At 65.5% G+C, this 57,671-nt stretch carries 52 protein-coding genes and 1 tRNA gene (1 of these 53 running past the window's edge); 22 read left to right on the top strand and 31 right to left on the bottom strand.

Translation table 11 applies throughout. From position 1 onward, the window contains the following. From A5651_RS00485 to A5651_RS00470, 4 genes are all read right to left on the bottom strand, one after another. A protein-coding gene (locus A5651_RS00485; protein WP_066974494.1) for a nucleoside triphosphate pyrophosphohydrolase crosses the window boundary here: on the bottom strand, nucleotides 1-24 show its start. Its footprint begins 1,008 nt before the window's first position; 24 of the gene's 1,032 nt are visible here — the first part of the coding sequence; it begins with the start codon at nucleotides 22-24; the stop codon falls past the left edge of the window. 134 nt (nucleotides 25-158) lie between these two features. After that, nucleotides 159-608 carry a hypothetical protein gene (locus tag A5651_RS00480; protein ID WP_066974539.1) on the bottom strand — a complete coding sequence of 150 codons (450 nt, stop codon included), beginning with the start codon at nucleotides 606-608 and terminating at the stop codon, nucleotides 159-161. A gap of 234 nt (nucleotides 609-842) precedes the next feature. Further along, the gene (gene mfd, locus A5651_RS00475; protein ID WP_066974493.1) at nucleotides 843-4,517 is read right to left on the bottom strand and encodes a transcription-repair coupling factor; all 3,675 of its coding nucleotides are present in this window, start codon (nucleotides 4,515-4,517) and stop codon (nucleotides 843-845) included. 74 nt (nucleotides 4,518-4,591) lie between these two features. Next, a complete protein-coding gene (locus A5651_RS00470; protein WP_066974491.1) occupies nucleotides 4,592-5,194 on the bottom strand; it encodes a TetR/AcrR family transcriptional regulator in 603 nt (200 codons plus the stop codon). 86 nt (nucleotides 5,195-5,280) lie between these two features. Between A5651_RS00470 and A5651_RS00465 the strand changes: the two genes are divergently transcribed. The 8 genes from A5651_RS00465 (at nucleotide 5,281) to pth (ending at nucleotide 11,322) form a co-directional block, all read left to right on the top strand. After that, a tRNA-Gln gene (locus tag A5651_RS00465) sits at nucleotides 5,281-5,352 on the top strand. 30 nt (nucleotides 5,353-5,382) lie between these two features. Then, nucleotides 5,383-6,870, top strand: a complete 1,488-nt coding sequence (glmU, locus tag A5651_RS00460; protein WP_066974489.1) for a bifunctional UDP-N-acetylglucosamine diphosphorylase/glucosamine-1-phosphate N-acetyltransferase GlmU — start codon at nucleotides 5,383-5,385, stop codon at nucleotides 6,868-6,870. Between the two features lie 93 nt (nucleotides 6,871-6,963). Next, nucleotides 6,964-7,944 carry a ribose-phosphate diphosphokinase gene (locus A5651_RS00455; RefSeq protein ID WP_066974487.1) on the top strand — a complete coding sequence of 327 codons (981 nt, stop codon included), beginning with the start codon at nucleotides 6,964-6,966 and terminating at the stop codon, nucleotides 7,942-7,944. Further along, the gene (arsC, locus tag A5651_RS00450) at nucleotides 7,944-8,321 is read left to right on the top strand and encodes an arsenate reductase (glutaredoxin) (RefSeq protein WP_066974485.1); all 378 of its coding nucleotides are present in this window, start codon (nucleotides 7,944-7,946) and stop codon (nucleotides 8,319-8,321) included. The genes A5651_RS00455 and arsC overlap by 1 nt, the downstream gene beginning before the upstream one ends. A gap of 71 nt (nucleotides 8,322-8,392) precedes the next feature. Continuing rightward, the gene (locus A5651_RS00445) at nucleotides 8,393-8,992 is read left to right on the top strand and encodes an LpqN/LpqT family lipoprotein (RefSeq protein WP_066974483.1); all 600 of its coding nucleotides are present in this window, start codon (nucleotides 8,393-8,395) and stop codon (nucleotides 8,990-8,992) included. 14 nt (nucleotides 8,993-9,006) lie between these two features. Beyond that, on the top strand, nucleotides 9,007-9,882 hold the full coding sequence (locus tag A5651_RS00440; protein WP_066974481.1) for an oxidoreductase: 876 nt from the start codon (nucleotides 9,007-9,009) through the stop codon (nucleotides 9,880-9,882). A gap of 144 nt (nucleotides 9,883-10,026) precedes the next feature. Further along, nucleotides 10,027-10,725, top strand: a complete 699-nt coding sequence (locus tag A5651_RS00435) for a 50S ribosomal protein L25/general stress protein Ctc (RefSeq protein WP_066974479.1) — start codon at nucleotides 10,027-10,029, stop codon at nucleotides 10,723-10,725. An 18-nt stretch (nucleotides 10,726-10,743) separates the two neighbouring features. Continuing rightward, on the top strand, nucleotides 10,744-11,322 hold the full coding sequence (pth, locus tag A5651_RS00430; RefSeq protein WP_066974477.1) for an aminoacyl-tRNA hydrolase: 579 nt from the start codon (nucleotides 10,744-10,746) through the stop codon (nucleotides 11,320-11,322). A gap of 6 nt (nucleotides 11,323-11,328) precedes the next feature. On the opposite strand, the gene A5651_RS00425 is transcribed toward pth, so the two are convergent. Both A5651_RS00425 and A5651_RS00420 read right to left on the bottom strand, forming a co-directional pair. Then, on the bottom strand, nucleotides 11,329-12,963 hold the full coding sequence (locus A5651_RS00425) for a fatty acyl-AMP ligase (protein ID WP_066974475.1): 1,635 nt from the start codon (nucleotides 12,961-12,963) through the stop codon (nucleotides 11,329-11,331). A gap of 292 nt (nucleotides 12,964-13,255) precedes the next feature. Next, nucleotides 13,256-14,230, bottom strand: a complete 975-nt coding sequence (locus A5651_RS00420; protein ID WP_066974473.1) for a 4-(cytidine 5'-diphospho)-2-C-methyl-D-erythritol kinase — start codon at nucleotides 14,228-14,230, stop codon at nucleotides 13,256-13,258. Between the two features lie 79 nt (nucleotides 14,231-14,309). Here A5651_RS00420 and A5651_RS00415 point away from each other — a divergent pair, with 79 nt between their 5' ends. Next, complete coding sequence (locus tag A5651_RS00415; RefSeq protein WP_066974471.1) at nucleotides 14,310-15,110, top strand: serine/threonine-protein kinase; 801 nt, start codon at nucleotides 14,310-14,312, stop codon at nucleotides 15,108-15,110. Here A5651_RS00415 and rsmA read toward each other — a convergent pair. The 3 genes from rsmA to A5651_RS00400 form a co-directional block, all read right to left on the bottom strand. Then, entirely contained in the window at nucleotides 15,107-16,036 is a 930-nt protein-coding gene (rsmA, locus tag A5651_RS00410; protein WP_197496487.1) for a 16S rRNA (adenine(1518)-N(6)/adenine(1519)-N(6))-dimethyltransferase RsmA, read from the bottom strand. The two genes, A5651_RS00415 and rsmA, sit on opposite strands and share 4 nt — an antisense overlap. Beyond that, entirely contained in the window at nucleotides 16,009-17,136 is a 1,128-nt protein-coding gene (locus A5651_RS00405; RefSeq protein WP_066974469.1) for a resuscitation-promoting factor, read from the bottom strand. The genes rsmA and A5651_RS00405 overlap by 28 nt, the downstream gene beginning before the upstream one ends. Before the next feature lie 102 nt (nucleotides 17,137-17,238). Continuing rightward, nucleotides 17,239-18,081, bottom strand: coding sequence for a TatD family hydrolase (locus A5651_RS00400; RefSeq protein WP_197496486.1), 843 nt, complete (start codon nucleotides 18,079-18,081; stop codon nucleotides 17,239-17,241). Nucleotides 18,082-18,106: 25 nt separating this feature from the next. On the opposite strand from A5651_RS00400, the gene metG reads away from it, so the two are divergent. The 4 genes from metG (at nucleotide 18,107) to A5651_RS00380 (ending at nucleotide 23,125) form a co-directional block, all read left to right on the top strand. Continuing rightward, nucleotides 18,107-19,693, top strand: a complete 1,587-nt coding sequence (gene metG, locus A5651_RS00395; protein WP_066974465.1) for a methionine--tRNA ligase — start codon at nucleotides 18,107-18,109, stop codon at nucleotides 19,691-19,693. 76 nt (nucleotides 19,694-19,769) lie between these two features. Next, a complete protein-coding gene (locus tag A5651_RS00390; protein ID WP_066974463.1) occupies nucleotides 19,770-20,948 on the top strand; it encodes an NAD(P)/FAD-dependent oxidoreductase in 1,179 nt (392 codons plus the stop codon). Further along, nucleotides 20,945-21,856: an RNA polymerase sigma-70 factor gene (locus A5651_RS00385; protein ID WP_066974461.1), complete on the top strand. Its 912-nt coding sequence runs from the start codon at nucleotides 20,945-20,947 to the stop codon at nucleotides 21,854-21,856. The genes A5651_RS00390 and A5651_RS00385 overlap by 4 nt, the downstream gene beginning before the upstream one ends. Before the next feature lie 12 nt (nucleotides 21,857-21,868). Beyond that, nucleotides 21,869-23,125, top strand: a complete 1,257-nt coding sequence (locus A5651_RS00380) for an aminodeoxychorismate synthase component I (RefSeq protein ID WP_066974459.1) — start codon at nucleotides 21,869-21,871, stop codon at nucleotides 23,123-23,125. Here A5651_RS00380 and rsmI read toward each other — a convergent pair. Further along, nucleotides 23,095-23,931 carry a 16S rRNA (cytidine(1402)-2'-O)-methyltransferase gene (rsmI, locus tag A5651_RS00375; RefSeq protein WP_066974457.1) on the bottom strand — a complete coding sequence of 279 codons (837 nt, stop codon included), beginning with the start codon at nucleotides 23,929-23,931 and terminating at the stop codon, nucleotides 23,095-23,097. The two genes, A5651_RS00380 and rsmI, sit on opposite strands and share 31 nt — an antisense overlap. Nucleotides 23,932-24,024: 93 nt before the next feature. Between rsmI and A5651_RS00370 the strand changes: the two genes are divergently transcribed. Continuing rightward, a complete protein-coding gene (locus A5651_RS00370) occupies nucleotides 24,025-25,500 on the top strand; it encodes a dolichyl-phosphate-mannose--protein mannosyltransferase (protein ID WP_156662462.1) in 1,476 nt (491 codons plus the stop codon). Between the two features lie 79 nt (nucleotides 25,501-25,579). Here the strand turns inward: A5651_RS00370 and arcA are convergent, their stop codons facing one another. Next, on the bottom strand, nucleotides 25,580-26,788 hold the full coding sequence (gene arcA / locus A5651_RS00365) for an arginine deiminase (protein ID WP_066974453.1): 1,209 nt from the start codon (nucleotides 26,786-26,788) through the stop codon (nucleotides 25,580-25,582). A 46-nt stretch (nucleotides 26,789-26,834) separates the two neighbouring features. Between arcA and soxR the strand changes: the two genes are divergently transcribed. After that, nucleotides 26,835-27,266, top strand: a complete 432-nt coding sequence (soxR, locus tag A5651_RS00360; protein ID WP_066974451.1) for a redox-sensitive transcriptional activator SoxR — start codon at nucleotides 26,835-26,837, stop codon at nucleotides 27,264-27,266. 34 nt (nucleotides 27,267-27,300) lie between these two features. Then, entirely contained in the window at nucleotides 27,301-27,900 is a 600-nt protein-coding gene (locus A5651_RS00355; RefSeq protein WP_066974449.1) for an alpha-ketoglutarate-dependent dioxygenase AlkB, read from the top strand. Nucleotides 27,901-27,903: 3 nt separating this feature from the next. On the opposite strand, the gene A5651_RS00350 is transcribed toward A5651_RS00355, so the two are convergent. Beyond that, entirely contained in the window at nucleotides 27,904-28,572 is a 669-nt protein-coding gene (locus A5651_RS00350; protein WP_066974447.1) for a DUF5642 family protein, read from the bottom strand. A gap of 28 nt (nucleotides 28,573-28,600) precedes the next feature. Then, complete coding sequence (locus A5651_RS00345; RefSeq protein ID WP_231988431.1) at nucleotides 28,601-29,290, bottom strand: DUF5642 family protein; 690 nt, start codon at nucleotides 29,288-29,290, stop codon at nucleotides 28,601-28,603. An 87-nt stretch (nucleotides 29,291-29,377) separates the two neighbouring features. On the opposite strand from A5651_RS00345, the gene A5651_RS00340 reads away from it, so the two are divergent. Beyond that, nucleotides 29,378-29,713, top strand: a complete 336-nt coding sequence (locus A5651_RS00340; protein ID WP_066974443.1) for a hypothetical protein — start codon at nucleotides 29,378-29,380, stop codon at nucleotides 29,711-29,713. Here A5651_RS00340 and A5651_RS00335 read toward each other — a convergent pair. Next, a complete protein-coding gene (locus A5651_RS00335) occupies nucleotides 29,710-31,281 on the bottom strand; it encodes a PE-PPE domain-containing protein (protein ID WP_066974441.1) in 1,572 nt (523 codons plus the stop codon). The genes A5651_RS00340 and A5651_RS00335 overlap by 4 nt on opposite strands. 303 nt (nucleotides 31,282-31,584) lie before the next feature. Between A5651_RS00335 and A5651_RS00330 the strand changes: the two genes are divergently transcribed. Beyond that, nucleotides 31,585-32,301, top strand: a complete 717-nt coding sequence (locus A5651_RS00330; RefSeq protein WP_231988429.1) for an LpqN/LpqT family lipoprotein — start codon at nucleotides 31,585-31,587, stop codon at nucleotides 32,299-32,301. A gap of 2 nt (nucleotides 32,302-32,303) precedes the next feature. Here A5651_RS00330 and A5651_RS00325 read toward each other — a convergent pair whose 3' ends face one another. The 4 genes from A5651_RS00325 to A5651_RS00310 all read right to left on the bottom strand — a co-directional run bounded on the left by A5651_RS00325 (nucleotide 32,304) and on the right by A5651_RS00310 (nucleotide 36,734). Beyond that, complete coding sequence (locus tag A5651_RS00325; RefSeq protein WP_197496485.1) at nucleotides 32,304-33,122, bottom strand: shikimate 5-dehydrogenase; 819 nt, start codon at nucleotides 33,120-33,122, stop codon at nucleotides 32,304-32,306. Then, nucleotides 33,122-34,120 carry a GNAT family N-acetyltransferase gene (locus A5651_RS00320; protein WP_066974437.1) on the bottom strand — a complete coding sequence of 333 codons (999 nt, stop codon included), beginning with the start codon at nucleotides 34,118-34,120 and terminating at the stop codon, nucleotides 33,122-33,124. The genes A5651_RS00325 and A5651_RS00320 overlap by 1 nt, the downstream gene beginning before the upstream one ends. Before the next feature lie 17 nt (nucleotides 34,121-34,137). Beyond that, on the bottom strand, nucleotides 34,138-35,610 hold the full coding sequence (locus tag A5651_RS00315; protein WP_066974436.1) for an adenylate/guanylate cyclase domain-containing protein: 1,473 nt from the start codon (nucleotides 35,608-35,610) through the stop codon (nucleotides 34,138-34,140). Between the two features lie 242 nt (nucleotides 35,611-35,852). Next, complete coding sequence (locus A5651_RS00310) at nucleotides 35,853-36,734, bottom strand: mycofactocin-coupled SDR family oxidoreductase (RefSeq protein ID WP_066974435.1); 882 nt, start codon at nucleotides 36,732-36,734, stop codon at nucleotides 35,853-35,855. Nucleotides 36,735-37,018: 284 nt separating this feature from the next. On the opposite strand from A5651_RS00310, the gene A5651_RS00305 reads away from it, so the two are divergent. Continuing rightward, nucleotides 37,019-38,338 (top strand): TetR/AcrR family transcriptional regulator, encoded by a 1,320-nt coding sequence (locus A5651_RS00305; protein ID WP_082943501.1) that lies wholly within the window; start codon nucleotides 37,019-37,021, stop codon nucleotides 38,336-38,338. A 236-nt stretch (nucleotides 38,339-38,574) separates the two neighbouring features. Continuing rightward, nucleotides 38,575-39,372 (top strand): lysophospholipid acyltransferase family protein, encoded by a 798-nt coding sequence (locus tag A5651_RS00300; protein WP_066974432.1) that lies wholly within the window; start codon nucleotides 38,575-38,577, stop codon nucleotides 39,370-39,372. 16 nt (nucleotides 39,373-39,388) lie between these two features. Here A5651_RS00300 and A5651_RS00295 read toward each other — a convergent pair whose 3' ends face one another. From A5651_RS00295 to A5651_RS00245, 11 genes are all read right to left on the bottom strand, one after another. Beyond that, nucleotides 39,389-40,771: a wax ester/triacylglycerol synthase family O-acyltransferase gene (locus tag A5651_RS00295; protein WP_066974430.1), complete on the bottom strand. Its 1,383-nt coding sequence runs from the start codon at nucleotides 40,769-40,771 to the stop codon at nucleotides 39,389-39,391. 57 nt (nucleotides 40,772-40,828) lie between these two features. After that, nucleotides 40,829-42,100 (bottom strand): cytochrome P450, encoded by a 1,272-nt coding sequence (locus A5651_RS00290; RefSeq protein WP_066974429.1) that lies wholly within the window; start codon nucleotides 42,098-42,100, stop codon nucleotides 40,829-40,831. 9 nt (nucleotides 42,101-42,109) lie between these two features. After that, entirely contained in the window at nucleotides 42,110-43,327 is a 1,218-nt protein-coding gene (locus tag A5651_RS00285) for a cytochrome P450 (protein WP_066974427.1), read from the bottom strand. Between the two features lie 12 nt (nucleotides 43,328-43,339). Beyond that, entirely contained in the window at nucleotides 43,340-44,788 is a 1,449-nt protein-coding gene (locus tag A5651_RS00280) for an aldehyde dehydrogenase family protein (RefSeq protein WP_369803894.1), read from the bottom strand. Between the two features lie 32 nt (nucleotides 44,789-44,820). Then, nucleotides 44,821-45,849, bottom strand: a complete 1,029-nt coding sequence (locus tag A5651_RS00275; protein WP_066974423.1) for an SDR family NAD(P)-dependent oxidoreductase — start codon at nucleotides 45,847-45,849, stop codon at nucleotides 44,821-44,823. Next, nucleotides 45,842-46,978, bottom strand: coding sequence for a spirocyclase AveC family protein (locus tag A5651_RS00270; RefSeq protein WP_066974421.1), 1,137 nt, complete (start codon nucleotides 46,976-46,978; stop codon nucleotides 45,842-45,844). Before A5651_RS00270 ends, A5651_RS00275 begins: the two co-directional genes overlap by 8 nt. 4 nt (nucleotides 46,979-46,982) lie before the next feature. Next, nucleotides 46,983-48,101 carry an ABC transporter substrate-binding protein gene (locus tag A5651_RS00265; RefSeq protein ID WP_066974419.1) on the bottom strand — a complete coding sequence of 373 codons (1,119 nt, stop codon included), beginning with the start codon at nucleotides 48,099-48,101 and terminating at the stop codon, nucleotides 46,983-46,985. Between the two features lie 86 nt (nucleotides 48,102-48,187). Further along, the gene (locus tag A5651_RS00260) at nucleotides 48,188-49,051 is read right to left on the bottom strand and encodes a CbbQ/NirQ/NorQ/GpvN family protein (RefSeq protein WP_066974417.1); all 864 of its coding nucleotides are present in this window, start codon (nucleotides 49,049-49,051) and stop codon (nucleotides 48,188-48,190) included. Between the two features lie 148 nt (nucleotides 49,052-49,199). Beyond that, nucleotides 49,200-50,846, bottom strand: coding sequence for a nitric oxide reductase activation protein NorD (locus A5651_RS00255; RefSeq protein WP_082943505.1), 1,647 nt, complete (start codon nucleotides 50,844-50,846; stop codon nucleotides 49,200-49,202). A 45-nt stretch (nucleotides 50,847-50,891) separates the two neighbouring features. Next, nucleotides 50,892-51,554, bottom strand: coding sequence for an SDR family NAD(P)-dependent oxidoreductase (locus tag A5651_RS00250; protein WP_082943500.1), 663 nt, complete (start codon nucleotides 51,552-51,554; stop codon nucleotides 50,892-50,894). Continuing rightward, a complete protein-coding gene (locus A5651_RS00245) occupies nucleotides 51,555-52,172 on the bottom strand; it encodes a TetR/AcrR family transcriptional regulator (protein WP_066974533.1) in 618 nt (205 codons plus the stop codon). Between the two features lie 100 nt (nucleotides 52,173-52,272). Between A5651_RS00245 and A5651_RS00240 the strand changes: the two genes are divergently transcribed. Beyond that, nucleotides 52,273-53,484, top strand: a complete 1,212-nt coding sequence (locus tag A5651_RS00240; protein ID WP_066974412.1) for a cytochrome P450 — start codon at nucleotides 52,273-52,275, stop codon at nucleotides 53,482-53,484. A 111-nt stretch (nucleotides 53,485-53,595) separates the two neighbouring features. Continuing rightward, nucleotides 53,596-55,581, top strand: coding sequence for a molybdopterin-dependent oxidoreductase (locus A5651_RS00235; protein ID WP_066974411.1), 1,986 nt, complete (start codon nucleotides 53,596-53,598; stop codon nucleotides 55,579-55,581). 17 nt (nucleotides 55,582-55,598) lie between these two features. Here A5651_RS00235 and A5651_RS00230 read toward each other — a convergent pair whose 3' ends face one another. Together A5651_RS00230 and A5651_RS00225 are read right to left on the bottom strand one after the other, a co-directional pair. Beyond that, nucleotides 55,599-56,570, bottom strand: coding sequence for an LLM class flavin-dependent oxidoreductase (locus A5651_RS00230; protein ID WP_066974409.1), 972 nt, complete (start codon nucleotides 56,568-56,570; stop codon nucleotides 55,599-55,601). Between the two features lie 61 nt (nucleotides 56,571-56,631). Further along, a partial coding sequence (locus A5651_RS00225; RefSeq protein WP_066974408.1) for a dihydrodipicolinate reductase occupies nucleotides 56,632-57,671 on the bottom strand: 1,040 nt, incomplete at its 5' end.

Raw genomic sequence — 57,671 nt, 5'->3', positions numbered from 1 at the left:
GGGGTCGACCAATACCACAGTCATGGGCTGCACCCCCTCGCGTTTCGATGAGACCGCTGGCCTCGGTTATACCAACACATCGGACCTCGACGCGCGGCCGCAGACGGCGATGGCCGCCCTGCCCAGAGGCAAGGCGGCCACCGTGTCACGCGTGTGACTTAGGACTGCCAGTCGTCGGGGATGTCCCAGTGACCGGGCCGCTCCTCGAAGAACGGGTTATCCAGCTCTCCCACCTTGGCCAGCTTCTTCAGCTGCCCGGGCGGAATTCCGAAGAACGGATTCGCGATCCCGTTGATCTCCCGCGCGTGCATCAATTGCCCGGGCGGAATGTGGCCAATCGGCAGCCGGAAGAAATTGTCTACCTCCGGAAACTCCACATCCGGAAACTCCACATCCGGGAGGTTCACATCAGGGCCATCGATATCCGGCATATTCACCTGCGGAAAATCCACATCAGGCACATTCACCTGCGGCACGGCCGGAACCGGAATGCTGGGCGGATTCGGCACAAACTGATCGGCATGCGCGATACCAGCGCTCAGGCCAACCGCACCGAGTCCCAGCGCGCCGGCCATTGTGGTGGTTACTGCGAGCTTCTTGATGTCCATCTTCACTCCTTCGCCTTGCGTCATCGCAACGCACGCCAACGAACTGCGGCGTCGCATGATGTTCGGTTTAGGACATTGCTCGATCGCTCCTATGACGATCCCGCCGCCCCTTGTTTAGACGACATCGCAATATCTCGACCCCCCACCTAAGTATTTCGCATCGCCGATCGGCTGCGTTAACAGCGCCGCGGAATTCGTGCCGAATAGACCTGGAGAAATTGCGATAACCAGCAATTAGGCAGAGAAATTTACCTTCGCGGTGATATCGACACTGCCTTGCGGTTTTCCATTCAAAGCCAAGATCAAATCGGCGACCATTTGCACAAGCTCAAGATCACGAAGACGTGGCGCGCCTACCTCGCCGCCGGTGCGCGGAATCGGCACCTGCACCGTCGACGTCGTCGCCCGATACCCCGCACTCGGGTACATACGCTTCAGCCGCAGCTGCTGGGAGTCCAACAGCGTCAACGGCGACAGCCGCAGCATCGACTCCGACGGGGCGCTGATCTCAGTGATGCCGTACTCACGCGCCAGCAACCGCAGCCGGGCGACTGACACCAGACGCTGCGCGGGTTCGGGCAAAGGGCCGTACCTGTCGACGAGTTCATCGACAACCGCACTGACACCGTCCTGGTCGGCGGCCGAGGCCAGCCGCCGATATCCCTCGAGCCGCAGCCGATCGCTGGCGATGTAGTCCGGCGGCAGATGAGCGTCGACCGGCAGGTCGATCCGCACATCTTTCGGTTCAGGTGCAGTGGCAACGGCTTTCCCATCGGCGGCTGCACGGTATGCCTCGACGGCCTCACCGACCAGCCGTACGTACAGGTCGAACCCGACACCGGCGACGTGGCCGGACTGTTCGACGCCGAGCACGTTGCCTGCGCCTCGGATCTCCAGGTCCTTCATCGCCACGGCCATGCCCGCGCCGAGTTCGTTGTTCTGAGCGATCGTTGCCAGCCGGTCGTAGGCCGTCTCGGTCAGCGGAACCTCGGGCGGATACATGAAATACGCGTAGCCGCGCTCACGGCTGCGGCCCACCCTGCCGCGCAGCTGATGCAGCTGCGAGAGCCCGAAGGTGTCAGCGCGTTCGACGATCAACGTGTTGGCGTTCGAAATGTCCAGACCGGTCTCGACGATCGTCGTGCAGACCAAGACGTCGTACTCGCGGTTCCAGAAGCCCTCGACCGTGCGTTCCAGCTGTTCCTCGGGCATCTGGCCGTGAGCGACGACCACGCGCGCCTCGGGCACCAGCGCCCGTAGTCGCGCCGCCGCCTGGTCGATCGTGCGCACGCGGTTGTGGATGTAGAACGCTTGCCCGTCGCGCAGCAGCTCGCGGCGCAGCGCGGCGGCGATCTGCTTGTCGCTGTGCGGGCCGACGTAAGTCAGCACCGGATAGCGCTCTTCGGGTGGGGTGAGAATCGTCGACATCTCGCGAATGCCGGCCAGGCTCATCTCGAGCGTGCGCGGGATCGGCGTCGCGCTCATCGTCAGCACGTCGACGTGGGTGCGCATCGACTTGATGTGCTCCTTGTGTTCGACGCCGAAGCGCTGCTCCTCGTCGACGATGACCAGGCCGAGATCTTTCCACGTCACCCCGGTCTGGATCAGCCGGTGGGTGCCGATGACGATGTCGACCGAGCCGTCCTTCATGCCCTCGAGCACCGCGCGCGACTCGGTGGGATCGGTGAACCTGGACAGACCTTTGACCGTGACGGGAAACCCGGCCATCCGTTCGCTGAACGTCTGCAGATGTTGGTCGGCCAACAGCGTCGTCGGCACCAGCACCGCAACCTGCTTGCCGTCCTGCACCGCCTTGAACGCCGCGCGCACGGCGATCTCGGTCTTGCCGTAACCGACGTCGCCGCAGATCACCCGGTCCATCGGGATCGGCTTTTCCATGTCGGCCTTGACCTCGGTGATGGCGGTCAGCTGGTCCATCGTCTCGGTGAACCCGAACGCGTCCTCCATCTCGGCCTGCCACGGGGTGTCGGGCCCGAATGCGTGCCCGGGCGACGCTTGGCGTTTGGCGTACAGCGACACCAGCTCGCTGGCGATCTCGCGTACTGCCTTGCGCGCCCTGGTTTTGGTGTTGGTCCAGTCGCTGCCGCCCAGCTTGCTCAGCGTGGGCGCTTCCCCGCCGACGTAGCGCGACAGCTGGTCCAGCGAGTCCATCGGCACGAACAGCTTGTCCGTATTTTTCCCGCCTGCCGCCCCTTTCTTGCTCGACGCGTACTCGAGCACCAGATACTCGCGGCGCGCACCGCCCACGGTGCGCTCGACCATCTCGACGAAGCGTCCGATGCCGTGCTGGTCGTGCACGACGAGGTCCCCGGCCGTCAGCGCGAGCGGGTCGACGACGTTGCGGCGCTTAGCGGCCAGCCGCTTGCCCTCCGGGGCGGTAACACGGTTGCCGGTCAGATCCGTCTCGGTGATCACGACGAGGTTGGCGCCCGGCAGCACCACGCCGTCGTGCAGCGGCCCTTTGAGCACGCCCACGACGCCGGGTTTGGGCTGCTCGCCCTCCTGGAGCATGGACGCGGGCGTGTCGGCATCGGCCAGCTGCTCGCAGACGCGGTGCGCGGTGCCGGTGCCGGGGGTGACGACGGCTGCGGTGCCGCCGGTGGCGACATGCGCGCGCAGCATGGCGAAGATCTCTTCGACGCTGGACTGCTGGCCGCGCGCCGACGGCGCAGGCCGGATGTCGAGTTCGACGGCGTCCTCGGCGCTCAGCTGCGACAGCGTCCACCACGGGTGACCGCCCCTGCGGGCGCCCGCGATGACGTCATCGAGCTCCAGATAGCCCGACGCGCCGAGTGCCTCGAGGTCGATGGGCGCGTCACCGCCGACCGCCGCCGTCGACCACGACGCCTCGAGAAATTCACGGCCGGTCTTGATGAGGTCGGCGGCGCGGGTGCGGATCTTCTCCGGGTCGCAGATCAGCAGCGGCGTCTGCGCAGGCAGGTGCTCGCTGAGTCGAGACAGCTCGGTCGGACGCAGCAGCGGAAGTAGGGCCTCCATGCCGTCGACGGGAATGCCCTCGCCGAGCTTGGCGAGCATGTCGGGCACGCTGCCGGGCACCTCGTTGCCGGTCCGCGGATGCTCGGCCGACAGCTCGGACGCGCGGACCCGCACGTCGTCGGTCAGCAGCAGTTCGCGGCAGGGCACCGCGATCACGAATTCGACATCGATGTCGGGGATCGAGCGCTGGTCGGCCACGGCGAACATCCGCATCTCGGAGACCTCGTCGCCCCAGAACTCAACCCGGACCGGGTGCTCGGCGGTGGGCGGGAACAGGTCGAGGATGCCGCCGCGAACCGCGAACTCGCCTCGCTTGCCGACCATGTCGACGCGGGTGTACGCCAGCTCCGCCAGCCGGTGCACTACGGCGTCGAAGTCTGCCTCCTCGCCGAGCGTCAGAGTGACGGGCTCGATATCGGCCAAGTCGGGGGCCATCGGCTGCACCAGCGAGCGCACGGTGGTGACGATGACCCGCAGCGGCGGCCCAAGCCGGGCATCGTCGGGATTGGCCAGCCGCCGCAGCACCAACATGCGCGCGCCGACGGTCTCCACACCGGGAGAAAGCCGTTCGTGCGGCAGCGTTTCCCAGGACGGGAACAGCGCCGCCGAATCGCCGAAGACACCGCGCAGTTCGGCGGTCAGGTCGTCGGCCTCGCGGCCGGTGGCGGTGACCACCAGCAGCGGCCCGGCATCTGCCAGACTGCCGGCGCCGCCGGCGGCGGCCAGCGCACAGGCGGCGAACAGCCTGGCGCTGGCGGGTCCGATAAGGGCGAGATCGGCGGGTCTGTCGGCGGCGCGGCTCGCGACGTCCTGCAGGCAGGGGTCGCGCAGCGCCAGGTCAACGAGCCCCGCGATCGGGGTTTGGACACGAGCGGTCCCCGATGCGGTCATGATGAGTCCATCCTAGGCACTTGCGATTTGGGCGTGATTCCCCGCGGTGGGCGCGGGTATTCACGCCGAAATCACTACTCGTCGAGCAGTTGCGGGTCGTCCTCGAGATGCATCAGCCCGTTCCAGCACAGGTTCACCAGATGCGCGGCGACGACTTCCTTCTTCGGCTCACGCACATCGAGCCACCACTGCGCGGTCATCGACACCGACCCGACGAGCGCCTGCGCGTACAGCGGCGCCATCGTGGGGTCCAGACCGCGGCGCTCGAAGTCGCCTGCCAGGATCGACGACACTTGGTTGACGGCCTCGTTGAGCAACGTCGAATACGTGCCGGATGTGATGGCCGCGGGCGAGTCGCGGATGAGGATGCGAAACCCGTCGGTGCGCTCGTCGACATAGGTCAGCAGCGCAAGCGCGACGCGCTCGATGCGCAGCCGCGACCGGTTGTTCGTGGTGCGGGTCAGTGACGACGTGATGCCGTCCAGCAGAGCCGACATCTCGCGGTCGACCACCACTGCGTACAGGCCTTCCTTACCGCCGAAATGTTCGTAGACGACGGGTTTGGACACGTTGGCGCGCTGGGCGATTTCCTCGATCGCAGTGCCCTCATATCCGCGCTGGGCGAACAGGGTGCGGGCGATGTCGATGAGCTGGTGACGCCGCTCGGCACCGGTCATCCGGGCGCGGGGTGCACGCAGTTCCTTCTCCGGTACTGCCACACCAGCCAGGGTAATTGGTTGGACTACCATCACGGGTTGATCAGTCCGTCGTGGTGTAATCGGCAGCACCTCTGATTTTGGTTCAGATAGTTCAGGTTCGAGTCCTGGCGACGGAGCGAGCTTGTCTCGACAGGCAGGAGGACTCGGTGACCCCCAAGACCGAAGCCGCAGTCATCGTGCTGGCGGCCGGCGCGGGCACCCGCATGCGTTCCGACATCCCGAAGGTGCTGCACCCGCTGGCGGGCCGCAGCATGCTCGCCCACGTCCTGCATTCCATCGCCAAGGCCGCCCCGCAGTACCTCGTCGTGGTGCTGGGCCACGACCGCGATCGCATCACCCCTGCGGTCGCCGAACTGGCCGACACCCTCGGCAGGCCGATCGATATCGCCCTCCAGGAAGAACAGCACGGCACCGGGCACGCGGTGGGCTGTGGCCTGTCGGTCCTGCCCGACGGCTTTACGGGCACGGTCGTGGTGACCTCCGGCGACGTTCCGCTGTTGGATGCCGACACACTCGCCGAGCTGATCGCGACCCACGGCGCCGAAACCGCCGCGGCAACGGTGCTGACCACCACGCTGAACGACCCGACGGGGTACGGCCGGATCCTGCGCACCCAGGACGGCGAGGTCATCGGGATCGTCGAGGAAGCCGACGCGACCCGCTCGCAGCGGGCCATCACCGAGGTCAACGCCGGCGTCTACGCGTTCGATATCGAGGTGCTGTGCTCGGCGCTCACCCGTCTGAAGCCGCACAACGCGCAGCAGGAGCTCTACCTCACCGACGCGATCGAGATCATCCGCCAGGATGGCCGCGTCGTGCGGGCCCAACACGTCGACGACGCCGCGCTGGTCGCGGGCATCAACGACCGGGTTCAGCTGTCTGAGCTGGCCGCGGAGCTGAACCGCCGCATCGTCGCCGCCCACCAACGGGCGGGCGTCACCGTCATCGACCCAGCCAGCGCATGGATCGACGTCGACGTGACCATCGGCCGCGACACCGTCATCCGGCCCGGCACCCAGCTGCTCGGCACGACCCGCATCGGCGGTCGCTGCGAGATCGGGCCCGAGACCACGCTGACCGACGTGACCGTCGGCGATGCCGCCACGGTGGTGCGCACCCACGGCTCGGCATCGGTCATCGGTGACGGCGCGACGGTGGGCCCGTTCACCTATCTGCGGCCCGGCACAGTGCTCGGCGACGTCGGGAAGCTGGGGGCGTTCGTCGAGACGAAGAACGCCACGCTCGGCACCGGCACCAAGGTGCCGCACCTGACCTACGTCGGCGACGCCGACATCGGCGAGCACAGCAATATCGGCGCCTCGAGCGTCTTCGTCAACTACGACGGCGAGAACAAGAACCGCACCACGATCGGCTCACACGTGCGCACCGGCTCCGACACGATGTTCGTCGCGCCGGTCACGGTGGGCGACGGCGCGTACACCGGCGCGGGGACCGTCGTGCGCCACGACGTGCCGCCGGGTGCGCTGGCCGTATCGGGTGGCGCGCAGCGCAACATCGAGGGCTGGGTGGAACGAAAGCGCCCCGGCTCGAAGGCCGCGGAGGCCGCACGCAGGGCCAATCAGGCTAGCGAAGACACCGGCCCCGACGACGACAAATCGACGTCAGCCGGTTGAATTCCGTTCCCGTTCTGGCAACCCGGTCACGAACGTACAGCTGAGATACGTACGATTAGGCCGATATCGAACCCCGAATGGCAAGGGCACACTGTGGGCACCGAGTGGACCGACAACCGCAAGAACCTGATGTTGTTCTCCGGTCGCGCGCATCCCGAACTGGCTGAACAGGTTGCCAAGGAACTCGACGTCCCGGTCACCGCTCAGACCGCCCGCGACTTCGCCAACGGCGAGATCTTCGTGCGCTTCGACGAATCGGTCCGCGGCTGTGACGCGTTCGTGCTGCAAAGCCATCCGGCGCCACTGAACCAGTGGCTGATGGAGCAGCTGATCATGATCGACGCGCTCAAGCGCGGCAGCGCGAAGCGGATCACCGCGATTCTGCCGTTCTACCCGTATGCGCGTCAGGACAAGAAACACCGAGGCCGCGAGCCCATTTCCGCGCGGCTGGTCGCCGACCTGCTCGAGACCGCCGGCGCCAACCGCATTCTCACCGTCGACCTGCACACCGACCAGATCCAAGGCTTCTTCGACGGCCCTGTCGACCACATGCGGGCGCAGAACCTGCTCACCGGCTACATCGCCGAGAACTACGCCGACCACGACATGGTCGTGGTTTCCCCGGACTCCGGCCGCGTGCGCGTCGCCGAGAAGTGGGCCGACTCATTAGGCGGCGTTCCACTCGCCTTCATTCATAAGACCCGCGACCCGCTGGTGCCCAACCAGGTGAAGTCCAATCGCGTGGTCGGCGATGTGCGGGGCAAGACCTGCATCCTCACCGACGACATGATCGACACCGGCGGCACCATCGCCGGGGCGGTCAAGCTGCTCCACGAGGACGGCGCGAAGGACGTCATCATCGCCGCCACGCACGGCGTGCTGTCCGACCCCGCACCGCAGCGGCTGGCCGAATGCGGCGCCCGTGAGGTGATCGTCACCAACACCCTGCCGATCGGCGAAGAGAAGCAGTTCCCACAGCTGACCGTGTTGTCCATTGCCCCGCTACTGGCCAGCACCATCCGCGCGGTGTTCGAAAACGGTTCGGTGACAGGGCTTTTCGACGGGTCCGCGTAGTGGGCGACGAGCGGCTCGCCCGAAGAGCAGACAACACTGATTCGGTCATCTATCACAATCCGCGCTGCAGCACCTCCCGTAAAACCCTGGAGTTGTTGCGGGACAACGGCATCGAGCCCATCGTCGTGCAGTACCTGAAGACGCCGCCGTCGCGCGACGAGCTCGTCAAGCTCATCAACGACGCCGGAATCGACGTGCGTACCGCGGTGCGTAAACGTGAGCCGCTCTACGCCGAGCTCAACCTCGACGATGCCGACGACGACGCGCTGCTCGACGCGCTTGTCCAGCATCCGATCCTGATCGAGCGCCCGTTCGTCGTCACCCCGAGAGGCACCCGCCTGGCCAGACCGCTCGACTCCGTCCGCGAGATTCTGTGACGGGTTCCCGCGCACGCGAGGAGCGGAGAACAAACCGCCTTGCGGCGACTCTCGCGGTACTCGCCGTTGCCATGGCTGGCTGCGGCGCCAAGGCTCCTGACTACACGTCGGTGCTGACCGCCACCACCAGCGCCAAGCCCACCGAGACGACGACACCGGTTCCGATCGCGCAGTACCTGGAGAGCGCGGGTATCGTCGGCCAACCCGTCCCGCCCGAGAAGCTGACCGACCTCACGGTGACGATGCCGACGCCGAAAGGCTGGTCGCAGTACAGCAATCCGAGGTTCGCGCCGGGCACGCGCATGATCGCCAAGGGCGACACCTACCCGACCGCGATGTTGCTGGTGTTCGCGCTCAGCGGCGGCGACTTCGATGTGAAGAAGGCCCTCGAGCACGCCAACGCCGACGCCGAACTGTCGCAGAACTTCAAGCAGCTCAACGCTTCCACCAAGGACTTCAAGGGTTTTCCGTCGTCGATGATCGAGGGCAGCTACGACCTCAATGGCAAGCGGATGCACACCTACAACCGGGTCGTCATCGCGACCGGTTCGTCACCGGGCAACCAGCGCTACCTCATTCAGTTCACCGTGACCGGTTACGCCGACAAGGCACAGGCCGAGGCGCCCGACATCGAGGCGATCATCGCGGGGTTCACCGTCGCCAAGAAGTAGTTAGGGTAACGCTCATGAGTGGATGGACCGCCGCCGACCTGCCCTCGTTCGCCGGACGCACCGTCGTCGTCACCGGAGCCAACAGCGGCCTCGGCGAGGTCACCGCACGTGAGCTCGCACGCGTCGGCGCGAAGGTGATCATGGCGGTGCGCAACACGACCAAGGGCGACCAGGCGGCAGCGGGCATGACCGGCGACGTCGAGGTACGCAAGCTCGACCTGCAGGACCTGGCGTCGGTGCGGGAGTTCGCCGACGGCTTCGGGCCGGCGGACACTATCGATGTACTCGTCAACAACGCAGGCATCATGGCGGTGCCCTACGCCCAAACCGTCGACGGGTTCGAAAGCCAGATCGGCACCAACCACCTCGGACACTTCGCGCTGACCAACCAGCTGCTGCCGAAGATCACCGACCGCGTGGTGACGGTGTCGTCGCTCATGCACCTGTTCGGGTACATCAGCCTGAAGGACCTCAACTGGAAGTCCCGCCCGTATCTCGCCTGGCCCGCGTACGGGCAGTCGAAGCTGGCCAACCTGCTGTTCTCCAAAGAACTGCAGCGCCGCCTCACCGCGGCCGGATCGCCGGTCAAGGCGCATTCCGCGCACCCCGGATACTCCGCCACCAACCTGCAAGGCCACACCGGCAACCGGATCAGCGACCGAGCGGTCAAGACCGTCAACAAGGTGGTCACGGACGCCGACTTCGGCGCCCGCCAGACGCTCTATGCGGTGGCAGCCGACCTGCCGGGCGACAGCTTCGTCGGCCCGCGCTTCGGTATCTGGGGCCCGACGAGGCCCGCGCCGCGAAGCCCACTGGCGCGCGACACGAAAAAGGCCGAAGCCCTGTGGGAGCTGTCCGAGCAGCTCACGGGCACTGGATTCGCCCTCTGAGGGGTTCGTCGGATACTCTGTGCGGGCGTCACGGCGAGGGTGGCCGGGTTTCTACCAGCCACCGTTATCGACGGGAAACACGCAGTTGAAGAGTTGCGACCCTGGCCGTGCCCATGGATGACCGGCATTAGAGGAGCAACACACATGGCTAAGACCGCCGCCCCCACCGAGAACAAGCTGACCGCGTCCGTGCGCGCCGAAACCGGCAAGGGCGCCTCGCGCCGCGCGCGCCGGGCCGGCCAGATCCCGGCCGTGCTCTACGGCCACGGCTCCGATCCGCAGCACCTGCTGCTGCCGGGCCATGACTTCGCCGCGGTGCTGCGTCATGCCGGCACCAACGCGGTGCTGACCCTGGACATCGATGGCAAGGAGCAGCTCGCGCTGACCAAGGCACTCGACATCCACCCGATCCGCCGCACCATCACCCATGCCGACCTGCTCGTAGTCCGCCGCGGCGAGAAGGTCACCGTCGAGGTCAACGTCGTCGTCGAGGGCGAGGCGGTGCCGGGCACGCTGGTCACCCAGGACGCCAACACCATCGAGATCGAGGCCGACGCCCTGTCCATCCCGCAGCAGCTCACCGTCTCCGTCGAGGGCGCCGACATCGGCACGCAGTTCACCGCCGGCTCGATCACGCTGCCGTCGGGCGTCTCGCTGGTGTCCGACCCCGAGACCCTGGTGGTCAACGTCGTCGCGGCCCCGACCGCGGAGGAGCTCGAAGCCGAGGGCGCGGGCGAGGCTGCCGAAGGTGAAGCACCGGCCGAGGTTGCGGAGGGCGAAGCGGGCGCCGAGGAGCCCGGCGAGGGCGGCGGGGAGGCATCCGCCGACGAGTCCTCCGAGTAGCAGGGACTCTCTGGCAATATGGCCGGGCCGCTTTTGGTGGTTGGCCTGGGCAACCCCGGGCCGAACTACGCCACGACGCGGCACAACCTCGGCTTCATGGTCGTCGACCTGCTTGCCGCGCGCATCGGCGAGAAGTTCAAGGTGCACAAGAAGTCCGGCGCCGAGGTCGTCACCGGTCGGCTAGCGGGCCGGTCGGTCGTGCTGGCCCGCCCGCGGGTGTACATGAACGAATCCGGCCGCCAGGTCGGGCCGTTGGCGAAGTTTTACTCCATACCGCCCGCCGATGTGGTGATCGTGCACGATGAACTCGACATCGACTTCGGGCGGATCCGGCTCAAGTTCGGCGGCGGCGTCGCCGGTCACAATGGTCTGCGCTCGGTGGCATCAGCGTTGGGCACCAACGACTTTCAGCGGGTCCGCATCGGGATCGGGCGGCCGCCGGGCCGAAAGTCGGGCGCGTCGTTCGTGCTCGAGAATTTCTCCGCCGTCGAGCGGCCCGACGTTCCGGTGATCTGCGAACAGGCCGCCGACGCCACCGAATTGCTGATCACCCAGGGGCTCGAACCGGCGCAGAACATCGTGCACGCCTGGGGCTAGTTACCCCTACGTGACCAGCGCGACGGAGTTCGCGCGGCGCAGCTTGCCCGAGGGCGTCTTCGGGATGGTGCCGGGGCCCAGCACGACGACGTTGCGCGGCCGCACGTCGACCTCGGCGACGACCTCGTGCGCGACCTGATGCTCGATGCGACGCACCTCGGCCGGGTCCTCCCAGGCGTTGGATTCCACCGCAACGGCGAACGTCTCGCGCGAGTGGCCGGCGTCCAAGCGCACCGCGACCGCGCAGCCCGGCCGCACACCCTCGACGCGACCGGCCGCGCGCTCGATGTCGGTCGGGTAGATGTTGCGCCCGGCCATGATGATGACGTCCTTCACGCGTCCACAGACGACGACGTGACCTTCCTCGGTCAGGTAGCCGAGATCACCGGTGTCGTACCAGCCGTGCTCGTCCTGAGCCGGAATGAAGCCGCCCATGGTGATGTAGCCGGGGGTGACGGGCTCTCCGCGCAGCTCGATGACGCCCACGCCACGAGTAGGCATCACGTTGCCCTGCTCGTCGATGATGCGGGCCTCGAGACCCTGCAGCAGCGGGCCGAGCGTGGCGAGCCTGCGGGTGTTGCCCTTGGTGGCCGGCACGGCGCGCCGCAGCGCGGCCAGCAGGTCGCGGTCGACCTCGTCGACCACCAGGCCGGCGTTGCACTCGGAGAATGAGACGGCGAGCGTGGTCTCCGCCATGCCGTAGGCCGGCAAGATCGCCGAGGGCTTCAAACCGAACGGCTTACCCGCGTCGAGCAGGTCTTCGACGTCGGCGGGCTCGACGGGCTCGGCGCCTGACAGCGCGAACCGCAGCGTGGACAGGTCGAATTCGCCGGGCTTGGCGTTGCGCCGCAGCCGCTTGGCCAGCAGCGCGTAGGCGAAGTTAGGCGCTGCGGTCATCGTGCCCTTGTACTTGTCGATGAGTCGCGCCCACAGCAGGGTGTCGCGCAGGAAGTCCATCGGCGTGACCTTGACCAACTCGGCGCCGAAGTACATCGGGATGGTCAGGAAGCCGACCATTCCCATGTCGTGGAAGCAGGGCAGCCAGCTGACCATGACGTCCCTGTCGACGTCGTACTCGGCGCCAATGAACATCGCTTCGGCGTTAGAGTGGATGTTGCTGTGGGTGATCTGCACGGCTTTGGGAGAACCGGTGGAGCCGGACGTCAACTGCATCAACGCGAGGTCGTCCTCGCCCACCTCGATCGGATCGATCGGGTCGGCGGCGAGAAGGTCCGACACGGTCAGGACCGTGATGCCCTGCTCTTGCAGCACGGGGATCGCCACCATGAACGGCTCGGAGACGATGACGGCCTTGGCCTCGATCATCTGGACGACGTGCATCGTGTCTTCTGCCCAGACAGCCAGGTCGGTGCGCGGAGTGGGCTGGTGAAGCATGGTCAGGCTGGCGCCACGCATCCATAGACCCTGAGCGGTCGGGGCGATCTCGACGGGAAAGCCGGCCAGCACACCGACCGCGTCTCCGAGGCCGATGCCCGCGGCAGCGAGGCCGCCGGCGATGCGGCGGGCGCGCTCGTGCACCTCACCCCAGGTGTATCGGATGGGATCGTGCGGTTCACCGGTCACCATGCCCCGGTTGCTTTCCCGGGCACTGCGGTACATCTTCTCGGTGAATCTGCTCACGACAGCCTCCTCGGGGTCCCCGCAAATGCCAGGTTCTTTAAAGCCAAGGTGTAATGCTCCGCCTGGCAGACGGCGCTTTCACGTCGACGCGCACACATTTGGAGCGCGGTTAGATCTCGATTCGGTGATTCAGTAGGGCGGTATTGCCGCCCGCCGCGATTCCCGGCGGCGGCGACATCCGCGTCCATTGCTCGACCGCTACTCTTCACCGTCCATCATCTTAGGCAACTCTTAAGTAACTGCAAAACTCACGTTGAAATTGAGGGTCGTGTCACACCGTCGTAAGCCCGCGTCACGACGTGGCCGGCGCCGGAACCACCCGCGCACCCTGAACCGGGCCGCTGGCCACGCGTACCGTGCGGCACACGCCCGCACCGGCCAGCTCGGCGCCCACATTGACCGCCGAGGTGGACGAGGCGCACAGGAACGCACACGTCGGGCCGGACCCGGACACGATGCCGGCCAGCGCGCCGGCCTCGACGCCGGCCCGCAGCGTGCGTCGCAGCGCGGGGTACAGGCTGAGCGCCGCAGGCTGCAGATCATTGCCCAGCAGCAGCGCCAGAGTCGTGGGGTCGCCCGACGCCAACGCGGCCAGCACAGGTTCGGCGTCTTCCAGCGGAGGTGGCAGGGTCCGGCCCTCGGATTCGCGGAGGCGATCGATCTCGGCGAACACCGCCGGAGTGGACAGCCCGCCGTCGGAAAAAGCCAGCACCCAGTGGAAAGTGTTCCTGGCCAGCACAGTGGCCAGCTCCTCGCCGCGGCCGGTGCCCAGCGCAGTACCGCCGTGCAGCGCGAAGGGCACATCGCTGCCCAGCTGGGCCGCCATCAAGTGCAGGTCGCGACGCGGCACGCCCAGCTCCCACAACGAGTTCATCGCAACCAGCACCGCCGCCGCGTCGGCACTGCCGCCCGCCATGCCGCCCGCGACAGGGATCGACTTCTCGATGGTGATCGCGACGTCCGGAGCCCGGCCGACATGCTCGGCCATCAACTCGGCCGCCCGCCACGCGAGGTTGCGTTCGTCGGTGGGCAGCGCATCCGGGCCCGAGCTGCCCTCACCCACCAGCTCGAGCGACAACATGTCGGCGTTTCGAACAGTCACCTCGTCGAGCAGCGACACGGCATGGAAAACGGTGGTGAGCTCGTGGTAGCCGTCGTTGCGGCGATCCCCGACGGCCAGGTAGAGGTTGACCTTGCCGGGCACCCGCACGGTGACCGACCCGGTGGGGACCCACTCGGAGGCCGTGCTGCCCTTGGACACGGCCACGACATTAGCGCCGACACGCCGCACACAAGAAGTCCCGCGACCAGAAAGGCGGCCGGGCCAACCGCCCTACGCTGGAACCGTGCTGTCGGTCGGCGATGACTTTGCGGGCTACGTCATCGACGCGGCCCTCGGCCGGGGCGGGTACGCCGACGTGTACCGGGCACATCGGCCCGCCGACCCCGGTCGCCCGGTGGCATTGAAGGTTCTCGACGAGGATCACCGCGGCGAGGAGCAAACCGCGCGGCTGCAAAGAGAATTCGAGTTCGCCCATCAGCTTGACCACCCGCACGTGATCACCGTGTACGACAACGGCGTCGGCTGGCTGACCATGGAAGTGATCGACGGCGGCACCTCGACCGCGTTGCCGGACACACAGACCCGTCTCACTGCGCTCGCGCAGATCGCCGACGCGCTGGACTACACCCACCACCGCGGGATCGTGCACTGCGACGTCAAGCCGTCGAATATTCTTGTATCACAGGATTTTTCACGCGCGGTGCTGATCGACTTCGGCGTGGCGTTCGCGGTCGCCGAGACGGCGGCCTGGGCGTCGACGACACAGATCGAGGCCTCGCTGCCCTATACAGCGCCGGAATTGCTGCGCGGCAGGGCACCGTCGGCGCTGACCGATCAGTACGCATTGGCGTGCACGGCCGTTGAACTGCTGCTCGGCGCACCGCCCTATGCTGGTACCGCCACCTGGATGGAGCTCGTCGACGCGCACATCAACCGGCCGGTGCCGAGCTATTCGCACAAGATCGCCTGGGTGCCACGGCTTTTCGACTCATGGCTGCATAGAGCGCTGGCGAAGATCCCCGAAGGGCGTTACGACTCCTGCACGGAACTCATCGAGCAGCTGCGCCGCTCGCTGGGCGACTAAGGCGATTCGACGGGCTCGATGACCCGCTTCTCGTCAGCGTCCCAAACCCCCGAACGCTCCAGCAGCCGTACGAAGTCGGCGATCGACAGCGTCTCGCCGCGACGCGACGGGTCGATGCTCGCGGCCAGCAACCGACGTGCCGACTCATTGCCGCTGCCTGCCCATTCGGCAAACGCGTTACGAGATGTCTTGCGGCGCTGAGAGAAAGCGATGTCGATGAGCTTGAATACCTGCTCGCGGAAGCCGGCGTCGGTCGGCCACGGAGAGGTTTCGTACCGGTCAATGCGGACCAATCCGGAGTACACCCGAGGGATTGGCCAGAACACCGTCGGCGACACCATGCCGTGCCTGCGCACCTTGCCGTAGAAGCGGATCTTGGCGCTCGGCACGCCATAGTCCTTGCCTCCGGGTTCGGCAGCGAGCCGCTCGGCCACCTCTGCCTGCACCATCACCATGACGGTCCGGATGGACGGGAAGTCGGCGAGCAGGTGCAGCAGCGCGGGCACCGCGACGTTGTAGGGCAGGTTGGCCACCAGCGCCGTGGGCTCTTCCGGCAGGTCACCGGGCTGGAGCTCGAGCACGTCCTGGTGCAGCACCGAAAGCCGGTTGATCTCGCTATGGCTGTGTTCGGCGATCGTCTGCGGCAGTCGTGCCGCGAGCACGGGGTCGATTTCGACGGCGGTGACGCGAGCGCCGCGGTCGAGCAGCGCGAGGGTCAGCGATCCGAGGCCGGGCCCGACCTCCAGGACGTGGTCCTGGCGGTTGATCCCGGACGCCGAGACCACCCGACGCACGGTGTTGGCGTCGTGCACAAAATTCTGGCCGAAGGATTTACGCGGCCGAAAGTCCATTTCTTTGGCAAGGTGCCGAATTTCGGTACGGCCCAGCAGTCTGATGGTCAGGACGCCCCCACTCTCCCGCTGCATACGGGCCACGCGCCCCAACCTTGACGGGCCCGGGTGACCTCAGCAATGGCGATCTGCTCTTCACGTGTTGCCAAATCTGCCCTCGCAGCATACCTCAGACCACCGTTACGTTCCCAGGTATTTTGATCAAATTGAACGCCACCGTAAAATCCGTTGCCGCTATTAATGGCCCAGTTGCCGCCTGCCTCACACTGGGCGAGCGCATCCCACTGACCTCCATTACTCACAGGCGGCACTTCCGTACCAGGCCTGGTACCGACCCTCAGCACCCCGTCGACGGCGGGTGCGACGATGACACTAGCAACTGGCAGTCGACCGGTTTCCGTACCGTTGACCTTAGCTATGGCAAACGTTACGTCCTGCAGCCCGGGGGTCCCCGGATTCTCCACGACTTGACGGCTTATGTTCATCGTCGGGTCTTCGATGCGCGTGTTATTCGGGGGTAACGGTATTCGCTCGGTGACCTTCTCGATTCGCAGCCTCGTGACGTCGATCTGCATGCCCTCCACGACGGGCGACGAGGGTGGGGGCACCACGGTGTCGCTCTGCTCGAGGGGGGTGCCTGCTGCGGCCAAGAGCGCTCCGACGTTCGGTGCGGCGAGGCGCACGGTTCGCGTGACGCCGGCGTCGTTGATCTGCACGTTCTTGGCGCTGACGACCGGAAGTGACATCCCGCCGAGCGGCACGCGGCTTCCGCGCGAGGCCGCCGCGGGGGCCTTGTCGGTCATCGAAAGTTGGGCCAGCGCCTCGTCCACGGTCGACGCCGTCGTCCAGACTTCGCGGCTGTTCTGACCGTCCAGGGAGATCTGCAGCGGGCGGCTGCGGCGCAGCACGATCGTGTCGGATTGGTGCACCGCCTGGTCGCCGTCCGGGTACAGATCGTCGCGGTCGCCGACCTCGTAGCCGTTCTCCTTCACGACGTCGATGACGCGGGATTTCATCGTCGCGACGGTCATTTCCGTGCCGTCCACGGTCAGCTTGACGGTCTTATGAGCGGCAACGGCAAAGCCGCCAGCGAACGTGAGCGCGAGCAACGTGATGAACACGAGCGCCCTCAAGTGCGGCGACCGCGATTCATGAAGTTTGTTCAATGCATTCAAATGAGTGCTAATCCCCGACTCGGACCCCGGTCTGGTTTCTTGGCCCTGCTATCGATCACAAGACGGTAACGAACCGGCCTAGCAACGGCAAATCGGACGCCGTCACGGCACGTCCACGTCGAAGCCATACACGCGGGCGGCGGTCGCCGAGGTCTCGCGGGCCAGCTCGTCTGCGGGCCGGTCCACGATATCCGCCAGGGCACGCACGGTGTACGGCAGGCAATAGGGCTCGTTCGGCGCGCCGCGGTACGGGTGCGGCGTCAGAAACGGCGCGTCGGTCTCCACCAGCAGCTGTTGGGACGGGATGAGCCTGGCGGCGTCGTGCAGAGCGCGGGCGTTACGGAAGCTGACAGTGCCCGACAGGCTCAGCACCCACCCCGCGTCCACACACGTGCGCGCCATCTCGGCGTCCGACGAGAAACAGTGGAATATCACGGTCGGCGGCGCGCCTTCGGCCCGCAGGACGTCCAGCACGTCGGCGTCGGCGTCGCGGTTGTGGATCATCAGCGGCTTACCGGTCCGCTTGGCCAGGTCGATGTGCCAGGCGAAGGCCTCGCGCTGCTCTGCCGGCGTGGCGCAGCCGTCGAGCCGGCCGGGCCAATAGTTGTCGAGCCCTGACTCGCCGATGGCCGCCACCCGGGGACTATCGGCAAGCCGCTCGATGACCGCCTTGGCCTCGTCGGTGAGCGCGTTGGCCCGCGTCGGGTGCAACGCGACGGCGGCATACACGCGCGGATCCCAGTCGGTGGCAGCTACGGCCCAGCGGGCGGAGTCCAGATCGTCGGCGATGGTCACCACGGCCTGCACGCCGACGGCTGCCGCGCGTTCGACGATCGCACGCACGTCGTCGGGGGTCTCGGCGCCGCACGCGTCGAGGTGGGTATGGGCGTCGACCAACGGGCTCAACGGCTCGGGAGACGGCGGCGCCGGACGGCTCTTACTCACCGCCACACCCTAAGGTGAGGTGGAAATGAACAACCCCATCCCCAGCGCGAGGACGCGCACCCCAGGGAAGCCGTACTACATCACCACAGCCATCGCCTACCCCAACGGCGATCCGCACATCGGTCATGCCTACGAATACATAGCCACCGATGCCATCGCACGGTTCAAACGACTGGACGGTTTTGACGTTCGCTATCTCACCGGCACCGACGTGCACGGCCTCAAGATGGCAGAGACGGCCGCGGCGCTGGGGATGCCGACCGCGGAGCTCGCGCGGCACAACTCCGATGTGTTCCAGCGGCTGCAGGACAAGCTCAACATCTCCTATGACCGGTTCATCCGCACGTCTGATGAAGACCACTACGAGGCCTCGAAGGCCATCTGGCGCCGGATGAACGAAACCGGCGACATCTACCTGGACGCCTACAAGGGTTGGTACTCGATCCGCGACGAGCGGTTCTTCACCGAGGGTGAGACGACAGTCGGTGCCGACGGTGTGCGCATCGCCACCGAGACCGGCGCACCAGTGACGTGGACCGAGGAGCAGACCTACTTCTTCCGCTTGTCGGCCTACACCGACAAGCTGCTCGCCCTCTACGAGGCACACCCGGAGTTCATCGGCCCGGACGTTCGGCGCAACGAGGTGGTCAGCTTCGTCTCGGGCGGGCTGCGTGACCTGTCGATCTCGCGGACGACGTTCGACTGGGGCGTGCCGGTTCCCGACCATCCCGACCACGTGATGTACGTGTGGGTGGACGCGCTGACGAATTATTTGACCGGCGTCGGCTTCCCCGACACCTCCTCGGAGCTGTTCCGCCGCTTCTGGCCCGCGGATCTGCACATGATCGGCAAGGACATCATCCGGTTCCACACCGTGTACTGGCCGGCGTTTCTGATGTCGGCGGGAATCGAGTTGCCGCGTCGGGTCTTCGTGCATGGCTTTGTGCTCAACCGCGGCGAGAAGATGAGCAAGTCGGTGGGCAACGTCGTCGACCCGGTGAACCTCGTCGACACGTTCGGCGTCGATCCGGTGCGCTATTTCTTTCTGCGCGAGGTGCCGTTCGGGCAGGACGGCAGCTACAGCGAGGACGCGATCGTCACCCGCATCAACGCCGACCTCGCCAATGAATTGGGCAACCTGGCGCAGCGGTCGCTGTCGATGGTCGCCAAGAACCTCGACGGAATCGTGCCGGAACCCGGCGAGTTCACCGATGACGACCGCGCGCTGCTGGACCGCGCCGGCGAGGGACTGCTGTCGGCGGTGCGGGCGCACTTCGAGGTGCCTGCGATGCATCTGGCCTTGGAGGCGATCTGGTTGGTGCTCGGTGAGGCCAACCGCTACTTCTCGGCCCAAGAGCCGTGGGTGCTGCGCAAGTCGGAGTCCGCGGCCGACCAGCAGCGGTTCCGCACGGTGTTGTACACGACGATGGAGGTGGTGCGGGTCGCCGCGCTGCTGTCGCAGCCGGTGATGCCGGAGTCGTCGGGCAAGCTGCTCGATCTGCTCGGCCAGCCCGCCGAGAAGCGGACCTTCGCCGCGATCAGCGACCGGCTGGCGCCGGGCACCGCGCTGCCGGCTCCGACCGGTGTGTTCCCGCGCTTTCAGGCGGAGTGACGCGCGTCACGTTGTGTCACGTCTCGGCCGTCGCCGGTGTCTAGAGGGCATCACCGACACTCGAGGAGGAGACACCATGACCGGGATACGCAGCCACGTCGTTGTCGTCGGCGGTGGATACGCGGGCACGATGGCAGCCAACCATCTGCGCTTGCGCAACGACGTGGACATCACATTGGTCAACCCACGCCCGCAGTTCGTCGAGCGGATCAGGCTGCACCAGCTGGTGGCTGGCAACCACCCCGCGACGGCCGACTACGGCACGCTTCTCGGCGACGGCATCAACCTGGTCGTCGACACCGCCACCAGGATCGACCCCGCCACGCGCACCGTGCAGTTCGCCTCGGGCCGCAGGGCGCTGCATTACGACTACCTCATGTACGCCGTCGGCAGCACTGGCGCGACACCTGCCGTCCCCGGCGCTGAATTCGCTTACCCGATCGCGGAATTCGAGTACGCGCAACGGCTGCGGGACGCGCTGGCGGAGCTGCATCCCGACGCACCGGTCACTGTCGTCGGCGCGGGACTCACCGGAATCGAGACCGCCGCGGAGCTGGCCGAGCAGGGCCGCAGGGTCACGCTGGTCTGTGGGGGGCAGCTCGCTGCGTCACTGTCGGAGTCCGCGCGTCGGGCTACGGCCAAGCAACTGGCCAAGATCGGTGTGACGGTGCTGGAAGATGACGTGGTGACCGAACTCAGACGCGACGCGGTGGTGTTCGCCGACGGCGCGGTCCGGCCCAGCGCTCTGACCATCTGGACAGCGGGCTTTGGCGTGCCGGCGCTGGCCGCCGACAGCGGACTGCGCACCGACTCGCTCGGCCGCCTTCTCACCGACGAGACGCTGACCAGCATTGACGACCCGCGCATCGTGGCTGCCGGTGACTGCGCCGCACCGTCGGGCCAACCTCTGCGGATGAGCTGCCAGGCGGCCGGACCGCTGGCGACATTCGCGGCGCAGACGGTGTTGAGCCGCATCGCGGGCGAGGAACCGGAGGTCATCCTGCCCAAGTTCGCGGGCCAGTGCGTGAGCCTTGGCCGGCGCGCGGGCACGGTTCAGATCTCCCACGAGGACGACACGCCGACGCGGTTTTACCTCAGCGGACGCGTGGCCGCATCGATCAAGGAGGCGATCTGCAAGGGCACGCTGTGGGGTCTGCGCAGGGAGGCCCGCAAGCCGGGATCGGCGTTCCTGTTCAAGGGCTCCGAGCGCGACACGATGCCGGAGGCGGCGCCGCAGGTGGTCACGAACCCGTGACCACCTCCAGCGCCGAGCATGCCGAGCGGTTCACTCACCTGCGACCGCTGCTCTTTACGATCGTCTACGAAATTCTGGGCAGTGCAACGGAATCCGACGATGTGCTGCAGGACAGCTATCTGCGGTGGGCCGAAGTTGACCTCGCGACGGTGCGCGACACCAAGTCGTATCTGGCGCAGTTGGTGACGCGGCAGGCGCTCAACGCGTTGCGCGCGGACGCCCGCCGTCGCGAGGAATACATCGGCCCATGGCTACCCGAGCCGCTGCTGCTCGACGAGCGGGACGCATCGGCTGATGTGGTTCTGGCCGAGTCGGTTTCGATGGCAATGCTGGTGCTGCTCGAAACGCTCAGCCCAGACGAGCGGGCGGTGTTCGTGCTGCGCGAGGTTTTCGGCTTCGACTACGACGAGATCGCCGGAGCCGTAGGCAAGTCCGTGACGAACGTGCGTCAGATGGCGCATCGGGCCCGCGAACACGTGCAGGCCCGCCGCAGGCGGTTCGTACCCGCGGACGCCGCCATGAGCGCCGAGTTGACCGAGCGCTTTCTGTCGGCCGCTTCGACCGGTGACGTGGACGGGCTGATGGCGCTGTTGGCGCCGGACGCCACCTGGACGGCCGACAGCGGCGGCAAGGCGTCGGCGGCGCGGCGGCCGGTCGTCGGTGCGGACAAGGTTGCCAAGGTCCTGGCGGGGCTCTTCCGCGTCGCGGCCGAGCGCATGCCCGATGTCCGGTTCGATACGGCGGTATACAACGGCGCGCCCGCGATGGTGGTGTACAACGGCGAGCAACTCGAGGGCGTGTTCCTCCTCGAGATCACCGACGGTCTGATCAGCCACTTCTACGCGATGCGCAACCCGGACAAGCTGCTGGGAGTCATGATCCCGCGGGAGATCAGCCGCAGCGTCTGACAAGCTGAGCCAATGCGGATCGAGCGGCTCGGCGACCTCGGCACCGCACCGCGGGTGCTGCGGGCGGTGGCCGCGGCCGCCGACCGGCAGGGGCTGGCGCCGCCAGCAGCGCTGATCGGCGAATGGTTCGGTTCGCGTGCCGTCATCGCACCGACGTTGACGGCGTCTGCCGTAGCGGCCGACGGGGTCTTCGAAGCGCCGCCGGGTGCGGCGACCGCCGGTGCGGTCGGCGGTGGTTGGTTCGGATACCTGTCGTACCCGGACGCCGGAGCCGACGGACGCCCCGCGCGCATCCCTGAGGCGGCGGGCGGCTGGACCGACTGCGTGCTGCGCCAGGACGACGACGGCTGCTGGTGGCACGAAACCCTCTCCGGCGCAGCGCTTTCGGGATGGGTAGCCGACGCGGTACGAAGGCCGCTGCCGCCGAATAACTTCCAGATCACCTGGGGCGACGCCGACCGGGGGGCGCACCGTCGCGGTGTGCTCGACTGCCTGGAGGCGATCGCCGCGGGCGAGATCTATCAGGCGTGTGTGTGTACGCAGTTCGCGGGACGGCTCGACGGGGCAGCCATCGACTTCTTCGTCGACGCCGTGGCACACACCTCGCCGGCACGCGCGGCGTATATCGCGGGTGCTTGGGGCGCGGTGGCGTCGCTGTCCCCGGAATTGTTCATCAAACGGGCGGGCGATGCGGTGATGTCGAGCCCGATCAAAGGCACCCTGCCGTGGACCGCCGATCCCGCCGCGCTGCGCGCGTCGGTCAAGGATGTCGCGGAGAACATCATGATCGTCGACCTGGTCCGCAACGACCTGAGCCGCGTCGCGATCACCGGCACGGTCGCGGTGCCCGAGCTTCTCGCGGTGCGGCCCGCGCCGGGCGTGTGGCATCTGGTGTCGACGGTTTCGGCGCAAGTAGCTGCCGATGTGCCGATGGCCGTGCTGCTGGAGGCCGCGTTCCCGCCGGCGTCCGTCACGGGCACGCCCAAGATGCGGGCACGTGAGCTGCTGACCGGTTGGGAGCCGCGACGACGTGGAGTTTATTGCGGCACAGTCGGTTTGGTGTCGCCAGTCGCCGGGTGCGAGCTGAACGTGGCGATTCGCACCGTAGAGTTCGCGGCCGACGGCTCGGCGGTCCTCGGCGTCGGGGGCGGCATCACCGCCGACTCGAGCCCTGGCCTCGAGTGGGACGAGTGCCTGCACAAAGCGGCACCGATCATCGGCCATAGCGCGCGCACCGCTCAGTCGCGCGAGCGCAGGACCGCGTCATAGAGCTCCCGGCGCGACGGCGCGCCGGGATTCTCGGCGACGACCTGCGCGCAGGCGTCCTTCACCCTGGCGCCATCGTCGACAAGCGCGTTCACCTCGGCGACCAACGCCTCGAGGTCGGCTTGCGGCTGCGCGCCCGCCAGGACGACGGTGATTTCGCCGAGCACGCCGCCGGCCGCCCAGTCGGCCAGCTCGGCCAGTGAGCCGCGGACGATCTCCTCGTGGGTCTTGGTCAGCTCGCGGCATACCACGGCCCGACGATCGGGTCCGAGCACCTCGACCGCGTCCTGCAGGCACGCGCCGAGCCGTCGCGGAGACTCGAAGAAGACGGCCGTCCGCGCTTCGGCCGCTAAGCCCGCGAGCCACGTCTTGCGCGCCGAGTGCTTGCGGGGCGGGAAGCCCTCGAAGCAGAACCGGTCGGCGGGTAGCCCCGAGATCGCCACGGCCGTGGTCACCGCCGACGGGCCGGGCAGGCAGCTCACCGGCAGCCCGGCCTCGACGCAGGCGGCCACCAGCCGGTAGCCCGGGTCGTTGATGACGGGCATGCCCGCGTCGCTGACCACCAGCACCGTCGCGCCACCCCTGACGTCGTCGAGCAGCGCCGGAACCCGCGTCGCCTCGTTCTGGTCGAACAAGCTCACGACGCGTCCGGCGATCTTGACGTCGAGCGCCTGCGCCAACGCCCGGACCCGGCGGGTGTCCTCGGCGGCCACTACATCTGCGCTGCGCAGGCCGCTGACCAGCCGCGCAGAGGCGTCGGTGGGCAGCCCCAGCGGGGTCGCAGCCAACAGCAATCGTCCGGGGCTCATCCCGCACAGCCTACGATCGCATCCGTGACCGCCACCGCCACCGAATCCCCGTCGGCCGCGCGTTCGGTCCCAGTGATCAGCCCGGGGCCGCTCATGCCCGTCGCCGACTTCGGGCCCTTCGACCGGTTGAACGGCTGGACGATGACGGCGGTCATCGCCGCGCTGGCGGCGCTGACGCGGTTCCTCAACCTCAACTCGCCGACCGATGCCGGCACCCCGATCTTCGACGAGAAGCATTACGCGCCGCAGGCCTGGCAGATGCTGTTCAACCACGGCGTCGAGGACAATCCCGGATACGGCTTGGTGGTGCATCCGCCGGTCGGCAAACAGTTGATCGCGATCGGTGAGGCGATCTTCGGCTACAACGGGCTGGGCTGGCGGTTCACCGGCGCGGTGCTGGGCGTCATCGGGATCGCGCTGGTGGCCCGCATCGTGCGACGGATGACGCGCTCGACGATGATCGGCGCCGTCGCAGGCCTGCTGCTGATCGCCGACGGGGTCAACTTCGTGGCGTCACGCACGGCGCTGCTCGACGGTTTCCTGGCGTTCTTCGTGATCGCGTCGTTCGGCGCGTTGATCGTCGACCGTGATCAGGTGCGGGAACGAATGCATATCGCGCTGTTGGAGGGCCGCGTCGGCGAAACGCCGTGGGGCCCTCGGCTTGGCGTTCGGTGGTGGCGCTTCGGAGCGGGTGTGTTGCTCGGATTGGCCTGTGCGACAAAGTGGTCCGGGTTGTACTTCATTCTGTTCTTCGGTGCGATGACGCTGGCGTTCGATGTCGCGGCCCGCAGGCAGTTTCGGGTACCGCGGCCGTGGCTGGGCACCCTGCGACGGGACCTCGGGCCGGCCGTCTACGCGTTGGGCCTCATCCCGGTCGGCGTGTATCTGGCGTCATATGCACCGTGGTTCGCGTCGGAGACCGGGGTGAATCGGCATGAGGTCGGACAGTCGATCGGGCCGGGCGGCTTTCTGCCCGATGCGATTCGGTCGCTATGGCATTACACGTACGCGGCGTACCGGTTCCATGCCGGCCTGACCAACGCCGACGGCAACCACCACCCGTGGGAATCCAAGCCGTGGGCGTGGCCGATGTCGCTGCGACCAGTGCTCTATGCCATCGACCAGGACAACGTGCCCGGCTGCGGTGCGCAGTCGTGCGTCAAGGCCGTGATGCTGGTCGGCACGCCGGCCATGTGGTTCCTCGCGGTGCCGGTGCTGGGTTGGGCGCTGTGGCGCGCGTTCGTCAAGAGGGATTGGCGATATGGCGCTGCCCTGGTCGGCTACGGCGCGGGTTTTCTGCCGTGGTTCGCCGACATCGACCGGCAGATGTACTTTTTCTACGCGGCGACCATGGCGCCGTTCCTCGTCATGATGATTGCGATGATCTGCGGTGACGTACTGCACGCGCCCAATCAGAACCCCGAGCGAAGAACGCTGGGGCTGATAGCGGTGAGTTGCTATGTGGCCCTGGTGATCACGAACTTCGCGTGGATGTATCCGATTCTCACCGGCATCCCGATCTCGCAGTCCACGTGGAACCTGCAGATTTGGCTGCCCAGTTGGCGATAGTCGCGACAGCCGTTCGCGAGATCCGAGTTTTGTAGGCGCTCACTCGTACTTCTTCTGCAGGAGTCGGTTTTCGACGAGCTCACACCGCGTCGCGCGCCGCCGGGCAGGACATGCAGCGCGGGCCACCGCGGCCCGTGCCGAGTTCACTGGCCTCGATGGGCAACACCTCGATGCCCGAATCCCGAAGCCGATCATTGGTTTCGATGTTGCGCTCGTAGGCCACCACCACACCCGGCGCCACCGCCAACGTGTTGTTGCCGTCGTCCCATTGCTCACGCTCGGCGGTGACGGGGTCCAAGCCGGTCGCGATTACCCGCAACTTCTCGATACCCATCGCATCGGCGGCCGCTTCCAAGAACGGCGCGGCGTCATCGATCTTGACTCCCCCGTTTCCGTCGCGGTGAATAGTGAAGGCCGACAACGAATCGACGACGTTGGGATACATGACGACGGCGTCGGTGTCCACCATCGTGCAGACGGTGTCGAGGTGCATCTGCGCTCGCCCCTGGGCGATCGGCACCGCCAACACCGTATGCGCCAGGTCATCGTCGAAGAGGCTGCGCGCCAACGCCTCTGCCCCAGCCGGTGTCGTCCGCTCCCCCACCCCGACGGCGACCACGCCGGGCGCCAGCAGCAGCACGTCGCCGCCCTCGACCGGCGCGGAGCGCGACTCGTAGGCGCGCCTGACGCCTAGGAACCGCGGGTGGTGCGCGTAGATGAGGTCGGTCAGCGACGTCTCGCGAATCCGTGCGGGCAACGCCAGCGACGTGATCGCCACCCGCGGCCCGATCCAGAACGACGAGTCGCGCGTGAACAGCAAGTTGGGCAGCGGCTCGATGACGAAGTCGCCGCCGTGGTGCATGCGGCGCACCAGCGAGACTTCACCGCCGGCGATCGGCAGCTCGGTGAACGTCATGCCCGCCACCAGGACATGCGCCAGCGCCGCCGGCTCCAATGTCCGCAGATATGCCGAAAGCTGTTGCGCCAACGGCAGTCCAAGCCGTCGCGCATCCACCGCTGCCGAGATGCCGTGCATGCGGGCCGCCCCGCTGGCCAGTGCCTCGGTCAACAAGTCCGCCAGCAGCAGCACCTCGACACCGCGCGATCGCAGCAGATCGGCGAACGCGTCGTGCTCTTCCTGCGCCTTGGCGACCCACGGCAACCCGTCGAACAACAACGCGTCGTTGTTGCGGGGCGTCAGGCGCTGCAACTCGGCACCGGGCCGGTGCAGGATGACCACCCGCAATGGCCCGACCTCGGAAGTCACCCCGAGCGCGGTCTCACTCACAGTTAGCACCGTATCGCGACAACCCCACCTCAACTATGGTTTAGGTATGGACTTCCACGAGCTGACGCCCGGCGAAATGGCCGACCGCAGCGGCGTGGCGGTCTCGGCACTGCACTTCTACGAACGCCAGGGCCTGATCGCCAGCCGCCGCACCACGGGCAATCAACGCCGCTATCCGCGCGAGACGTTGCGGCGCGTCGCGTTCATCCGGATGTCGCAGCGGCTTGGCATTCCGCTGGCCCGTATCCGGGAAGCGTTGGCGACGCTGCCCACCGACCGCGTGCCGACGAGTAAGGACTGGGCTCGATTGTCGGCGGGCTGGCGTCAGGATCTCGACGATCGCATCCTGCATCTGCAGCGGCTGCGCGACAACCTCACCGGCTGCATCGGCTGCGGCTGCCTGAGCCTCAAGACGTGCGCGTTGTCCAACCCCGGCGACGTCATGGCCGAACAAGGGCCCGGTGCGGCACGGTTGTAGAATCTTCGAACGCTTGTGCGATAAACTCGCCTGCATGGAGGTGGCTCTGCAAAGCTCTCTCTTCGACCCCGCCCCCGAGCGGCAGCATCTCGGCGCCGGCGCGTGGGTCGAGGTGCGGCCCGGTTGGCTCACCGGTGCCGACAGGCTGTTCGACGAGCTGGTGAAGGTCATCCCGTGGCGCGCCGAGCGCAGGCACATGTACGACCGCGTGCTCGACGTACCGCGCCTGGTCAGCTTCCACAATCTGATCGAAGACCCGGCGCCGCATCCGGTGCTCAAACAGCTGCGTCGTCGGCTCAACGACACCTACGGCGGCGAGCTGGGCGAGCCGTTCACCACCGCAGGCCTCTGCCTCTACCGCAACGGGGACGACAGCGTCGCCTGGCACGGCGACACCATCGGCCGCAGCAGCACACACGACACCATGGTCGCCATCGTTTCGCTAGGAGCCACAAGGGTTTTCGCGTTGCGCCCGAGAGGCGGCGGCAAGTCGCTGCGGCTGCAGCACCATCACGGCGATCTCCTCGTCATGGGTGGCTCGTGCCAGCGGACCTGGGAGCACGCCATTCCGAAGACGGCCAAGCCCGTGGGTCCGCGGATCAGCATCCAGTTCCGGCCGCATGACGTCCGGTGAGCCTCAGGCTTTGACGGCGGACACACCCGCGCTGAGCAGTTCGCCCGCGCGTTCGGTGTCGACGGGCGCGACGGGCTTGTCGGGGATGACGAGCGGGTTGGCGGTGACGATCACCATAAGCGTGCCGAACCGGGCCACGTAGTTGTAAAGCTCACCGGCACGGGTCTTTCCGCCGACGGTGGTCTGGATGACGCGGTGCGCACCCGATGTCTGCGCGCCGTCGAGCTTCGGCGCATCCACCACTTCGATGAGGCCCCGCACCGCCGGTCCCGCGAACCCGACCTTGTGGCAGTTGTCCGGCGGCCCTTGCACCGGCACCGCTTCCGACGTCTCCACGGCGATCACGATGAACCTGTTGCCGTCGCCCTCGGCAGTGAGCGCGGCCATGTTGCCCTTCACGCCGACGGGCAGGACCTGCTGGTTGGCGAACTGGGCGCAGTCCGCCGGCTCGAATTTTATTTGAGCAGGCAGCTTTTGAGGTTCGAGGATGCGGGGATCGATGGCTGTCGGGGCGATATCGGTGACCTTGTACGCCGGGGGGAATTCCGAGCGGAGGTTCTTGATGTTGGCGATGTCGGCGTGCGACAGATCCGGCTGCGCCGACTCTGCAGACGCACACGCGGCCAGCGCGCCAACACACGCGACGATGAGCGCGGCCCTGAGGTTCGACATCGCCGCCAATGTACCTGCCGGCGCGCGGTCAGCCGCGTAGCGCCGACACTGTTTTGACCAACAGATCGGCGGCGAATTCTCCGCCGAGGGGCGGGTTCGGCGAACCCGGGTCGGTCACCACGGTGACCGAGGTCAGATAGTCATCCAGGTAGGCGTTGAAGGTGTAGGCCGAAGCCGTCGTTTCCCTGCCGCCCTCGACCACGGTCTTGGCGACGGTGTGCATGCCGATCGTCGTCGCCCCGTCGATGGCCGGGGCGTCGACGAGGTCGACGGTGCCGTTGGTATTGCCCGAGCTGATGGTCCAATGCCCGCAGTCGGCGGGCACTGCCGGGTCAAGCGTGACGGGCGCGGCCGGCGAGCCGGACACGACGGTGTGCACGATGCCGCCGGGCCCCGATGCGGACCAACCTTTGGTGGTGAGCTCGTCGGTGGCGGGGGCGGCCAGCACGGCACACCGCGGCGGCTCGGATGTCCAACCGGGTCCGAAGCCCCAGAACGCTGCGGCCGAGGCGGGCCCGCCGACGTCATCGACCTCGTAGCCGGGGGGCAGGTCGCCGCGGGTCCGGCTGATCCGGGCGGGATTGACGTGGGCTTTTGATGCTGACGCGGCGGGGCTCGACCATTGCGACGATGTGCCGGGCGGGCCGCACGCCGTGAGGATGCACAACGCCGCGAGCATTTGAGCCAGGCCGAACCGGCACACGCCCGTTGATACCACAGCGAAGGCTTTGAACTTGCTGGCAACACTTTGCGTGTCTACAACGATCAAACAATCGGTCGGGCTGAAAAGTACGGAGACACTGTCATGCGCGCAGCAGCGTGGGGTATGGCAGGGGGGCTCATGGCGGCGAGCGTGCTGTTCGCGCCGGGGATGACGGCAGCGGCCGACCCGATCGGAGCGGGTAACGCCTACGCGACGATTGGCCAGCTGGAGGCCGCCGGGTACGACGTCAACATCGATCGGGTGGGCAGCGCCCCGCTCGACCAGTGCATCGTCACCAGCGTGCGGAATCCGCAAGACATCACGCGGACCATCCGGGTCGACAACGGCCGCAAGGGCGACAAGCGGAACTTCGACTACGTGACCATCGTGGTGCGTCGGACGATCACCGTCTCGCTCAACTGCGACGCGCGGACCTAAGCGGCGTCACCCGTCTTCGCGGGCGTCGTGTCCGCGCCGGTCTTGGTGTCTTTCTGCGGCTTGAGCTTGTCCAAGAGCCCACTGAGCGGACGCCTGTTCGTGGGTTGCGACGGCGGCTTCGGGACGAAATTGTTGACCGAGTCGCGGAACTCCTGCAACGGCTTGGGCCTGACCGCCTTGGGGGTGGTGGTGGTACCGCTGTTGTCGGCCGCCAGCGTCGGCTGCGTGTTCGTGACTTTGGCCGCATCGGAGCTATTTGTCTGCAAGGGCTGCGTCTGCTGCGGATTCACAGAGGTATCGCCGTAGCTACCCGAGCCGGTCGGTATCCCGACGTTGTCCTTCGCTAGCGTGCCGTCAGTCTTGTCGTAGACCGGTCCACCGACTCCGAATGGCCGGTAGACATTTGCCGTTCCGAGCGGCCGCGTATCGGTTCCGGTGGCTTGCTGGACGGTGTCGTCGAGGCCGACGGGGACCGCGCCAAGCGTGTTGCCGATCAATGCGACCGGGTTGCCGATCGGGATGATCTGGAACTGAACATGCTCGCCGGGGCTTTTGTCGCGGGCATAGGCGTCTTCGATCCACACCCGCAGGATCGCGTCCGGCAGCGCCAAAGCCGCGCTGGGCACGCCCAACGTGTGCAACGGCATCAGGATCGGTAGCCTGTCCGCGGGGATCATGTAGTAGTGGGTGTCCCCATAAACGCCTTGGTCGATGACGCCCGGCTCGGTGATGCTGTGCGACGGCACGTTGCCGTGCAGCTGTGCATATGCGGCGATGGAGTTGGCCATAGCCAGGACATTGAGCGGACGTGCCGGGGCGTCACCGCCGAGGAAGTCGTACTGCTGGGCGACGTCGACCGTGGGGTATTGGTAGGTGTCGTCGGTGGGATCGTCCGGGGTGCCGTTGTCGTCGCGGGCACTATTGGTCGGTGTCGGGCCATAGAAGGTGATGCCGATGATCGGAATCGTCATGCCCTCGAACCCGCGGCCGAGGATGCCGCCGTTCGGCCGCATCGGGTTGGCGGCCAATACGAATGAAGTGGGGGCAGCTGTGCTTTCGCCGGGATTCGTGATCAGGTCCCGCTTCACGAGCGAAGCGATCACAGCACTCTGCGAGTAACCAAAGACAACGAAGTCATCGCCTGGACCGGGATTCGGCGCGTCGGAGACGTCGCCGTTGTAGTCGCAGTCATCAGAAGCATCAAGGCAGCTGTGAAGATTCTTTCGGCCCTCGTCCACGGATTGGTCGAAAGTCGTGGTTCCGAAAACAGGGAAAAACTCCGCCGGGTACACGACCGCGACCGTCCGCGTCACCGGCCCATTCGTCTGCTGCGGGGTGCCGGCGGTCTCTGTCGCTGCGGGGTTGAGATAGTTCTGCACCACTTGGGCCATGTAGCCCTCGGCGAAGTCATTTTCTGCCGTAGACAGCGGATGCTGAGTGCCGCCCATGATCAACGCCGTCGTCGCAAGTAGCTGAACGGCGCTCGTGATCGCCGTACTCACCACCAGCGCCGGCACGGAGATCAACGCCACCAAGACAACAACCAGCGAACGCGCCAACGCCTTCATAGAGGATTAACCCTTCCCCACTCTAAGAATCGCACCGCACAACCTGAGCGACGATGTCTTCAGCCACTGCAGGTCCCCACCTCGCAGTACACCTGCATTTTGCCCTACAAACCATGAAAGGTACAGCGAAGGTACAGCGAAAGTTTAGGTTTTTCTCAGCAGAACTCAGAAGCTGCTGACTGCAACCAGCAACGGCTGTCCATCCCGCGAAGGCAAAACCGTTTGACGTGCGCCTCGGCCAGGGCGGCGTCGCCGATCTTCGCCGCGAATTCCCCACGTCGGCGGTTTGCCGACCGTAGGCTCATGGCGCAGATTTCCACCGACTCGGGAGACTCAATGACAAAACTGAGGGCAGGCGGCATCGCGATCCTGGCCATCATGGTCGGACTTAGCCTGGCTGGCTGTGGATCCGATGAAAAGAAGGCAGCCCCGACCACCTCGAGTTCCACCAAGAAGACCTCGGCCGCCCCGTCGCAGGAGGTCGCAAAGCCCAGCCCCACGATCCCCGACTACATCAAGCAGAACGGCATCACCGAAACGCCGGTGAAGCGTGGCGATCCCGGGTCTCCCGAAATCAACCTTCCCTTCCCTCCGGGCTGGGAGGACTTGGGTCCGCAGACGCCTCAGTGGGCCTGGGGCGGCATCAAGTACACCGGAGACCCGGCGATGGCTGACCATCCGCCGACGATCATCGCGCTGCTCTCCAAGCTCACTGGCAACGTCGATCCGGCCAAGATCCTCCAGTTCGCACCCGGCGAGATGAAGAACCTTCCCGGCTTTGAGGGCAGCGGTGACGGCCAGCCGAGCAAGCTCGGCGGTTTCGACGCCTGGGAGGTGGGCGGCACCTATATGAAGAAGGGTGTCAGGCACGCAGTGGCACAGAAGACGGTGACCATCCCGGCCGCCGACGGCCTTTTTGTCCTCCAGCTCAACGCCGACGGCACCGAGGATCAGATGGGCGTCCTCGCCGACGCCACCAAGGTGATCGACGACCAGACCACGATCACTCCAGCGCCCTAGCTTCAGGCCCGCGACACCGCCGACGCATCTGCCACCTGCTCGGCCGTCGGCCGCACACCCGTGTAGCGCTCGAACTGCTCGGCGGCCTGCAATGCGATCACTTCCGCGCCGGTGACCACCTTCACCCCCGCCCGGCGGGCTGCGGCGATAAGCGGTGTCTCCGACGGCATCGCGACGACGTCGAAGACAGTGTCCGCCTTCTCGATCATCGACGCGTCGAAGACACTGTCCCGCTCCTGCGGGCCGCCCGCCATCCCGACCGGTGTCACGTTGACGATGACGTCGGCCGTGCGTGAACCGACCTCCGCCGCATAGTCGTAGTCGAGCCGGCGCGCCAACGCGGCGCCGGTCTGCTCATTGCGGGCGACGATCACACCCTCGCGAAAACCGCTGTCACGAAACGCTGCACCCACCGCCCGAGCCATGCCACCGCTGCCGTAGATCAGCACCGACTGCGAGGCCTGCAGACCGTGCTCCCCGATGAGCCGTTGCACCGCAAGGTAATCCGTATTCGACGCGGTCAGATACCCGTCATCGTTGACGATAGTGTTGACTGTTTCGATCGCTTGCACCGAGTCATCGACCTCGTCGACCAGCGGGATCACGTCCTGCTTGAACGGCATCGACACCGAGCAGCCACGAATACCCAAAGCCCGTACACCACCGATGGCCGCGACGATGTCGGTCGTCGTGAACGCCTTGTAGATGAAGTCGAGCCCCAGCACGTCGTACAAGTAATTGTGAAACCTGGTCCCGATATTGCTTGGCCTAGCCGCCAGCGATATGCACAGCCGGGTGTTCTTGCTCAGCGGCGCCCGCATCAGCTGACGGTACCCATGACTTGTCTTGCCATGCTGTGGATTTCGCGGTACATCTCTCGCGAGATCGACAGGTCGCGCAAGGGCGGCACATCGATGACCGTCGTCACGACGCCAAGGTCATCTCTCTGCCAGTGCGCCCCGAACCGGTCCAGGATCTTGCGCATCGACAGGTTGTCGGACAGCACCCGCGCCGTGAAGCGCCGTATCCCGTCGCCGCGCGCCGCAACGGCCAGCGCCACCATCAGAAATGACCCGACGCCGCGCCCCTGGTAGTCATCGCCGACGATGAACGCCACCTCCGCCAGCGTCGGATCGGTTTCGTCGCGCACGAACCGGGCGTCGGCGACGACGGGACCCTCCTTGCCCTCGGTCATCACCCAGACGAAGTGGTGCTTGTAGTCCACCTCGAATAGATACGTCATCAACGCCTTGGTCGGTGTACGGGGGGTCTGGAACCTGCGGTACAACGTCTCGCTGGAAAACTCGATCGTGCCATCCGACGCGCGTTCGCTGTCACCCGGCAGCACCGGCCGCAGATATAGCCAAGAGCCGTCACGCATCTGGATGGGAATCGGCGTGATGAATGCGGCCAGCCGTTGCCGCGCCGTCCGCAACAGCTTCTCCATCATGCCCGGGAGCTCGAGCATGGCGGCAAACGCACCGTGGCCGCCGATCCATCCGGTAACTGGCTCGGCCGCAACGACGGTCGCGGTTCGCGGCGTCTCACGCAACAGCGCGATCTCGCCGACGATCAACGGCGGTGAGGCTTCCAGCGCGATCGGCATACCATCGCTACCGGTGTGCGTGATCTCCGTCGTTCCTGAATTGATCAACAGGAACGATTCTGCGCGTTCGCCCTGGCGCATCAAGACGCGGCCCGCCGGCGCGTCCAGCGGGCGCAGTCGCGCCGCCAGCGACTCCAGAGCTTCTGGACGGAGCCCCTTGAAGATGTCCAGGGCGGCGAGTTCGTCGGCGCTGACGGCCGGCAGTCCGGCCACGTCACGAGGCTACCGCTTCACTCTCCCACCGGCCTGTAGATCTCCGTGGCCTCGGTGCGCCCCCGCAACACCTCGCGGCCCGCGGCCGCCCAATGTTTGCGTTCGCCGGCATCGGCCCGGTCAACGGCAGCGGAGGCGCACATGATCCGTCCTTCCGACTTCTTCGCAAGATCGGCCAGCCGCGCCGCCTCGTTCACCGGATCACCGATCACCGTGTACTCGTAGCGGTTCTCGGCGCCGATATTGCCCGCGAAGACCGGCCCCGCCGAAACGCCGATCCCGAAGTCGACCCGCGGCAGCTCACGCAGTTCCTCCGCGAGTGTGCGTGCCGTCGCCAACGCGGCCGACGCAGCACTGTCGCTGTGAAACGGGGCGCCGAAGATCGCCAGCGCGGCGTCGCCTTGGAATTTGTTGATCATCCCGTCGCGCGCGTCGACGGCGTTGACAACGATCCGGAAGAAATCGTTAAGCACCTCGGCGACGTCTTCGGGCGGACGGCTCGCCGCCAGCTCCGTCGACCCGGTCAAATCAATGAACAGGATCGCGGTCTCCTCGACGCCGCCCGACATCGTCGCGCCCTCTTCGATGGCCCGCCGCGCGACGTTGGCGCCAACGTGGCGACCGAACAGGTCACGCACCCGTTCCCGCTCGGCCAACCCGGCCACCATGCGATTGAAACCGCTTTGCAGCCTGCCGATTTCGGACCGCTCGAAGACATCGACTTCGGTATCGAAACGTCCTCGCTCCACCTCCGCCATGGCTTTGACAACGTCGTGGATCGGATCGGATATCGACCTCGAGGTGAGAATCATCGTCGGCATTCCCAGCACCACAGCGGCGAGTGCGATCACCAGCACGGCCATCTCTACCGACGCCGTACGCGGGATCAGCCAGCCGTTCGACCGCACCACGACGAGTGCCACGATGACGAAACATGGCAGCGCGCTGCACAGGAGCCACAGCAGGATGAGCCGTGCCAGCACTCCGGGTGCGGCGATGAGGCGCTCGGAGGTGCTGGTCGCGGCCGCCAGGATCGGCCGAACGATCCTCAATGTCAGGAGAAGCGCGATGCCCGCTGCCGCAGAGCCGCCCAAGATCACCCCCAAGGCGGTCGGCACAATCACCGGGATGCCGCCGTCGTGGTTTATCAAGACGGACATTGCGCCACTGACAACCCAGGTGCCCGCGAGAAGCGAGGACTGGCGAGTCAGCAGCCTGGTCAACGCCCTTCGCTGATTGTCGTCAGGCTCCAGGCCCGCGCTGAACCAACGAAGGGTCGGAATTATGTTCATGATGCCGCCGATGACGACCACGATCGTACTGATGGCGACAAGGACGGCGGACGCGACGATGTTCGTCGTCGTGAAATAGTTGTGCGCGCCCGTGAGGGCCTGGCCGCCGAGAGGGATCAAGATGGCGACGGCCGCGCTGACCGACAGGAGATACGCAGCGGCAAGCCGGCCCGCATAGTCGGCCGCCATCCTGCTCATGTGAACAAACTAGCCGCCGAACTAGGGAATCGGCTTGAACTCCAAGTGCAATTCGGCCAGCCCGCGCATGATGAATGTCGGCTCGTAGCGATACCGGCGGGCCTCCGCGGGGCCGTGATGCTACTCAGTTGGTTCGCGCTGGGTGCATGCAGATCCGCGGGGTGAGGCCTCGCGCGAGGCGATCTCGAAGAACCTTCGCAGGCGACAGTGTTCGGCTTCCTCAATCGTGCCGAATGAGTGATCTATCCCCCAGGGCCGTTGGGCCACTTGAGAAGTGAGCCACCATCGACACGGATCTGCTGTCCGGTGATGTAGCGGCTTTCGGCGCTGGCCAGAAACACCGCGAGATTGGCCATATCCTCGGGTTCGATGTAGGGAATCGGCATGGCCTGGAAGATGGTGAACAGCGGCTCGGCGTCCTCGCGTGTGGCTTGCTTACCCGCTTGAGTCAAGTCGGGACGGAACATGCTGTACATGCCGTCGTTCTGCAACAGATGTGTGTTGCAGTTCGTCGGGTGGATCGCGTTGACTCGAATCATCCGCTCCGCCAGCGCCATCGACATCTCTTCGACATACTCCATCAGGACCCGCTTGCTCCAGCCGTACCCACGGCCACCGGGTCCCATATTCGGGTTGTCAGTGGTGCCGCGGATCATTCCGGCGGTCGAACCTGTGATGATGATCGATGATCCATTGGGTAGATGTGGGATGGTAGCGGCGACGGTGTTCATCACGCCGAGCAAGTCGACATCACTGGCGTCCACGAACGACATCGCATCGTGTGGTCGACTCATCGCCATCGGCAGAATGCCGGCGTTGGCCAAGACGATGTCGATTTTTCCTAGGTCGGCCAGGCCCGCCTCGACGGCTTCACGCAGTTCGTGCCGCTCGCGGACGTCGGCGATCTTCGCCACCACACGGCGCCCGGTTTCCTTGACCGAACGCTCCGTCTCCGACAGGTCGTCTGGAGTCGCCAGCGGGTATGGGTTCGACGGAATATCGCGGCAGATGTCGACCGCGATTATGTCGGCTCCCTCCTTGGCCATCGCGATGGCGTGAGCACGTCCCTGCCCCCGCGCCGCACCTGTGATGAATGCGACCTTGCCCTCGAGTCGTCCAGCCATTCGCCCTCCGCGGATTGTGCGGCGCGCCGAATTTCGCGCACCCGCTCGATGCCCGAACCTAAGGTATGCAGGTTACAGACTATAGCAGACGGGACAAAAGTTTGGTTTGCCAGACCTCGAGGCACGGGTGTGGAACGACATCTGCCAAACACCTCTCCCAGTCGCGACGCTTCAGTTGCATTTCAGCAGGTAGAGACCGTCCAATCGGGCTCCCATCTGGTAGCGTTTACCAAACATTGGGTCGCCGCTTGGCTCATGGCACGAGCGAAGTCGTTGGAGGAGTCGTGGGACGTCGCGATGTGACAGCCAGGCGCAGCCCGCCGAAGCGCGCATCTCGCCCCGCGGCCACCGGTCACGCGTATGACGACGGCACTCGACGCACCGAGATCCTCCAGACGGCGGCTTCGCTAATAGCCACCTCCGGTCTGCGGACATCGCTGCAGGAGATCGCCGACGCCGCGGGGATACTGCCAGGCAGCCTCTACCATCATTTCGAATCCAAAGAAGCGATTCTCGTGGAGTTACTGCGCCGCTATCACGAGGACCTCGACCGGATCGCCGAGCAGGCTCAAGTCAAGCTGGACGACCCGTCCCCGCTGTCGGCCTTCGATCGGATCGTGGACTTGAGTACGGCAATAGCGCAGTGCGGTGTCACACACCGGGCCGCGCTGCAGATGTCGTTCTACGAAGGGCCGAGCAGCAATCGCGAACTTACATCGCTGGCCCAGCGCAGGCCGACGAACATGCTGCAGGCCATGCTGCAAACCCTGCGGGCGGCCAGGTGGAGCGGCTATATCCGATCGGACGTCGACCTTCCTGTGTTGGCCGACCGGATCGTCCAGACCATGCTTCAGGTCGGCCTCGACGTGATCCGGCAGAACGCCGGCCCGGACCAGGTGGCCACCTTGATGTGCCGGATCATCCTGGAAGGGCTGGCGGCCGTGCCCCCGACCGATGAAGATCTCGACAAGTCCGCGGCGTTCCTCGCGGCCGACGCCGTCGTGCGGTCCTGGACCGACGACAGCGAGGCCGAGACCGACGACAAGGCAGCCCATGTGCGCGCAGTTGCGCGAGCGGAGTTCGGCCGCAAGGGATATGAGGTCACAACCATCCGTGACATCGCGTCGGCAGCCGGAATGGGGACGGGCACCGTGTACCGATTGATCGGGTCGAAGGACGAACTGCTGGCTTCGATCATGCAGTCGTTCGGCGAGAAGGTCGCCATGGGCTGGACCAAGGTGCTGGGTGCCGAGTCCACGCTCGTCGAGAAGTTGGATGCGCTGAGTTGGATCAATACCAACGCGATGGACCGGTTCGGCGACGAATTCCGCATTCAGCTCGCCTGGATGCGGCAATCTCCTCCGGACACCCCGAACCCGGGCTGGCTGTTCACCAAGCGTGTGCGGCAGATGAAAAGCATGTTGGCGCAGGGCTTACGGACGGGGGAGATCAGTATCGACAGCCCGTCCAACGAGCTGCTGGCTCGTGCCGTCATCGGGATCGGCTGGATTCCCGAAAACATCCTTCGCGAACTGGGCACGCGCCAGTCGCTCACACACGTCCGGGACACGATGCTTCGCGGTGTCGTCGAGCGCGACGTGTAACGCCAGTCGACTCCGACGCCAACGCCGAGCAACGACGGGATCTGCGCCAGGCTGATCCGTATTCGAGACTCCCTGAGATGCAGCTACTTCAGATGCGCCCACCGCTCACATCCGGCAATCATGGGCCGGTGGCGGAGCCGATGGACCAAATGCTTGTTCTTAGGTAAACTGCGGAAGAGTGCCCGAACGTCCTGCAGAGTGCAGGAACAACACGCAAACAGTCGAGGACTCTTCTCATGGACGCCACCGGCAACCGCCGATCTGGCTGGGACCCGAACGCAATCCGTCAGCTGATCAACGCCGCCCGCCCCATCGGCAGGCGCTGGTTTCGGTGGGAAGTGCACGGCATGGAATCGTTCCCGCAGAGCGGCGGCGCATTGGCCGTCTCCAACCACTCCGGCGGCATCCTTACCCTTGACACGTTGATTTTCAGCACTGCGTTCTACGACCGCTTCGGCTATGACCGTCCGGTGCTCACGCTGGGACACGATGCCTTGTTCACTGGTCCCATTGGTGACTGGATGTCGCGCATCGGAGTCATTCCGGCGAACCGGGCGATAGCCACCGAAGCGATCGAGTCGGGCGGGGTGGTACTGGTCTTTCCCGGCGGCATTTACGACGCCTATCGGCCGACACTGCGCGAGAACGTCATCGACTTCAACGGGCGCACCGGCTACGTGGCCACGGCCGTGGCGGCGGGCGCACCGATAGTTCCGGTGGTGTCGATCGGGGGGCAACAGAGCCAGCTCTTCCTGACGCGCGGCACCTGGATCGCGAAACGGCTCGGACTCAGTCGGTTCCGGTCCGACATCCTGCCCATCACCGTGGGCTTCCCGTTCGGGATCAGTGCGGTCATCCCCATCAACCTGCCCCTGCCGACGAAGATCGTCACGCGGGTGCTCCCCCCGATCGACATCGCCGCACGGTTCGGTGACGATCCCGACATCGCTGAGGTGGACGCGCATGTCCGGTCGATCATGCAGACGGCGCTAAACGAACTCGCCGAGCAGCGCCGCCTTCCACTTTTTGGCTGATTGCCCAGCGTGCGCCCTACATGCCGCAGGCGCAACGGATTTCAGCAAATGAATCGCGCATCGCGTCGGTGACCTCGTGGACGTCGTCGACCGTCGCGTCATCGGCGAGCACCGAGATATTGAGCTGATCGACGTAGCTCCACACGGTGATATTGATGCCACATCCGGGCGCCAACGGTCCCACCGAATAGATTTCGTCGACCCGAGCGCCGTCCAGATGACCGTACTCGCGCGGGCCGGGAACATTGGAAACCGGGATGTTCATCAGGCGCCGATCGGTGTCGTGCTCAGCGACCCAACGCAGAGCCGAGGCGGCGGCGACAGGTGGTATGTAGCCCATCACCCGCCCGTAGAGTTCCTGGTCGAAAATCTGTTGAGACTCCTTGGCAATCGTGGTGGCTTTCGCAATCAGCCGAATGCGCTCCAGCGGGTCGTCTATGTGCACCGGCAACGACACCGCTAAACCGCCGATCTCGTTGCCGGTGACGCGTTCAGTCGACGGATTCGTGCTGAGCGGCACCGAGGCGACAATCGGTTGATCTGCGGCTCCGTCGTAGCGCAACGACAGCGTGCGCAAAGCTCCCGCGGCGATCGCCAGCACCACGTCGTTGATGGTCACCCGAAGGTGTGTGGCGGTCTGTTTGGCGTGGGATAGCCGTACCGATTCGCTGGCGAAAGTGCGAGCCGGCGAGACCACATGGTTGAGAAACGTCGCCGGAGCGCGCATCAGCCGGGCGAAGTCCTCCAGCTTGCCGCGTTCACGCGAGCGCTGTCGCAACCGCCACGATCCGACCGCGACGTCGCGAACAACTTTGGGCAGCTCGACGAGCTGCTGAACGTGGTCGCGACCTGCTTCCCGTAGCAGCCGCGCGGATGACGGCGGCTCACAGGCCGCGATGGGCGTCGACTCCGCAGTGCCTGAGCCATACACGTCCAGCAACCGGGCGAGCAGGTTGGCCGAAGCGATCCCGTCGGCGAGCGCATGGTGCACCTTGGCGATCAGCGCCCATCGGCCGTCCGCCAGCCCCTCGGCGAAATGAAACTCCCACAGCGGGTATCGGCGGTCCAAAGGCGTGCTCGCCACTTCACCGATGACGCGGTCGAGTTCCCGCCTGCCCCCGGGAGCGGGCAACCGCAGCCGGCGAAGGTGATAATCGAGGTCGACGTCGCAGTTCTCCAGCCACATCGGATGGTGTATGCGCCAGGGGATGTCGACGAGCTTGTACCGCAACGGCTCCAGAAGATGAAGCCGCCGTGCAAGTGCTTGCCGGAAGGCGTCGAAGTCGGCCTCGGGATCACGGTCGCCGGTGTCGAGCATTGCGATTTTGAGTGTGTGGGTGTGCACGTTGGGCGTTTCGCTGTAAAGAAGCAGGGCGTCCATTCCGTTCAGGCGCTTCACTGCTCACCTCGCGTACGTTGATGCAAATCGCGCAGAAGCCAGAAGAGTCCGAGACGTTCAGGCGTCGGGAGCGGACTTGAATTCGAGGTGCAGTTCGGCTAGCCCGCGCATGATGAAAGTCGGCTCGTAGGTGTATCTGCGGGCCTCCGCGGGACCGTGGTGTTCTTCGGAGATCCGGAAGTCGGTCATTCGGTCAAGGATCCGGTTCACCGAGATCCGCCCCTCCGAACGCGCCAGCGGGGCGCCGGGACACGAGTGCACACCCCGGATGAATGCGATCTGCTCGCGCACGTTGCGACGGTCGGGCCGGAAGGTGTCGGGATCTTCGAATTTGCGGGGGTCTCGATTGCACGCGCCAGGCAACAACATCACCGTGGTCCCCGCCGGCACCGGGGTGTCCCCGATGGTCGTCGACGTGCGCGCCATCCGGAAGTGGGACTTGACAGGGCTTTCCATCCGCAGCGTCTCCTCCAGGAATGCGGGGATCCGGCCGCGGTCCTCGCGCAGGAAGGTTTCGTACTCGGGGTTCTCGGCGATGATGCGCATCGCGGAACTCACCAGCTTTGTGGTGGTTTCGGTCCCTGCGGCGAACAAGAACGTCGAAAGGTTCATCACGTCTTCGATGTCCGGCGTCGACCCGTCTTCGTACTTGGCCTGCGCCAACTCCGTGAGGACGTCCTCGCGCGGCTCGCGCCTTCGGTCCTCGATGTAGGCGTAGAACTTGTCGTTGAGCCACTGCAGTGGGTTATGCGTTGTCGGCGCTTCTTCACCGAGTTGGCCCACCAGTTCGCCTGCGAAGACGGCGCGAAATTCCGCGTGATCTTCGGCGGGCACTCCGAGAAGGTCTGCGATGACCAACAGCGAGAAGGGCTTCGCGTAATCCTCGAGGAACTCGCAGGCACCGCGGGCGATGAAGGTGTCGATCTGTTCATCGGCCAGACGCCACATGAAGTCCTCATTCTCCTTGAGACGTTTTGGAGTGATGAGCTTGTTCATCAGCCCGCGCGTCCGAGTGTGCAACGGCGGATCCTGTGTGGTGATGTGCTCACTCATCGGAACCGAGCTGCGGTGTTCCTCGATGAGCTCCGAGACATCGTCGCCGCCAGGCCCGAACGGCAGCCCGGAGAACGGACCCGCCACCGACACGCACGACGAGAACGCGGGATCCTTGTAGACCGCCAGTGCCTCCTCATACCCGGTGACCACCATCACGTTGAATGGCGTAGCTTGCGTTACGGGACATTTCGACCGGAGATAGTCGAAGTACGCATAGGGATCGGGAACGAGGGCCTCATCGGTGAAGAAGTCGACTGTTTCGAAATCGGTCAAGACGTACTCCTAGGAGGGGTCGAAAAGGACGGGCAGGGATGTCGGTGAACGGAACACCTGTCCGCGGATGTGCGGGTCGTCGCCGTCGGGATCCAACCGGAGATTCGGCAGGCGGTCCAGCAGAAGATTGATGGCCGTGCGCATTTCGAGGCGCGCGAGGTGCATGCCGAGGCATACGTGCACGCCGTGCCCCCAGCCGAGATTGGCCTTGGCCTGCCGGAAGATGTCGAATTTGTTGGGATCCGGATAGCGTTCCTCCTGCCGGTTGGCCGAACCCAGCATCGGCATCACCGTCGCGCCAGCCGGGATGCGCACCCCTCCCAACTCGGTGTCGCGTGTCGCAACTCGCGTGATCGTCAGTAGCGGTGGCTCCCACCGCACACCTTCTTCTATCGCCTGCGGAAGTAACGAGCGGTCTTCACGAATCGCATTGAGCTGGTCGGGATCTGACAACAACGCGAAAAGCAGACTGCCCAGCGCTCGGTAAGTGGTCTCGACACCCGCGGGAAGTAGCAGCCGAAGGAACGAATAGATTTCCTCGTCCGCCAGTTTTTCGCCGTCGATCTCCGCCTCGGCGAGCCGGCTGATCAGGTCGTCCTGCGGCTCGGCGCGCCGCGCCTCGAGAATCGGTGCGAAATAGTCGCACAGGGCCGCCGATGCCGCCAGTCCCCTTTCCGGGTTCATGATCCAGCTCAGCAGCGAGATGGACCAACGCTGGAACTGGGGATAATCCGCCTGCGGCAATCCGAGAAGACCCGCGATGATCTGGCTGGGGTAGTCGAACGTGAACTCTTTCACCAGATCGGCTTTGCCTTTACTGGCGAATTTGTCGATCAACGAGTTGCCCACGCGACCGACGAGTTCGTCCTCCCACTTGGCCAACGCCTTCTGGCTGAACGCTTTCGAGACCAGCGAGCGGAGCCGGCCGTGAATCGGCTCGTCCATCCCGAGCATCACGCCTTCACCTAGCACGGGGCCGAACGCGTCGATCACGCCCTTTGACGAAAACGTCTCGTTGTCGCGCAACATCTGCTGCACGTCCTCATGCCGGTAGACGATGAACATGGGCAGTGATTCCTCGTGGGGCAACGCCCCAGAGGTTTCCAGGCGCTGCACCGGCTCCTCACGGCGCAGCCGCGCCAGTTCGGTGTAGGGATCGCGAACGTCACCTGATATCGCGTCGTCGAAGCTACCGAAATCCTCGAGATCATCGAAAAGCTGTTCCATTACTGCTCCTAATCAATCTGCCGGATAGGCAACAGATTTCACTTCTGTGTATTGGTTGAATCCCTCGATACCGTTCTGTCGACCGACGCCGCTGTCCTTGTAGCCACCGAACGCGGTGTCTGCGCCGTACCCCGCAGTGCCGTTGAGTCCGATGAAGCCGGCGCGCAGTCGCCGTGCTACAGCGAGGGAACGGTCCAGCGAGCCCGACATCACGTTTCCTGCGAGGCCGTACACGCTGTCGTTGGCGATCCGAATCGCCTCCTCTTCGTCCTCGTACGGGATGACGGCGAGGACCGGCCCGAAAATCTCCTCCTGGGCGATGGTCATCCTATTGTCCACATCGGTGAAAAGCGTTGGGCTAACCCAGAATCCCCTGTCGAACTCATTGGGCGGCTCCGTACTTCCGACGAGCATGGTCGCGCCTTCTTCGACACCCTTGCCGATGTAGCCGAGAATGCGCTCCTGCTGTTTCTTCGAGATGACAGGCCCGCAGATCGTGCCCGGATCCTGCGGGTCTGCGGCTTTCATGTTCTCGTAGATAGCTTTCAGGATCGCCACGCCCTCCTCGTAGCGCGACCGGGGCAACAGCATGCGGGTGGGTGCCGCACAGCCTTGGCCCGCGTGCATGAGAGGTCCGATACCGATGAGACAGGCGGTGTTGAAGTCGGCATCCTCCAGCACGATGGTCGCCGACTTGCCACCGAGTTCGAGAAACAGCCGCTTCATGGTCGCTGCGCCTTTCTCCATGATCCGCTTGCCGACCACCGTCGAACCGGTGAACGAGATCATGTCGACCTTCGGTGACAGCGTCAGTTCCTCGCCGACGAAATGGTCGGACGCGGTCACGATGTTGATGACACCTGCCGGGATATCGGTCTTTTCGGCAATCAGCCGGCCTAATCGAGTCGCGTTGAACGGAGTGTTGGGCGCGGGCTTGAGAATCACCGTGTTACCCGTTGCCAGCGCCTGTCCCAGCTTGTTGATCGTGACTTCGAACGGAAAATTCCACGGCACGATGGCGCCCACCACGCCGACCGGTTCATGCCACACCTTGCGCCGGGTGTTCACCCCGGTCACGGACACGACTTTGTCGCCAAGGTCTCGTTCCCACTCGAAGCTGTCGATCAGCCTCGCTGGATATTTAAGGCCGTCCTCGAGCGGAGCATCGAGCTGCGGTCCGTGCGTCACTGCGCGCGGCGCCCCCACCTCGAGGATGAGCTCCTCACGTAACTCTTCTCGTTCGCTGTCGATGGCGTCGTGCAACTGCAGCAGACAGCGCTTACGGAGCTCTCGATTGGTCGACCAGTCAGTCTCGTCGAACGCCCGACGGGCGGCGTCGATGGCCCGGTGCATGTCGGCCTTCGACGCGTCTGTGACTTCGCCGAGGACGTCTTCATTAGCCGGGTTGATGTTCGTGAAGGTACCGGCTTCGCCGTTGACGAGCTTGCCGTCGATCATCATGCGCGGTTCGAAGGTGACGTTCGGGATCTCACTCATTTGCTCACGGCCCCTTGCTTGGTGGCTTCCCGGGCTGCGGACCGACGCATCGCGAACTGTGCGAGACGCTGCATGACCGGCTGCGGCAGGACCTTAGCCGCGAAAACCATCGCCTTCTGCGCACCGGTCAACGAGTATGCGCCGTCGCGCATTGCGCCCTGCCTCGGTATACCCATCACCATCCGCGATATGTGGTGCATTCCCGCTGCCGGCAGAATCCTGCTGACTACGAGAAGCATCGACGCGTCTACGCCAACGGCACGACGGCGGAATGGAGCAGTGTCGTTCAAAGCTTTGACCAAGCCGTCGGTGAACTTCTCTGGCGGCCGGGCGAGCTTCATCGCGAACCGTCCGCGGGTGTCCATGGTGTTGTGGATTCGGGCGTAGGCTCCGTAGAAATCTCGATCATCAGTCGTGCCTGCGTCGGTGATGATGTCGGTGTCGTAGGTCCCTGTAACCAGGACGGTGACACCCAGCCCGAACGGTGCTATCTCTCCGGCCATCGACTCCCCCCATCGCTCGAGCGCCCCCTTGGCGGCGGAATACGCGGCGATGGCCGGCTGGCCGCGCACTCCTCCTGCGCTGGAGATCAGCACTAGGCGGCCGTGCCCAGCTGCCCGCATGGACGGCAGAAGCGCCTTGGTCAGCTCGACCGGACCCATGACATGGGTGGCGAGCATGCACTGCCAAAGCGTCATGTCGGTCTCTTCGACCATCCCGGCAGCGGAGATCCCGGCGTTGTGCACGAGCGCATAGGGCGTACCGGCAGTCTCGGCGATTGCCTTGGCGGCGCTGGCAATTGACGCGGAGTCCATCAGGTCCAGCTGTACTCCGATCAATCGATCGTCGTCGGCACCGGCTCCGGTTGCCTGCCGAAGCAAGGGCATTCCGCGGTCGGGTGTGCGCATTGCTGCGACCACGCGCCAGCCCTCGCGATACAGCCGGACGGCCGATGCGAAGCCCAGTCCGCGCGACGCCCCCGTGATGACGACGGTGCGCTGTTCGGAAGTGCGGGGCTCAGCCATTCTGGTTCTCGGACGCACAACGGTCGCTCTTCGAACCGAGTTCGACGTCGAGGTCGCGGGACGGTCCCTGCTGCCAGGTGGCCCACTTGCCTACTGAGTACGGCCCCTCGGCTCCATTTGCGCGGTAATATCCTTGTGGGTCATACACTTTCGCTTCAGGATATGGCCACGGACACGCGACCGACGTCGCTAGCCCGCTGGCTTTGATGGCCCAGAACCAGCCGCCGTAGGCGAAATACGACACGTTGATGATCGCGAACATCACCAGGAACGTCCCGAGCACCGGCTTCGTCGGGAACAGCTTCGCCCTCGCTGCAAGTTTTTCCGCTACCGACTTCCCCGTGTCGTCCCGGTACACGAGTATGGCTGCCGGAATCATCACGAAGGTCACCGAGAAGGACTCCCAGATCAATGGGAACTGGAACGTGCTGCCGGGGAACAACGTTCCGAACGGGATGGCCTGGGAATAGATGTACAGCCCGGTGCGGACCAAGCTGACTTCCAAGATAGCGTCGAAAATGAACCCGATCACTAGGACCAGCGCGGCCAAACTGATCAGCGGGTGCCGCGTGACGAACGCCTCCGGACCGCGCTTCGCTTGCAACTTCCGAAGAATCCAGACCGCCGGAAAGTACGGGCCGAAGTAGAACAAAACGTAGCCGAACACAATAAAGGGTTCGACGGTCGGAGACATCATGATCAGGTACCAGTTCTCCGGCCAGTGCAGCAGCATCGGGTTGTACACCGCGTACGGCGACCAGTTCATGATCGGGTCTTGCCACACAATCAGCGTGGTGCACAGCACCATCAGCAGCACCGGACTGCCGGGGTTCCTCCGCCAGCCGACGATGAACATGACGGTGAACAACACGACGATGATCACCGCACCCACCTGCGGGATGATCTGCCAGTGATCGAATGCGGTCAGGAACTCGACCGGACGGGGCCGCCCCTCCACGTTGGGGTTGGCCACGCGCGGGTCGACCTCTGTTCGACCGACGGCGGCGAACAGACCGAGAAATCCGAGCCAGGCCAGCAGCGCGATCACTCGGCCCCAGTTCAGCCCGGTGCGCGCGGGCTTCGTTGAGTCAGCGCGTGTTTCGGGCGGTAAGGATTCCTGGGTGGTCATCGAATCAGCCTTCCTCTCCGAAGCGATCGACTAAGTGCGAGTTGATGCCGTCGGCATCGAGGGTGCGGGCCACCAGGTAGCCGGCGCCCATCCACGCCCTGCGGGTCCATTTTCCGAACGACACGCGGGTTCCGGGAGCGCCCGACGCGGCGGGCAGCATCTTCACGCGCTCCAGTGCCTCTTTGACGCCGCGAGGGCTCAGCGGATGCGCGTCGGTGAAGGCGCGGACCAGCGTCGCGGCGACATCGCGGTTGACCACCGACACGCAGTACTCTGGCCGGCTGCCGTTGTACTTCTTCGCGTAGCGGTCCAGGAAGTCCTGGCCGATCTTGTTGCCCTCGTCGTACTGGTCGACGCCGATCCAGCCCATGAACGCGTTCCACATGATCGGGTTGACCCACGCGTTTTGGAACGCCGTGGTGGTGAACCGCGGTGGGTCCCAGTCGACGGCCTCCAACGCTGGGTTGATGAAGACAATCCCGAATCCGAACCCGAGGTGCACGATCGCCTCGGCTTTCGCCTCGTGCAAATTGCGTACGACTTCATTGATGTCCTGGGCGGTCTGGGCGATCGACGCCTCCGCGACGATACGAATGCCTTTGCGGGCAGCCGCACTTCGGAGATTCTTCAGATAACTCTCACCGATGAGATTTTGCTCGACCAGGACACCGATCTCTTTCAGTCCCCGCTTGGCCACCAAATCTATGAGGAAGATCGGCTCGTCGGTCATCGACCCCTGGGGGAATGAGAATGTCCACTCGCCCAGCCAGTCGTCGGTGCCGGTGACGCTGATTGCCGGAACCTTGAACCGCTCTTCTATCGCCTCTTTGACTGCCACGCAGTTGTCGGTGATGTTGGGTCCGAACACAACCAGACAGCCCTCGTCGACCAGTTCGCCGTAGGCGTCGATCACTGCCTTGACCGATCCCTTGGGCAGGCCCTCCACCTCGCGGTAGATCATCTTCACCGGTCGGTCCATCAGACCCTGCTCAATAGCCTCGGAAAAGATGAGGTCGAAGCACTGCGTGAACGACGCCATCAGTTCCTCGGGGAATCCGGGCGGCAGCGTGAAGTCCATCAGGTAGCCAACCTTGATCGGCTCGGCGGTGCTTTCGTAGGACATATGACCTCCTGAGGAGCGAGCTGATCGTCCTGCGCGCTGGTCGACCTAATATTTGTTCAGACCCTAGCGGGCGGCGCGGCGCAGCGTCAATCACCAGATCCGGCAGATTGGCCGAGGTAGACGTCGATCATCTCGTTCAGGCCACGCGCCACCTGCACATCGTCTGTCAGCGGTCCTGCGATCGCCGCCCTGGCGGCCTCATGCATGCTCAGGCCCTCGGCGATCAGTCGGCCCGCGGCGATGAGCACCCTCGTTGAGGCGACCTCGCGTAATCCGCCGGTCTCCAGTCGACGTATCGCTTGACCGAACCGGACGAGTTCGACTGCGGTCGCGTGATCCACACGGGCTTCATGGGCGATGATGGCCTGCTCGACCTCGGGTTGCGGGAAGCCGAATTCGATGGCGACCATCCGCTGCCGGGTGGAGTCCTTAAGGTCCTTGAGCACGCTCTGGTAGCCGGGGTTATACGAAACGACGAGGCCGAACCCCGGGGCCGCGTCCAGAGTGATACCGAGGCGTTCGATCGGGAGCTGCCGTCGGTGGTCGCCGAGTGGATGCAGGACGACGGTCGTGTCCTGCCGCGCTTCGACGACTTCGTCGAGGTAGCAGATCGCACCTTCACGCACCGCGCGCGTCAGCGGACCGTCGACCCACACAGTCTCGTCGCCCTTCAACAGGTAGCGGCCGACGAGGTCGGCAGTGGTGAGGTCGTCATGGCACGCGACGGTGATCAACTCCCGGCCGAGATCGTGGGCCATGGCCTCGACGAACCGGGTCTTTCCGCACCCGGTCGGCCCCTTCAGGACCAACGACAGTCCCTGCCGATAGGCCGCCTTGAAGACCGTCTCCTCGTTGCCCACCGGTTGGTAGTACGGCCGCGACGAACCTCCCGGCCGATTTTCATGCGGACTTGCACCATTTGGGTGGGCGAGAGTCGGTTCGGTGGCCATTGCGTCCCTTTCCGTCGCCGCTTCGTCGCGGCGTGAAGACGAGCCTAGCTCGGAACAGATGTTTGTTTCAAGATTCACCGGTACCGGGAGGTGGGTCGATAACGTCAACTACGTTCTGCGACTTGCGATCACCATCGCGGCTGATCAGCTAGGACACCCGTCGGCGCACCTCCGCAGAACGAATGGCCGACCGGAAAAGCGGCCCGACCACAGAGGCGAGTTGGTCCGGGCGCGCGATCGTCGCATGTGCCGCGCTGCCGAACACGCGTTGCAACGCTGCCACGTCTGTGCTGGCTCCCACGGTGAGGCATACGCACCCCGTCCCGCGCCGGCGGGCTTCCGTCAGCGCGCGTCTCGCATCGGCGGCCCCGTACGCCCGCTCGTAGCCGTGGTCGTAGGCAAGTCCATCGGAGATCACCACCAGCAACCGGCGCGACGTCCCGCCGCGAGACTCCAGGACAGCCGATCCGTGGCGGATCGCTGCGCCGAGGCGGGAGTATGCGCCGGGTTCCAGGCTGTTCAGCCGCCTGATGAATCTGATGTCGAGGTGGTCGTCGAACCGCTTGACCGGAACCACGTTGACCGCGGTACGCCCCTGTGAGTAGTAGGCATACAGCGCCACCCGGTCGCCGAGATCGTGGAGCGCGACCGCGAGGTTCGCCACTGTGGTGCGTTGTTGTTGATGCACCGTTCGGCCGACCGTCCCGGGTTCTGCGGTTGAACCGGAAACGTCCAACAGCAGAAGCACCGACAGATCCCGACGCCGGCGCAGGCTGTCGAGGTAGACGGCCTCGTCGGGCACCGATCCTGCGATCACCTCCACCCGCGCTTCGATGGCCGCGTCGATGTCGATGTCGTCACCTTGGAACTGCCGGTGCCGCCGATGCAGACCCATCCCCAGTCGGGCAAGCGGCCGCCGCACGCTGACCGCGTTCTCGATAGCTTGCGGGGCCGACGCCTTGATCCGTGCATCCACTTCGCGAACCGTGCACCAGTCAAGCCGGTATGCCTTCCGGTTCGCGTCCCACTCCGGATATTTCAGGCCATCCGACGTGACATCGCTGACCTCCTCGCCCGATGACGTGGCCGTCGATGAGACCGCATAAACGCCTCTATTCGCCGCGTTCGTCCGGTGGGTCGGCGAATCGGCACCGGGTGGGCCACCACCGCTGCCGCCGGTCTTGCGCACCGATGACAGCAATTTCTTCAACCACTTGCCGATGGCGCCCCCTCCCCCCACGGGGCTGGTGAACAGATCCGGGTCGTCGGTGTCGTCCACCTCGCCGTCATCGAGCTCTTCGAGAGCTCCTTCACTCTCCCGGCGCGGTACGTGCCCCGGTGTGTCGTGATCGACCTCTTTGGCAGCTTTAGTGTTCGCGGCAAGGACCTTCTTGGCGCGGATGACACCGAATGCGTCAGGGGTTTCGCCAAGCGCCTCCTTGCCGGTCGCCAGCGACAACGACTCCGCAGGTGAATTGCTGAGTCGCGCGACGTCGGGATTACCGAGCGAGGCCAGGACCGGAGGTAGCAGAGCACGATTGGCCACCACAGCTCGATGGCCTTCGACGGCCACGTACCGCCTGGCCACCCGGGAATGCCTGACCAGTTTTGTCACGATCTCGGGGTCGAGGCTGCCCGCGGCGATCAGCGAGGCCTGCACCGCAACCGAATACAGGTTCGCGCGGACGCCGGCGCCCGGATCGACGAACACGGTCTGTCCGTCGGTCCACGACGGCTCGCCCGCTGCCAGCGGGGCCACCGCGACGGGTTGACCCGCAAGAGCCGACGCCAACATGCCTAGACCCTGCAGGTGGCCGTTCTCGGCGTCGTCTACCACCGGCTACCTCCGTACCGCCGCGGCTGACCAAATATCTGTTCCAGCGTAAGGTTCCGGTGCTACTGGAGTCAATCGAACGAGGCCGTCTGGAGACCGTGGATTTCTGTACCCCGCAGCTTCTGCCGCGAGGACGCGGGTGAGCCCGATGAGGCCGGTCTTGGCTGCGCCGTAGTTGCTCATGCGTGGGGCCCCCAGGATTCCGGCTGCCGAGCAGGTGTTGACGATACGGCCGAAACGTTGCTCGCACATGACCTTCCAGGCGCATTGTGTTACGAAGTAGGCGCCTTTCAAGTGGACGTCGATCATCGAGTTCAAGCGCTGTTCGGTCATTTCGGCGAAGGGCGCGTCTAACACGGTTCCCGCGTTGTTCACCACGATGTCGATGCGTCCCCAGTGGTCGAGTGCGCGTTCGATGATCGCCCGCGCCCCATCCACCGTCGCGACGCTGTGGACGTCTGCGACCGCCTGCCCGCCATTGTCGCCGATTTCTAGCGCGGTGGAGTCGGCTGCATCGGAGCCGGTCCCCTCGCCGGTGACCGATGCGCCCAGGTCGTTGACGACGACACGGGCTCCTCGCTCGGCCAACAACAGTGCGTACTGTCGGCCCAACCCCCGCCCGGCTCCGGTGACCACCGCAACGCGCCCGTCGAACCGCAAGTCAGTCATCTACATCGGCCAATCTTGTGGACGTGGATAGAGAATCGCGACTGCGCGAGGCAACCGGCTGGGATTCGGGGTCGAGATCGCATCCAGCATCAGCGCGAGGTAACGGCGCCATCCGTCGGTTGAGGGATCCATCGTTCCCAACACGCTGTAGAGCATGGCGACGATACGGGGCAGATCCTCGGATTTCAGGTCAGCGCGTACGAGCCCGGCTTCCTGCGCACGACAAGCCAGCTCCTCAAGGGCGTCGTCGAGCTGCGTCGAAACCCCCGCCAGTGAGCCCGCCCGACGCGCTGCCAACAGAGCGTTGTGGTCACGAGCTCCTAGCTCAATAGCCGCCTCGAGAAGAGTGGCCATGCCGCGCAAAGGATTACGGCATCGGTGAGCGCGGTCGATGACCGGCGACAACGTCTCGGCCACGCTCCGGTCGACGACGGCCCTGGCGAGTTCACCTTTGTTGGGAAACCGGCGATAAAGAGTTCGCTCCGCTATCCCGGCCCGGGAGGCTATGACTTCCATCGGAGCATCCGGTCCGAGCTCGGCGTAGACCTCCCGCGCGGCGCGCAACACGCGCGCAGCGTTTCGTGCAGCGTCGGCTCGGAGCGGCCTCTCGGCGGCCAGTTCTACCACCTCACCACCCTAACCGACAGTTGACTGTCAGAAACGACGACTCTACGCTCGCATCGAAGTGACAGTCGACTGTCGTTACAGAGAGCCAGCGATGATTAGTGATGCCGCGGACAGCGCCGAATTGCCCGTCGTTCCTCTTCCGCGCGATCCCCGCTGTCCGCTCGAGCCGCCTCGACTGTTCCGCGAATGGCGTGAAGCCGAAGGCCTGCAACGGGCCCTATGGCGACACGAGCCGACATGGGTGATCAGCCGCTATAAGGACATCCGCGCAGCGCTGACCGATCCGCGACTGAGCGCAGACACGCTCCCGGACAACATGCGCGCACGCGCGGCTGACGACAGCATCCCCGTGATTTTCGCCCGCATCGATGATCCCGAACACAACAGGTTGCGGCGAATGATGACGCGCGACTTCACCTTTCGAAGAGCCGAGTCGATGCGGCCCGAGATCCAAACACTAGTCGACGGTCTCCTCGACGACATGATCGAAACCGGCCCTCCCGCCGACCTGGTCCAGGACTACGCGTTACCGGTTCCATCCCTGGTCATCTCTCTGCTTCTGGGAGTCCCGTATGAGGATCACGACTTCTTTCAGTACCACAGCACGAAGGGGCTTGACTCGCGCTCCACCGATGACGAGAAGGCGGCCGCGATAGGCGCGTTGTTCGACTTCATGTGGAAGCTGGCAGCGCTCAAGGAACGCGAACCCGGTGACGACCTCATGAGCCGATTGATGATCGACTACGTCGCAAAGGGCGAACTCAGCCGCGAGACGGCAGTCATGAACGGCGTGATCCTGCTGCAAGCCGGGCACGAAACGACCGCAGGCATGATCTCGCTGGGAACGGCCGCACTTCTACAGCACCCCGAACAGCTCGAGCGATTGCGGCGCTCGGACGATCCCGCGTTGGCCGCCAACGCCGTCGAGGAGTTGATGCGTTACCTGTCGACCGTGCACAGCCAGGTCGACCGGGTCGCAGTCGAGGACCTCACGGTCAACGGCCAGTTGATCCGTGCCGGCGAGCATGTGTTGATGAATCTCCCCGCAGGGAATTGGGATCCCGAGTTCGTCGACGATCCCGACCGCTTCGACATGGACAGGAACCCACGCGGGCATCTCGGCTTCGGTTTCGGAGTCCATCAGTGCATCGGTCAAAATCTCGCACGGGTCGAACTCCAGATCGCTCTTACCACCTTGTTCCGCCGTCTGCCCAACTTGCACTTTGCGGTTCCGGAGAACGAACTGCGCTTCGCCAGCGAGCAGGAGATCTACACGATGCACGAACTACCCGTCGCCTGGTGACGTCTGAACTTGGTCGGCGTTCCTCCGACCGAACCGACCGCCGCAGCGTCATCGGCGTTGGGTCCCTGAATATGGCCCTGCCTTCCGCCCAGCGAGAGTACGTTGCCGAATATGCAAACGGTGCGTAGTTTCTGCCGCGTCTGCACATCGGTCTGCGGCATCCTCGTCGACGTCGAGGGCGATGAGGTCATCCGGGTCCGCGGCGATCACGACCACCCGTTCTCCCGCGGTTACACCTGCGCCAAGGGTCGCGCGCTGCCACTGTTGCACCATCATCCCGACCGCCTCGAGCGGCCACGCATGCGGACCGACGGGCGACTGCAGGACACCACGTGGGAGGCCTGCCTCGACGACCTGGGCACCCGGCTGCGCGACATCATCGACCGCCATGGGCCGGAGTCGGTGGCCTTCTACTTCAGCACGATGGAAAGCGCCGGTTTCCGGATGGCCGAGGCCCTGCACGCTGCTATCGGCACGCCGGCGAAGTTCAGCCCGCTGACCATCGACGGCACCGCCAAGCCGTTGGTCTCGGATCTGGTCGGTGGCTTCATGGGCCTTTCCGGTCGGACGGATTTCGACAACGCTGACTTCCTGCTGCTCGTCGGTGTGAATCCAGTTGTCTCCCACGGCCATGCGATATCGATGCCGAACCCGACGGGAACGGTTCGCGATATCGCCAAACGGGGCCAGGTGTGGGTGATCGACCCGCGGCACACCGAGACGGCGCGGCTGGCGACCGGCCACCTGGCGCCGCGACCGAGCACCGATCACGCGGTGCTGGCATACCTGGTCCGCGAAATCTTACGCGACGGCAGGAAATCCGATGTGCCGGTTCAGGGCGTGGGTGCGCTGGCCGCCGCGGTCGAGCCGTTCACGCTCGAACACACCGCGGCCTTCGCCGACGTACCCGAATCCGAACTGACGCGGCTGTGCGCAGCCGTGCGCAGCGCGACGTGCGTAGCGGTTGAAACCGGAACCGGTGTGACCATGACCGCCGACCGTGCCAACGTCACCCAATGGCTGGCCTGGGTGCTGATGATCCTCACCGGAGCGATGAACCGACCGGGCGGCACCTGGTTCCATCCCGGATTCGCCTATCAACTCGAGGCTTTCGGCGATCTGCTGCCGATCACCCCGATCGAGGGGTCCTTCGGACCGGGGCCACGCAGCCGTCCCGAAGCTCAGGCCTTCATCAACGAATGGCCCTGTGCGGTACTGCCCGACGAGGTCGCCGCGGGCAACATCCGCGCGCTGATCAACGTCGGCGGCAGCCTCGTCACCTCCTTTCCGGAGACGGGCAAGCTCATCCCGGCGCTGCAGAGCCTCGAGGTGTTCGCGACCACCGAGATCATCGACAACGAGACCACGCAGTTGGCGACTCACGTTCTGCCGACGAAAGATCCACTGGAACGACCCGACATCACCATTCACGACATCCTCAGCTCGCGGGTGTCGGTGCAGTACAGTCCCGCGGTCGTGGCGCCTGTCGGCGAGCGCCGGTCGATGTGGTGGGTGTTCGCCGAGATCGGTCGACGGCTGGGTTACCAGATGGGCAACCTCGGCGACCCGGAAACGAGCACGGACGACGATGTGCTGCGCGTGCTATTGGCCGGTGCCAGAAGCAAATACGACGAGGTGGCAGCCACCGGGTGGGCGGAAGCCCCGCGTGAGCTGCCGGCGAAGTGGGTCGACGACCACATCGAGCGGATGGGCGGCTGGCGGTTGGCGCCCCCGCTGCTCGTCGACCAGCTCAACGCCTTGCAGCCGCCGGCACCGCTGGTGATGGTGCCGCGGCGGCAACGCAAGAAGCTCAACGCACAGCTCGACATCCTCGGTGAACCCGCTGAGATTCTCGTCAACCCCGATGACGGCGCGGCGGCCGGAATCGTCAGCGGCGCACCGGTCGTCGTGCGCAGCGACAACGGTGAGCTGACCGGTATCGCCAAAATCGACGCCTCCATTCGTCGCGGCGCGGTGTCGATTCCGCACGGACACCACGAGGCCAATGTCAACCGGCTGACCAACAAGGACGACATTGACGTCGTGACCGGAATGGTGCGCTACTCCGGCATACCGGTGACTCTGCACCCTGCCTGAGTTGGCCGCCGTACCGGTCATCCCGCCGCCTGCGACATGACGTCCTCGCCGACCCGCTTGAGATACGGCCAGGCGATCTGCGGCGGTAGTCCACCGCACAGCGGCGACAGGCTCAGCACCTCGCCGGACCGCACACGGCTCACGGCTTCCTCGATGCTGTAGATACGGTGCGACGTCGGGTTGGTCCGCAGTTCTTCGACGGTGCGCGCATCGGAAAAGCCGGCTGAGTAGTCGTTACCTGGATTCCATGCGGCATAGGTGCACACATCGTGCAGCAGGTACTGGCCGATCTCGTCCCACGCCTTGTCGACGTCGTCGGCGACGAAGCACACCGACGGTCGTTCGCGGCCGGGCAGAAATATCGGCCCTGGCTCGTGTCCGTACTCGCGGCAGGCCTCCTGATAGGCCTCGGCCATACCGTCGACATCCGCGTTGCCGAGCATGCCGAGCCCGTATCGGCCGGCCCGCCGCGCGGCCGCCACCGAGCCGCCGCCCCACATCAGCACCGGCCCGCCTTCGGTGTGGGGAGGCGGTGTGGTGTTGATGCGGCGACCCTCGAACACCGTTTCCCCGGAGAGCAATTCACGGAGCAACGCCAGCTTCTCGTCGGCAAGCCGTCCGCGCCTGCGCATGTCGACACCGAAATGCTCGAACTCCTCGGGCCGGTAGCCGAGCGCGAGGATGTAGGACGCCCGTCCCTTGCTGATGATGTCGAGGACCGACATGTCCTCGGCCAGCCGAACGGGGTCGTAGAAGGGAAGCAGCAGGATCAGGCTGATCGCGAGCCGCTCGGTGCGCGCGGCGATCGCCGAGGCCAGCAGAAGCGGGGACGGCAGGTAGCCGTCGTCGGCGCCGTGGTGCTCGCACAGCACCGCGGCGAGCCCCCCGTGAGCCTCGGCCCAAGCCGACATTTCGGTCGCGGCGGCGTAGAGGTCCACCGTCGGGGCACCGAAAGCGGGTGCTCGCATATCGAAGCGGAGCGTGTACATGACGCCTCCCGTGATTGGTGCCGGTCACGCTACGACCGGCCGCGAAACACTGTCAATCAAATCAGTCGAATGCGTACCGCGGCAGCGTGTTCGGCAAGTCGAGCGAGCTCAACAGCCCTGCCGGGGCGTCTACGACGTACGGGATCGCGTTGACGACCCGCATGGCCGTCGCCGCCATCGCGGCCCGCCCCGCTCCGTGACCCTCGGCGGCGCCGAGGTTCATCGCGCAGTGGATGTCGGGGTCACCTTCGATGTCGACGCGGTAGGTGGCGTCGAACTCCGACGCCGGCCAGTCGGGTGCGACGTCGCGTGCCATCCGGATGATGTGCTCGATCACGATCGCTTCGCGTCCGTTGACGACGCCTGCCGCCCTAGTCGCCACCGCGCCGCAGGTGCCCGCTTTGATGGTGCCGAACGCGACCTCGATGTCGCGGTCGGTGAGCTGCCGATCGAGTGACCCGCGAATCTCGGAGATCTCGACACCGAGGCCGTCGGCCATCAGGTGGATAGGTGCGGCCCAGGCCATTTCGATGAACCCCGGCGTTTTCAGCATGGGTTCGAAATCAAGCGGATGGCCGAATCCGAGGCCGTTCATCATAACGTCGGCCACCGGGTAGTGGTCGTTCAACGCGATCTCGGTGGCGGTGATGCAACGGATCTTCTTCGACTGTGTGGCCAGCAGCAGTGCCAGTTGGTCCGAGCCGAACCCCGGGAAAATGCCCGACCCGTAGAACGAGGCGTGGCCTGCCTCAGCGGCGGCCTCGAGCTGGTTGCGCCAGTCCGGTGAATAGTACGACGGCGGGTAGACCAAGCTCGTGGATGACGTTGACACCACGTTGATTCCCGCCTCGAGCAGCCGCAGATAATCCGGGATGGCCAGCGCGTCGCGCTCCGGCCCGCTGGCCGCGTACACGATGCAGTCGGGCTTCAACGCGATCAGCGCGTCGGCGTCGTTCGTCGTGGCCAGGCCGATGGGCTCACCGTTGGCGAGCTCACCGGCGTCCTTGCCGACCTTCTCCTGTGAATGCACCCAGACGCCGACGAGGTCGAGGTTGGGCCGCTGGTGAATGGCGCGGATCGCGATCGAACCGATGCCGCCGG

Origin of the sequence: Mycobacterium sp. 1274761.0, from assembly GCF_001668615.1 — a bacterium.
In the GTDB taxonomy this organism is placed as follows: Bacteria; Actinomycetota; Actinomycetes; order Mycobacteriales; family Mycobacteriaceae; genus Mycobacterium.
The sequence above is the reverse complement of the archived record's forward strand: the minus strand, read 5'-3'. Positions and strand labels throughout refer to the sequence as shown.

Excerpts from the sequence above, each read along its gene's own strand:
- A5651_RS00380 (WP_066974459.1), top strand. The coding sequence starts at position 21,869 with ATGCGGATCGAGCGGCTCGGCGACCTCGGCACCGCACCGCGGGTGCTG.
- A5651_RS00470 (WP_066974491.1), bottom strand. The coding sequence starts at position 5,194 with ATGACCGGTGCCGAGCGGCGTCACCAGCTCATCGACATCGCCCGCACC.
- A5651_RS00315 (WP_066974436.1), bottom strand. The coding sequence starts at position 35,610 with ATGAGCAGGATGGCGGCCGACTATGCGGGCCGGCTTGCCGCTGCGTAT.
- A5651_RS00285 (WP_066974427.1), bottom strand. The coding sequence starts at position 43,327 with ATGGAACAGCTTTTCGATGATCTCGAGGATTTCGGTAGCTTCGACGAC.
- A5651_RS00240 (WP_066974412.1), top strand. The coding sequence starts at position 52,273 with ATGATTAGTGATGCCGCGGACAGCGCCGAATTGCCCGTCGTTCCTCTT.
- rsmI (WP_066974457.1), bottom strand. The coding sequence starts at position 23,931 with ATGAGCCCCGGACGATTGCTGTTGGCTGCGACCCCGCTGGGGCTGCCC.
- A5651_RS00370 (WP_156662462.1), top strand. The coding sequence starts at position 24,025 with ATGCCCGTCGCCGACTTCGGGCCCTTCGACCGGTTGAACGGCTGGACG.
- A5651_RS00335 (WP_066974441.1), bottom strand. The coding sequence starts at position 31,281 with ATGAAGGCGTTGGCGCGTTCGCTGGTTGTTGTCTTGGTGGCGTTGATC.
- A5651_RS00255 (WP_082943505.1), bottom strand. The coding sequence starts at position 50,846 with ATGTTGGCGTCGGCTCTTGCGGGTCAACCCGTCGCGGTGGCCCCGCTG.
- A5651_RS00350 (WP_066974447.1), bottom strand. The coding sequence starts at position 28,572 with ATGTCGAACCTCAGGGCCGCGCTCATCGTCGCGTGTGTTGGCGCGCTG.
- A5651_RS00390 (WP_066974463.1), top strand. The coding sequence starts at position 19,770 with ATGACCGGGATACGCAGCCACGTCGTTGTCGTCGGCGGTGGATACGCG.
- A5651_RS00275 (WP_066974423.1), bottom strand. The coding sequence starts at position 45,849 with ATGGCTGAGCCCCGCACTTCCGAACAGCGCACCGTCGTCATCACGGGG.
- rsmA (WP_197496487.1), bottom strand. The coding sequence starts at position 16,036 with ATGCAGCGGGAGAGTGGGGGCGTCCTGACCATCAGACTGCTGGGCCGT.
- A5651_RS00280 (WP_369803894.1), bottom strand. The coding sequence starts at position 44,788 with ATGATGATCGACGGCAAGCTCGTCAACGGCGAAGCCGGTACCTTCACG.
- mfd (WP_066974493.1), bottom strand. The coding sequence starts at position 4,517 with ATGACCGCATCGGGGACCGCTCGTGTCCAAACCCCGATCGCGGGGCTC.
- A5651_RS00355 (WP_066974449.1), top strand. The coding sequence starts at position 27,301 with ATGGAGGTGGCTCTGCAAAGCTCTCTCTTCGACCCCGCCCCCGAGCGG.
- A5651_RS00445 (WP_066974483.1), top strand. The coding sequence starts at position 8,393 with ATGGCTGGCTGCGGCGCCAAGGCTCCTGACTACACGTCGGTGCTGACC.
- A5651_RS00330 (WP_231988429.1), top strand. The coding sequence starts at position 31,585 with ATGGCGCAGATTTCCACCGACTCGGGAGACTCAATGACAAAACTGAGG.
- pth (WP_066974477.1), top strand. The coding sequence starts at position 10,744 with ATGGCCGGGCCGCTTTTGGTGGTTGGCCTGGGCAACCCCGGGCCGAAC.
- A5651_RS00325 (WP_197496485.1), bottom strand. The coding sequence starts at position 33,122 with ATGCGGGCGCCGCTGAGCAAGAACACCCGGCTGTGCATATCGCTGGCG.
- metG (WP_066974465.1), top strand. The coding sequence starts at position 18,107 with ATGAACAACCCCATCCCCAGCGCGAGGACGCGCACCCCAGGGAAGCCG.
- A5651_RS00340 (WP_066974443.1), top strand. The coding sequence starts at position 29,378 with ATGCGCGCAGCAGCGTGGGGTATGGCAGGGGGGCTCATGGCGGCGAGC.
- A5651_RS00270 (WP_066974421.1), bottom strand. The coding sequence starts at position 46,978 with ATGACCACCCAGGAATCCTTACCGCCCGAAACACGCGCTGACTCAACG.
- A5651_RS00235 (WP_066974411.1), top strand. The coding sequence starts at position 53,596 with ATGCAAACGGTGCGTAGTTTCTGCCGCGTCTGCACATCGGTCTGCGGC.
- soxR (WP_066974451.1), top strand. The coding sequence starts at position 26,835 with ATGGACTTCCACGAGCTGACGCCCGGCGAAATGGCCGACCGCAGCGGC.
- A5651_RS00260 (WP_066974417.1), bottom strand. The coding sequence starts at position 49,051 with ATGGCCACCGAACCGACTCTCGCCCACCCAAATGGTGCAAGTCCGCAT.
- A5651_RS00230 (WP_066974409.1), bottom strand. The coding sequence starts at position 56,570 with ATGTACACGCTCCGCTTCGATATGCGAGCACCCGCTTTCGGTGCCCCG.
- A5651_RS00440 (WP_066974481.1), top strand. The coding sequence starts at position 9,007 with ATGAGTGGATGGACCGCCGCCGACCTGCCCTCGTTCGCCGGACGCACC.
- A5651_RS00310 (WP_066974435.1), bottom strand. The coding sequence starts at position 36,734 with ATGGCTGGACGACTCGAGGGCAAGGTCGCATTCATCACAGGTGCGGCG.
- A5651_RS00265 (WP_066974419.1), bottom strand. The coding sequence starts at position 48,101 with ATGTCCTACGAAAGCACCGCCGAGCCGATCAAGGTTGGCTACCTGATG.
- A5651_RS00300 (WP_066974432.1), top strand. The coding sequence starts at position 38,575 with ATGGACGCCACCGGCAACCGCCGATCTGGCTGGGACCCGAACGCAATC.
- A5651_RS00250 (WP_082943500.1), bottom strand. The coding sequence starts at position 51,554 with ATGACTGACTTGCGGTTCGACGGGCGCGTTGCGGTGGTCACCGGAGCC.
- A5651_RS00435 (WP_066974479.1), top strand. The coding sequence starts at position 10,027 with ATGGCTAAGACCGCCGCCCCCACCGAGAACAAGCTGACCGCGTCCGTG.
- A5651_RS00480 (WP_066974539.1), bottom strand. The coding sequence starts at position 608 with ATGGACATCAAGAAGCTCGCAGTAACCACCACAATGGCCGGCGCGCTG.